We start from the raw sequence: 55499 nt of genomic DNA, 5'->3' as shown, positions 1-55499 counted from the left end.
GGCATCGCCGCCACCATCACCCTCGTCTCCGACGACCACATCCAGGGCCTGATCACCCAGGGAGTACAGGCCCTGGCAGGGGTGCTGCTCCCCTCGGCGACCGTCTTCCTGGTCCTGCTCTGCAACGACCGCCCCGTGCTGGGCCCCTGGGTGAACAGCGTCCGGCAGAACGTCGTCGCGGGTGTCATCGTCTGGTGCCTGGTACTGCTGTCGCTGGCGCTGACCGCGGCCACGTTCTTCCCCGGCCTGACCACCACGCAACTGGAGACCGGCTTCGCCGCCGGGACTGCCCTCGGCCTCGTCGGCGGAACCCTCGTCGCCCTGCGCTCACGCCAGGCCTCCCGAATCGCCGCAGCAGAAGCTGCCGCACGGCTCCGCGCGGCGGAGCGAGGCGGGATGGTCGTCACCACGCCGCTCGAACGCTTCCGGGTCTTGATGGAGACCGATCGGATGCTCTGGCGCACGCCTGACCTGTCCACCCTCCAACGCCCGAAGTTCTCACCGCTGCGCAAGGCAGGCCTGATCACCCTGCGTGGCTACCTGGTCGTGGCGGTCGTCCTGGTCATCGTCAGGATCGCCCAACTGGCTACCGGGAACTGATAGTTCCGTCGGGCGCGAGGTGCGGTCGCGAACGGCCGTCGTTGCCCCTGCTGCACCGTGTGGCGACGGGTGGAGGCTCCCGAGGCCAAGATGTCGCCTCAGGAGCCTCCGCCCGGGTTACTGCCGGGCGGCTGCTCCTTCATGGCGCCTGGGACGGAGATGCTGGGCCTGGCGGTCCCGCTGCCGTGGAAGGGGCTGGCAAGTGGTGTGCGGACGCTAGCTCTCCTGGCTGACAGCCTTGTCGTACAGGGACTTGATGGCGTCGTTGAAGTAGGGGCTGTAGGAGGTGTCATCGGTGTCGCCGCCGGTCTGGTAGCCACCGATGACACCGATGACCTGGCCGGTGTGGGTATTGCTGTCGAAGTGGGCGAGCCAGGGGCTCCCGCTGGTCCCGCTGCTGTAGCCGGTGCAGTCCACTTTCATCTGGTCCGGCTGGAACTGCACCGTCTTGTTGGCACACGAGATGGGGTCCTGCCCACTGTCCGGATAGCCCGTGATCTGCACCCGGTTGCCGTAGCCGGCGTTGTAGCCGAAGCGGTTGGCGCCCAGCACCTCGGCGATCCGCTTGCCGTTGAGCTTGTCGGTGACGACGAACCCCACGTCATAGTCCGGGTCGGACGACTGCATCCAGTGATCGTCGACGACCATCTTCCCGACCGTCCAAATCCCGTTGGGCGTCTGGCCGTCACGGTAGCCGGGGACGAATGCCAGGTCCGTCTTGTAGCCGCCGCCCTTCCCCGCGTGGAGGCAGTGTGCCGCAGTGATCACCACGGACTTGCCGGGACTGTCCACGACACTCCCGGTGCAGAAGTGGTCACCGCTGCCGTCGTGGCTGAACACCGCGCCCACCCGGGCGTTGGACGCGGTCGGCGGAGGGGTGTGCGAGACGCCCGGCTGATGACGGAAGGGCCGAGCGCTGCGCATGCGGTGGACGGTCCAGCCATTCGCGCGCCCCGACGCGCTCGCGGCCGCTGAGGACGAGGGCCGTGTGGAGCCTAGGCTGTTGTGATCCGGTGTGTCATCAGAGGCACAACCTGATACAGCGGCCAGCGCGGCGAGCATGGCGAGTGTCATTGCAGACCTGTAGCGCATGGCCGGATGCTAGGGCACATACCGCTTGGCTCAGGGGTGCTTGGCCACAACTACTTCTGTTCCCAGGGGAATTGCAGGTGTTCAACGTGGCGCCGGGGGAGGGGTGGCGGCGCGTTCCTGTGCCGGCGCGCCAGGTCGGCGAGGAGATATCAGGGGCGGAGGCAAGGTGCTGTGCCTGCAGGTGACTTGGGTCAAGGTGGCATTGATACGCAGGACGGGGGCGGTTCGGTACCGTCTTACCGTGAGGGAATCCGCCCGTGCCGCTGGTTCGGCGCGGGCGGATTCGTCATGCTGTGCGGGCGTTGCCGGCGCCGGCGTTGTAGGGGTGCGGGCGGCGGACGGTGCGGCCTGCGGTGGCGTCGTCGTACAGGTCCTGCGCGTCCTTGCCGTAGAGGGGCGAGTAGCTGATGCTGTCGTCGTTGGCGTCGTTCCCGCCGCCGTTGTAGCCGCCCACGTTCCCGATGACCTTTCCGGTCCGTGTGGCGGGGTTGTAGCCGGTGATCCACGGGCCTCCGGAGACGCCTCCGTAGAAGCCTCCGCACGTCATCTGCATCTGCCGGAAGCCCGGCAGCCGGCTGGTGGTGACGTCGCAGTGCACCGCCTTGTGGCCCCGGTTGACCGTGGAGGAGCCGGGATATCCGATCACCGTGACGCGGTTGTCGTAGCCCGGGGTCCGGGTGAACGTCAGAGCCCCGACGGCGGCTTCGGCCGTCCTGTGCTTGCCGTTCGCGGCGACCTGGACGAAGGCCAGGTCCAGGTCCGATGCTGCTTGTTTGGTGTTGGTCCGGTACCGCGGATCCACGAAGATGCGGGTCACCGGGTAGATCCCGTAGGGCTGCGCGGCGGAGGAGGAGCCGAAACGGTAGTCGGGCACGAAGATCGCGTGCTTGGCGCGCGTGAGGCCGATGGCGCAGTGCCCGGCCGTCAGGACGAGACCGTGACCGCTGCTGTGCACCACGCTGCCCGTGCAGTACGTGGCCCCGCGGCCGAGTGGACTGCCGTCGAAGAAGAAGGTTCCCACCATGGGTAACCCCTCGAAGTGCTGGGCCATGCGGGGAGCCGCATGAGTGCGGGCAGGTTGCCAGGCAGCGGGCGACGGGGCCTTGGCCAGGCGAAGAATGCCCGCCAGGCCGAGAGGGGCCGCGTTGGCCATGCGCTGGGCTGTCCAGTACGTCTCCTCCTCGCGCATCCGCGCGGGGCCCGGCGGGGGCAGGGAATCCAACAGGCCGGAGGACAGCCGGGTTTCCTCACGAACCGCTTGCACAACGCTGACGCCTGCATCCTGCCCGGCGGATGCCGGCGTCAATGGACCCCAGCCGACACCGAGCGCATCCGCGCACAGCGCGAGTGCCACACCTATCAGCCATCTTGCTCGTACGGGCACTGAACCTCCTTGGGCAGGGCCTCCGCCGCAACGGGCCTTTGTCGGCCTTCCGTTGGGCGAACTGACGATATGCTCAACGCCTTTTGGTGCGGCATGGACACGAAGGATGCCTCCCAACGGCTGCCTGCCCCGCTGAGCAGCTACCGGCCGAATCCTCGCCCGGTGTCGCGCTCACCACCGGAGCCAGAGCCCGACGGGACATCGTTCTGCCCCCGGGCCCCGGGGTGGTGCGCCCTGCCCGGGAGCACGCCCTCTCCCGAAGCTCATGCTCCGGATCTACGGTTGCCCGCATGCCCACGAGACCCCGGCGTCGCGCAGCGATCTTCGTCATCGATCATGACCGGATCGAGGACGGCTACGAGGAAGCGTTCAGTCTGCCGGTCGCCGAAATCCTGGAGAAGGCCGGGTTCACCGCCGGCTGCTACATCGAACAGGCCGACACCCGGGTGCAGGTGAAGAACCTGGACGTCCTGGGCTTCGACCTGATCATCACGCTCGGCCGCGTGGGGGCACGGCCGGGCGACATCGTGCCGGAGGGCATGACGCTCCTGGAGGACTGCCGGCCTGTGCCGGGCATCGCCGAGGCGGTGAGGGCCTACGGGCGGGCCCACAGCGTGATGGCGCTGGCCACCTCGCGCGGCACCAGCTGCCTCGCCGGTGACAGGCTGGTCATCAACCTGCCGCTCCTCGACATGGACACCGCACGCGGCCTCGTCACCGAACTCCTGCCCCTCATCGAGTACATCCTCGACGAGGCATCCCGGTCCTCCTAGCGCGGCGCCGGGGTGCGGCAGGTCTCGTCCGCCGGTACGGCCATAGCGGGCACCGGCCGATACGGCGACCGACGGGTGAGGAGCAGCACGGCGGCGCCCAGGAGGAATCCGTAGACGGTCACCAGCCCGTGCCCGTTCTCCTGGGCCAGCCACATCGCCAGCCCGGCCGCGGGCGCGCCGGCTGCCAGTAGCCGGCGCTTGGTGTCGGTGCTGGTCAGCAGAAGGCCCGCTGCGAGGGTGGCGGCCAGGAAGTACGTTGCACCGGAGCTGCCGGCGAAGTTGCGCGGGTCGGTACTGCGGGCGCTCTCGCCGAACAGCTCGTCGATCCGCTGGGGCAGCAGAATGCCCCCGGCGAACAGCGCCAGCATCAGCGGGCCGCGCCAGAACCACTGCGCCAGCGCGGCGGTCGCCGCCAGAGTGGCGATGTTCCAGACCGCCCCGAAGAACCCGCCGTTCTGCATGAACACCGACGTCACCACACGCCACCAGCCGCTCTTGCGCGGATCGCTGTCGAGCGCATCCATCGCCCCGGACCAGCACATCTGCAGCACCACCGCGCCGACCGCGACCATGGTGAGCCCGGCTGCCGCCCAGGGCACCGGCCGGAGGCGCACAGTGTCCTCACCGACCAGAGCCAGACCCGCTTTGAACATCAGCACCATCAGTGCCGCCGTCGTCAGATTGAACAATATGGCGCCCACGCGCGAAATCCCCCGTCAATCACCGTCGTTCCAAGTCGCGAGCACAATAGCCCAGGTGTCGAAGGGTCCTTGGCGGATGCCTGGTGCCTCTTGGCCGGGAGACGTTCCCGGGCCCGCTCTCGATGGAGAACCACCCCTTGCGTACCCATCAATCCACCGATCCCGCCAGTAAGACGCCAGGGCGTCAGCCGTCAGACATAGGTGACGGACACGGCGGCAGCCGTCTGGACGTCGAACGCGCATGGAACGAACTGCCTGTTCCGAGACCTTGGTGAACAAAGTGGCTGCGTCATGGCAGACAGGAGCCGACAACGGCCCTGCCCATCGTGCGGAGTGGTGTGGGCCGGGGTGATCAGAATTCCCGGCCCACCCGTCGGCGTGGCCCGTACCACTGCGTTGTCCGGGGGGATGGGCCGTGAGATACAGGCGCAACGGCAGCATTGTCCCGGGCCTTGAAGGCTCCGGGGCTGAGGATGCTGCACCACCAGCGGATGGGATCGTAGCCTCTCCTGAGCACAGGGATAACCGGGTTGCCGAGACTGCTTACCAGTAATGGGGTCGGGTCGGCTTGCGTTTGCTGCCGTGACGCAGACGCGCAGACGCCGGGCGCTCACGCCTTGCGGCAAGATGCCTCGTCAAACCCCTGTGTGCCCCCGTGGCGGCCCGTCATCACGGTGTTATGGGGTGAATCGGCCGGAAGGCAAGCCGTGCTCAGCGAACAGACCCTGGACGGGGACTGCCCTCCCGCTACGAGTTACCGCGCGTTGTCGGCTGCGAGGGCGCGCAGCGTACACCGGCAACATCTGTCCCGGCAGTTGATGCCGCACTCATAGAGCGCGTCATTTACATCACACGGCGCGAAGCGGCATCTCGCGCAACCGTGCGAAGGGTTTGTTCGATTGTGTGAGCCCGACGGTCCCGCAACCATCATGTGCCTGCCGACTGCGTAAGTGGCCCGGAGCAAGGGCCCGTAGCGCAACAACCCATAGCTCCCAGCCTTTCGGCTCGCGGCCTGGCACCGCCCATGCCCGGCCCTCGCGGACCAGCACCGTCCTCCGGCGGCATCACCCGTGCCCGGTCCTGCCGGACCGCTACGCATTTTTGAGGTTGTGGTATGCACGTGTCACAGGCACAGCAGGCTGTGCTGACAGCCAAGTTCTTAGCGATACCCCCGCATCCGGATCAGCAGCAGCGGCGCTTGCTGCTCGGGGCCGAGGCAAGATCCATCGGCTACGGCGGGAACCGGGCGGTCGCGCGGATCCCAGGTGCCCGCGCAGCGGTCATGCCCTCGGGCGTGATGAGACGGGGACTTGGGAAGCCGCAGCTGGGACGGGTGCGACAGCCGGAAGAATTCCGAAAGCAGACGCCTGGCCTCGATTCCTCGACGCGCCGTGCTCCTGGCCCTGATAGGGCCCGGCGTGTGCGCTGATCCGATCACCCCCAGCATCGCCTGGCTCTGCCACCCGGCCCTGACCGGCATGACAGCCGAGGAATGGGACACGCTGATCACTGCACTCACCGCTCTCCACCAGGACCAGCGGGAGATGCACCTGGACAAGCGGCGCGGCCACCGTCCCCGGATCAAGGGCGACGGCCGCGCCGGCCGCCGCCCCGTCCTCACCCTCGCCGACCGGCTCCTGGCCGCCCTGCTCCACTACCGGCTCGGGCTCCCGCAGACCGTCATCGCCCGGCTCTTCTCCGTCGCTCCGGAAACTGTCAACCGGCGTATCCGCGAAACCCTCCAACTCCTCGACACGGCAGGACACATCATCCACCCCGCCAGCATCCGCCTTGCCACCCTCGACGATCTCCACCACCTCGCGAGCACGGCAGGAATAGCCCACCCGACCGGGGGGACCAAGAAAGAAAAAGATTGAGCCAGACCCTTACGCAAAAAGCGCACAATTCAACTCCTCGCCGCTGGTGCCCCAGGCCGTGGAGATCACGGCAGTCCCGGCCGGCACGTGCCATGGCCGACAAGTCCGCAGCTGCAGAATGACCATCACGCATTCGACACTGCACACGGCTGCCACAACCCTGCTGGCAGCTGAGGAATTCCGGCGGGATCCACCCATCAGCCCACGCTGTGAGCCCCGCATCGGGCTGATCACCCAGGGCCGTAGAACCGGCGAACCTCACACAGGACAGCCCGGTTTTCTCGTCGGCCCAGCCAGCTAGCACATCACTCTCCGTCAACCAGAAGCCGTCGACGCCCAATTATCCGACCGGGAAAGGAGATAACCCCCATGAGCCTTCTGCCCCGTCCGCACCTCCGGCGCCCCAAGCCCCTTGCACGTCCTGCGCCGGTGCATTGCACGCTGCAGGCCGTGTGCGACTCCCATACGGTAAGTAAAGTGCGCTCCCTGCGCCTGTGTGAGTTCGCGGGAACCGGCACAAGGCTGGACTGCTTGCACGCCATCGCACCGGACGGCAACGCCAAGGTGCTCATGCAGGTCACGTTTGTCCCGGACGGCCCCGCCGCCGCCGCACTGGAACGCCTGGTCGTCCAACTGGCCCGTGAGCCTGGAGTGCACGAGGTGCACTGGCACCTGCACACCGACAACACCTCACCGGCCGCCCCCAGCCGACTGCGCAACGAAAAGACCCCGGCGAGCCGTGACCAACACGGCTCCTTGACAGGCAACACCCTGCGCCGGGGCGCAGGTCACCGCTGAGCCTCCCGGTCGCCTGGTGAAGCCGGTCCGCTGACGGATCACCCTGGGGCGGCCCGCAGCCGTGACTCGAACGCTCCGGCTGCGGGCTCTCTCCGGCAGGACATGCGACCGGGCTGCCTGGCTGCCCGGACCGCCGCGGTCACCGCAGGTCGGCGGCGAGCTGTCCGTTGTCGAGTGTGTGCTCGCCGTAGAAGTCCCGTACCCAGGCGGCCCGGTAGACGGTGTCGAGGTACCTCTCGCCGAAGTCGGGGGCGATGGCGACCGCGGTGAGGTCTTCGGTGCCGTGTCTGCTGAGCCATTCCAGGGCGCCGCTGACGACGGTGCCTGTGGAGCCGCCGAAGAGGAAACCGTGCCGGGCCAGGCGGTGGCAGGTGCGGATGGTGTCCTCCTCCTCGACGTGGATCACTTCGTCCACGCAGGACTCGTCGAGGATGGGTGGCCGGACACTGGTGCCCAGGCCGGGGATCATGCGGCGTCCGGGTGGTCCGCCGAAGGTGACGGAGCCGACGCTGTCCACTGCGACGACTCGGACGGGCCGGTGCAGATCGCGGAAGTAGCGTGCGCATCCCATGAGGGTGCCGGTGGTGCCCGTGCCCACGAAGAGCACGTCCATGCGCGGGAAGTCGCGGTCGATGGCGGGGGCCGTGGTGCGGTAGTGGGCCTTCCAGCCGGCGGGGTTGCTGTACTGGTTGAGCCAGACGTAGCGGTCGTCGGAGGCGCACAGCGCGCGGAGGTAGTCCAGGCGGGCGCCGAGGAATCCGCCGCTGGCCGATGGTTCCGTGACGGTGTGCACCTGGCTGCCCAGTGCTTCCATCAGCCGCCTGGCCGACGGATTGCAGCGGGAGTCGGTCACGCACAGGAAGCGGTAGCCCTTGCTCGCGGCGATCAGGCTCAGTGCCACGCCCAGGTTTCCGGACGAGGATTCGACCAGGATCGACGTCGGGCCCAGTGTGCCGTTGCGCTCGGCGGCCTCCACCATCGCAGCCGCGGCCTTGAGTTTGATGGAGCCGGCGAAATTGAAGCCCTCGCACTTGAGGAAGACCGAGTGCCCCACTATGGGACACAGGTCCACGTAGAGCTGTTCCTCGTTGAACTCCGTGGGGACGGTGATGATCCGCGCGGTTTCCCCTCCTTCCGCGGCGGTGTCCCGCCCGTTCACCCGTACCTGCGCAGTTCGTGGAAGAACTCGTCGATGATGTGGAGCTCCCCGGCGTCGGCAACCGTGTCGTAGACGTACTTGCCGACGGCCAGGTCCAGCACCCCGAGACCGAAGGGCGAGAAGATCACCGGCCGTCCCGTGGGTACCTCGGATCTGTTGCACATCACCTCGTCCAGGGTGGCGTGCACGAAGTCCCGGTTGCCCGAGAGCTGTTCGGTCAGGTGCGGGGAGGTGTCGGCCTTGAGGCAGTGCTCGATGTCGTCGAGGATGTTGGTCGAGGCGAGCAGGATCTGCGGTGCGAGGTCGCGCAGGGAGACGTGCAGCACCAGGGGGTTGTGGGCGAACCACGACAGGTTGGTGACGTGCGGTCGGCCGGCGACGGTGGCGAAGACGATCAGGTCGCTGTGCCGGACGAGTTGTTCGGGATCGTCGTGGACGGTGATGCCCGAGGTGGTTCCCGACTGCTCCAGGCAGGTGCGGAAGGCAGCCGCGCTGTCGGGGGAGGTGTCGTGCACGCCGATCCGGTCGAACGACCAGCCCGTGCCGGCGAGAAAGGCGTGGATGTATCGGGCGATCAGGCCCGTGCCGAAGAAGCCGACGCGCACCGGGCGGGGCCGGCCGCGGCTGAGCCAGTCGGCTGCCAGTGCTGCCGAGGCGGCTGTCCTGGTGGCGCTGATGATGGAGCTCTCCAGGCAGGCGAACGGGTAGCCGGTGGCGTGGTCGTTGAGGATCAGCACGGCCGAGGCCCTCGGCACGCCGGACGTCACGTTCTGCGGGAAGCTGGAGATCCACTTCAGCCCGTCCACGCGCGCCGGGCCCCCGATCGAGGCGGGCAGCGCGATGATCCGGGACGAGGGGCGGTCGGGGAAGCGCAGGAAGTAGGACGGCGGGTTGACCGTGTCACCCGCACCGTGCAGGTGGTAGGTGGCCTCGATCAGCTCCGTGATCTGCTTCTCGCGCCCGTGCAGGGCGCGTTGGACCTGTGACCCGGGGATCACCGCGAAAGGGGGCACGGTGAGCGGGTGGGACGTGGACGTCATACGGTGGTCACCTCGATGGTCGGAGAGCAGTCGGCCAGGCGTACGGGCTCGGCCAGAGCGACGAGCACCTCGCGCGCCCCTGCGTAGGGCTCCCTGCTGTGTGCGGTACGGATGTTGTCGACGAGCAGCAGGTCGCCGTCCTGCCACGGTTCACGTACGGTGTGCGCCTCGTAGACGGAGTTCAGCAACTGCACCACGTCTGCGTCGATCGGGTCGCCATTGCCGAAGGTGGTGTTGAACGGCAGGGCGTCGGCCCCGTAGAGGTCCACGAGGTACTCGTGCACCTCCGGGTCCATCGTCCACTCGTTGAGGAACGCGACCTGGTTGAACCAGCAGCGCCGTCCGGTGACCGGATGGTGCACCACGGCGCTGCGGCGCTGCCGGGTGCGCAGGCCACCGTCGTGCTGCCACTCGAACGCGATCGCGTGGGCACGGCAGTACTCCTCGACGGCGCACCGGTCCTCGGTGCCGAACGTCTCTGCGTACGACGCGCCGATCTCGTCGTTGTAGGTACGGGTGAGGATCCAGCCCTCCTGCTCGAACCGCTTCACCAGGTCGGCGGGGAGTGCGTCCAGCACGGCAGGGGCGTCGGCCACGGCGGTCGCCCCGCCCGCGGCAGGCGCGGTGAGGCAGGCGAAGAACAGGAGGCCGGGAAACTCCAGCCGGTAGCTCATCTCATGGTGCATGCACATCGGTTGGTTCTGCGGCCACTTCGTCGAGGAGTGGATGCCCTCGGCGTAGAGCCGCCGGGGTGCGAAGGCCTCTTTCTCCCTCATCAGGCCTGTGGCCAGCTGCCGGACGACGGCACCGGTCCCGGCCGCATCGCGCAGGCCCAGTCCGCGAACGAGCAGGCTGCCGTGTTCGGCAACGGCGGCCCGTACCGCGTCCCGGTGCTCGGCCGCCCATGCCCGCGGGGTACCGGGGACTTCGGCCCGCATCACGGGAGGCCGGGCGAGAGGTGACTCCACGCCGGGGGAGGCCCCTGGAGACGACGATGACATAGGAAGGTCCTTTCCGCCGTGGTGATGAGGTGGTCCTTGGCGGTTGTGCGGTGCCTCGCGCCGGTTCAGGGAGAGGCCGGCCGTTCCGTCGCACGCTGCACGACCTGGGCAGTGGCCAAGGGACGGGACTGCGGGAAGTGATGGCCCCCCTGGGTGAGCCGGCACAGGCCGACGTCGTCGGCCAACAGTCGCCAGTCGGCGTACCTGTGCTGGAAGTCCCGTGTGTGCGGGTCGTCCTCGGCGACGACCACGGTGAGCGGAGCGGACAGCCTCACCGCAGGAGGCGTGACCAGGGCGTCGGCGAAGTAGCGGTGTGCGCTCACGCAGTCGTGCCGGTAGGCGGCGCCGGTGCGCTCGGCCGGTTGTGCATCCAGCTGCTCCAGTTCGGCGTAGCCGTCGTCGTCGGTCACCAGTTCCCTTGCGATCTCGGCATCACTCAGCCGGGAGAGCCGTGTGACGGCAGTCCGGCGGTTGGTGACGTCACCGAGCAACTGCGCGGCGAGGAAAACCCGTTCGACGTGTACACCTTGCACTTCGAGACGCCGGGCCGTCTCCACTGCGAAGGCGGTGCCGGAGGAGTGCCCCCACAGCAGAAGGCGGTGGCTGCCGAGGCGCAGGATCTCGGCAACGGCCCGGTCGACCACCTGGCGCAGCAGCTCGAACGGTTCACCGTCGGCCGACGAGTCATGGCCGGGGAGTTCGACGGCATGGACCGCGTAACCGCTCTGCCGCAAGGACGCGGCCAGGGGCTGGAAGCTCACCGCGTGCCCGCCGGCGCAGGGGAAGCACACGAGGTCACCGGAGTGTTCACCGTCGGGGACCGACAGCCGGTGCAGCAGTCCGCCGCGCTGCTCGGGCCCGCTGTCGACCACCTTGGCCAGGTCGGCGAGGACCGGGTGGCGCGTGATGTCCGCGAGAGTCACCGCACGGTCCAGCGCGATCGCCAGCTTGACCGCCGACAGAGAGGTGCCGCCGCGTTCGAAGAAGTGGTCCTGCCGGCTGATCCGGTCCTCGGGGATGCCCAGTACGTTCGCCCAGGATCCTGCCAGCCACTGCTCGATCGGTGTGCAGGGTGCGTCGTAGGGTTCGCCGTCGACGTCCAGTTGGGCAGCGAGTGCTGTGAGCGCCTTGCGGTCGGTCTTGCTGTTGGCGGTCAGCGGCAGTCGTGCCCGCCAGTAAAAGGCCGAGGGAACCATGTACGGGGGAAGCACGGCACCCAGGCGCTCGCGCAGGACGCCGGCATCCAGCGACCGCGCGCCGGAGTGGAACGCCACCAGGTACGTGCCCCGGTCGGCTCGTTCGGCGACGACTACGGCACCGTCGCGGACACCGGGCACGCGCAGCAGGGCGTTCTCGATGTCACCGATCTCGATCCTGAAGCCGCGGACCTTGACTTGGGAGTCGCGGCGGCCGAGGAACTCCAGTGCGCCCTCGGGCAGCCAGCGGCCGAAGTCACCGCTGCGGTAGAGCCGGTTGCCCGGCCGGTGGGGATCGGCGAGGAAGGCCTGCCGGGTGCGTTCGGCGTCGTTGATGTAGCCGCGGCCCACGCAGACTCCGGAGAAGGCGATCTCGCCGGGGGCGCCCAGCGGTACCGGTTGCAGGTGCTCGTCGAGCACATAGACGTGCACGTTGTTGATGCACGGGCCGAGGGGAACCCGGTCTCCGGCCGGGGGCCGGTCCATGATCTCGTGGTTGGTGTCGTCCGAGGTCTCGGTCAGCCCGTAGGCGTTGACCAGCCTGATGCCGGGCACGGCGGTGAACCAGCGTTGGACGAGTTCCTTCTTCAGCGCCTCGCCGGTGACCGACACCACCTGCAGCGCGGGCAGCTGTCTGGGGCGGAGCTCCAGGTGGGACAGGACGGCTTCGAGATAGGACGGTACGAGCTGGAGCACCGACACCCGGCTCCCGGCGATCTTGTCGACGAATCGCGGTACGTCCAGGATCACTTCCTGCTCGACCAGCAGGGTCCGGCCACCGGTCAGGAGCGCGGAGAGGAGCTGCCACAGCGAGATGTCGAAGCACTGGGGCGCGGTCTGGGCGACCACCTGCCCCTCGCCGATGCCCAGGTCCTCGATCTTGGCTTGGAGATGGTTGAGCATGCCGGCGTGCTCGCACATGGCGCCCTTGGGCTCGCCCGTGGAGCCAGAGGTGAAGTAGATGTACGCCAGCTGGTCCGGCGTGACCACAAGACCCAGATCGTTTCCCTCGTGCCCCTCCGCGTCGACTGCCGCCATGCAGAGGGTGTGGACTCCGGGAACGGTCTCCAGGGCTTGGTCAAGGGTTTCGGTGCTGTCCGGTCCGGTCACCGCGAGACGGCAGCCGGCGCGGGAGAGCATGGTTGCGATGCGGTCGGCCGGGAAGCGGGGTTCGACGGGCAGGTACACACCGCCTGCCTTGAGGATCGCAAGGACGGCCGCCGCCCAGTCCAGATCGCGCTCGGTGACCACGGCGACGACGCCCTCGTGTTCGAGTCCCCGTGCCAGCAGTGCCCGCGCCAGCCGGTTGGCGCGCAGGTTCAGCTCCCGGTAGCTCCACTGCCGTTCACCGTGCACGAGGGCCACGGCGTCGGGATGGGCGCGTACCCGCTCCTCGAACAGTTCATGCGGCCGGAGGTCCGGGAGCTCCCGGCACGGACCGGCAAGTCCTTCGAGCTGGGTCCGCAGCTCGTCGGGGGACAGCAGGCTCTGCCGGCGGTGTCCGGAGTCCGCATCCGCGGCGATCAGGCGGAGTGCGGTGAGGTGGTAGCCGGCGATTCTGGCTGCGCCGGCCGCGTCGAGCACATCGGTCCGGTACCACAACCGCAGCACCATGCGGCCGTCGTGGCGGGGGAATCCCACCCACAGCACGGTGTCCTCACGGAGCCTGTCGCCGGCGCCGTCCAGGCTGAAGACTGTCTCGAACAATGGCTCCGACAAGCCCAGTTCACGCATGAGGCCGTCGAGAGGGCACTGCTGGTAGGCCAGCAGCCGCGACTCGGCCAGGCGGGCCTCCTGCACCAGCGACCGCCACGAGGCGGGCTCTGCCGTCAGCCGGCAGGGCAGCACCCGGGTGCCCTGTGCGGTGACATAGCCGGTGGTGACCTCCGGTTCGCCGGTCAGCGTGGCCAGCACCTTGGCGTGCGCAGCCAGCAGCACCGAGCCGAGCTGCGACGCGCCCTCCAACTGGAGCAGTACCGATACAAGGTCCTCGGGCACGGCCTCGTGGTGCTCGGCCGTGCCCCGCACCGGGGCGGTGGTCCACCGCGGGATCATGGTGAACCCGCCGGTGCGGAGCACGCTGCGCCAGAACTCCCGGTCGCTGTCGGATGGCTTGTGCATCGTCCCTCCAGTTCTTGCTGTTGCCACCGTGCCGGTCAGGCCGAGTGCGGCTTTGGCCGGTCAGGTGGTACGAGGCTGCACCGCTGCGGCTCTTCGCCGACGAGGAGCTGCGCGGGGGCACGCGCCGTGCCGCCGCCGACCTGGTCGTGACGGTCGCCTCGCAGCTCTGTGGCGGGGTTTCCCTCCCACCGTGTGTGCGGGGGGACTTCCTCGCCCTTCATGAGGAAGGAGTCGGCAGCGAGTACCGAGCCGTCTCCCACCGTCACGCCGTAGTGAACGAGGGCACCAACCCCCACGGTGCAGCCGGCACCGATCGCAATGCGGTCGGACTTGAACGTGCCGTCCTCCTGCGAATGGCATTGGATCTTGCTTCCGGCGTTGAGCATGCAGTCGTCGCCGATCCTGGTCAGGGTCCGTTCCGTGATGATGCAGCCGTCGTCGAAGACCCTCTTGCCGAGCCGGACCCCCAGCAGCCGCCAGAGCACGCTTTTGAACGGGGTGCCGTTGAACGCGTTGAAGTGCGTCTCGGGCACCTTCCACAGCCGCTCGTGCCGCCAGAAGTACGGGTCGTAGATGGAGCACGTCCGCGGCTCCAGCGGGCGGAAGCGAGTGATGCACCGCTCCACCAGTGCGAAGTGCACGGTGGTGACACCGAGGGAGGCCAACAGCAGTACGGCGTCCAGCAGTTGACCGACGGCGTCGTACCTGTTGATGGTGGCGAGGGCGAACGTGGTGAGCACGAAGAAGTCCATCCAGCGCAGGGACAACATGGTGGCGATCGTGCGCAGGTTGTAGCGGTTCTTCGCGGCCAGCCGGACGCGCAGTTCGTCCGGGCTGCGGAAGTGGTCGAAGCGGGTGTCCCGTTCCACGGTCCGGGGAATCTCGAAGCAGGGCGAACCGAGCAGGCCCACCCCCTCGCGCACTGGCCCGTCCAGCGGGACCATCACCTTCGTCGCGAGGAGGACGTTGTCACCGGTCCGGCCTCCTGCCGGGTAAGCGATGTGGTTCCCCAGGAAGTTGCGCTCCCCGATCGACACCCGGGACATGCTGAACGACGTGCTGGAGAAGTCGGTGTTCAGGATCGACAGCCCGTCGGCGACCATCGTCCCGCTGCCCACGGTGCTCAGGTACGGAGAGTCCTGTTGCACCGAGCTTCCGAAGTTCGAACCGGTCTGTACAACCCGGGAGAGGTCGTACCCGAGACATTTCAGGTAGTGGACGATGTAGGAGCTGTCACCGAAGAGCCAGACGAAGAACTTGAGGCTGGTCATGCGCGCGACGCTCCGGTGCAGCGAGTAGCGGACCCCGTACAGCGGATAGGCCTTGCCCGGCTTGATCACCAGGTGTAGCAGGCGTGGCACGGTGAACAGGACGGCGAGGCCCACGATGATGAAGCCCGCGAACAGAGCGACGGACAGCAGGAACGCGTCCACGAAGAATGCCGACGAGGTGACCGACTCCGCGCTCGCGGCCGACTGGCCCAGAAGCCTCGGGAGGCCGTTCAGGAGCCCGTCGGCCATCACGATCATCAGGGGTATGACCACCAGGATCGTCCTCGCCAGAGAGAAGAGCGCGAACCCGGCCCGTCGCAGGGTGCCGCACCTTTGCGGAGCAACCCGCAGGTAGTTCAGCCCCGTGCGCCGAGCGGGCGCTCCGTGCCACTGCTGACCGCTCGGCACCGCCTCGCCGCGTTGGAGGCTGGACGTGTGGCCCAGCTGCGCCCCGTCGCCCATCGATGTGTGGACGTCGAGAACAGTCCGCTCACCGATGAACACGTCCCGGCCGAGGGTGACCGGCCCGGTCTGGATCCGGCCCCCCTGGGCGCGATAGCAGAGGAAGAACGAGTCCTTGCGGATCACTGTGCCGGCACCGACCGTGAGGAGATCGGTGCAGACCGGGACAGTGCGGGAGAGGATCGTGACGTGCTTGCCGATGTGCGCACCGAGGGCGCGCAGGTAGAGCACGTACAGCGGGCTGCCCACGAAGAAGACCGCCGGGTTGGCGCGCACCAGCGACTTGACGATCCAGAAGCGCAGGTAGGCGAGGCCCCAGACGGGAAACTCACCGGGCTTCCAACGGCCGATGAGAAGCCACTTGGCCGCGATCGGCAGGGCGCACAGGCCGACGAAGCAGGCGCTGCCGAAGACCACGGCCCGCTCGTAGACGTCTGTCGGCCTAGAGGCGTCCGCGACCCACCCGTAACCCCGCGTGGTGGTGACCGCGACGACGTAGGAGTACGCGAGGAAGGCCAGGAACTGCAGCGTGCCGCACAGGACGTAGCGGGGTGTGCTGCCCGGCGGGACAGGCTCGGCCGGTGCCGGAGCCAACGCCGAGATGGGTGCGGTACCGGTGCCGGAGAGAGCCGTTGCGAGGTCCCGGACGGTGCTGTATCGGTAGACGTCCTTCATCGACACCGACGGCAGGTCCCCCCGCTTTCTGACGCGGGCACAGAAGCGGGCCATGACCATGGAGTCGGCCCCCAGATCATCGAAGAAGTGGCCGTCAGCTGGCACCGATTCGGCCTTCATGACGTCCGCGAGCACCTCGGCGAATGCCTTCTCAGTGCTGGTTGTTGCCGGACCGGTAAAGGCACCCCGCGGGACGGAGGAACCTATCGGGCCGACGGACGGGACGTCAGCAGGTTCTTGTGCCACATGAAACTCCTTGAGGACGGTGCCGCTGCGTGGCACCGGCATCTTGCTCGGATGAAGAAGACACCGCCGCGGCGCAAGGGCTCCGGGTGGAACCGGTTTGCCGGCCGCGACGCCAGTCGTCCCATGAGGCGCCGTCGCGTAGGCGCAGGGCGGGTACAGGGTGCAATAGCGGCTGAGCAACGGTTGTGGACCGTGGTCCGCCGTCCACGATCGCAGCCAGATGGCACACCAGTACCAATGGCACCTCATGGCATATGAAGTCGCATGGTTTCGAAGTGGGTTGGGCAGTCCCTGGCAGGCACCTTCATGCCGACGGAGAGCCGGGTCCTCTCCTGCATGTGCACGCCGAACCTCCCTGAACGGAACATGGTTTCACCGGATCCCTCGCGCGCCCTGCACCATCGCTTTCACGAACCCCTCCAGTCGCCGATGGGCGCATCCGGATCCCTGATCGACACCTCTTTTCGGTAATTGGCGTAACGCGGCACACCCCGGGTGCCGAACCCGGGCATCCGGTATGTCACTGCTTTGCGGGCGAAGCCACTGCTCTTCGAACGAAGGCGACGTTGTATCAACGAAGTTAAGAATTATCGCGTGCCACTGTCAACGGCACTTTGGGCAGGTTTGACGTAACCGTCGACTGCGCTTTGATGCGCCTGGTTTTCCACTTCTTTTCGAAAAGCGTTCGGATGGGTTCGTCGCGGGCGCGGAGGCGTATCGACCAACTGGCACCCCATCTCCGTCCCGGGCCGAGGTGTGCCCGTGGCGGGGGAGGCGGCGTCCTGGCGGTTGGCCGGCCTGTCATGCCGCCGTGCCCCGGCTGGCCCCGGATCCCTGCAGTGGCCGATTCGCCAACCTCCTTCCCCGGGGTCGGAATCTCAATCCGTACATGACGGGAAGCGGATCGTTGGCCTGGACGGGGGGCAGAGTCCGGCAGGGGCGGTGAACGATCCGGAAGGTCGAACCGGAAAGAGGTTTGGTATCAATGTTCCGTGGTACACCCGTTCGCAATGAAGTCCGTTCGTTGGTACGGCAATTCAGACAACAAGGAAGAGGGGAGGTCGCGCTGTCTGTCGAATTCAGAACAGATGACCCTGAGCTTCGGTGCGCGCAACGGCGGTAGACCGGTCGCCCTCAAGCCGTGTGACGGCAGCTGGAACCAGGTCTGGTTCATCGATCACGACGGTCTCATCCACAGCACCGACGGCCGGCGCCTGTGGGGCCATGTGGCCAACGGGCCCTCCGACGGCCCGGACACCGTAGCCGCCTCGTGCAACGCCGGGGGCCCGAAGCAGCGTTGGAAGTTCGACATCATCCGCAGCGTGTGCAACGACGCCAACGCGTGCCTGAACGCCACCGGCATGCCGGGGCAGCGCGGCTCGTACCACCTCATGACCGCCGGACGGTCGGGGGTACCAGCATCTACCAGCAGTTCGACTGGCATCATTCCGACAGCAGCACTCCGATCAACCCCGGCCGGTAGCCGTCGGACAGTGACTTGTCAGGCCCGATCGCGTACGGGCCGACAAGGCGTACGCCTCCCGCAAGAACCGTGCCTACCTGCGCAGACGCGGGATCCGCTGTAGCATCCCGGACAAGGCCGATCACGTCCGCAACCGCAAGAAGCTCGGCGCTCGCGGCGGCCGTCCGCCGAAGTTCGACAAGACCGACTACCGGGAACGCCACGCGGTGAAGTGTGGCATTAACCGCCTCAAGAGGCACCGGGCAGTGGCCACACGCTACGAGAAACTCGCCGTCCGCTACGAAGCAACCGTCTTGGTCGCGGCCATCAATGAGTGGCTGTGACCAGCACTTTCACCAGCGGCGCGGGAAGGGCCGTCAGCGGTGGCTCAGCACGTTGACCACCCGTCCGCCGGGGTCGCGAACGAAGAACCGCCGCACGCCCCACTCCTCGTCCTGCAACGGGTGAATGATCTCCGCACCGCTCTCCCGCATGACCGCATAAGCCGAATCCACGTCGTCCACCTCGACGCTCATGTCGGGGGCGACAGGCGCGGTCTTGTCACTGGCCATGACGCTGATCTGCGCTGCTGGGCTGGACGGGGATGCAAGCGTCATGATCCAGCCGTGGTTCATGACCTCCTCGAAGCCCAGCAGGCCATAAAACTTCCGGCTCTCCTGCGCAGCCTCCGACCGGATGTTGGGCACGACACGGCGAACGGCCATCGATGACTCCAAACGAGAGAGAACGAACCTGCCTCTGTGTCACCCCAGGAGTACTACGGCACGTCCATCGTCGCACGCATTTTCGATACATGCCCCAGGGTGTCGCCGGCCAGAAGCCGGCCGACGGGCCCGGCGTCCAGTCTGGCGATAACGAACATGTTTGTCACGACCTTGTTCGCAACGAACATGTTCGTTAGGCTGGCGGGCATGACAGGTCATCCCGCCACACCGAGAAGCCGCCGGGAGCGTCCCGCCAAGCCTGCGCTGACCCGGGAGGGCATCGTCACGGCCGCCGTGGAGATCATGCGGGCCGAGGGCCTGCAGAAGGTCACCATGCGGCGCCTGGCGCTGGAGCTGGACACTGGCCCGGCCTCGCTGTACGTCTACGTCGCCAGCACTGACGAACTGCACGCGGCCGTCCTGGACCGGCTGCTCGGCACGGTCGGACCGGCACCCGCCGGGGGCACCTGGCGCGAGCGGCTGGAGGCGCTGCTCACCGCATACACCGTGATGCTCGTCGAGCACCCCGCCCTGGCCCGCGCCGCCCTGGTGGCCCGCCCGAGCGGCGAGCACTACCTGCACCTGGTCGAGACGCTGCTGGCGCTGCTGACCGAGGGGGGCGTCCCGGCCGCGCAGGCGGCCTGGGGCGTGGACGTCCTGCTGCAGCACGCCACCGCGACCGCCGCCGAACAGGCCACCCGGGCCCAGTCGGCCGACGCGGAGGCCGGCTGGGACGCCCTCACCCGCGCGCTGCGCGACGCCTCCCCCGACACCCATCCTCAGATCGCCGCGCTCGGCCCCCGGCTGCTCACCGGAACTCCGCAGCAACGGCTCTCCTGGACCTTCCAGATGCTGCTCACCGGCATCACGCACACGCCCACACCCACGGACGAGCCGCTGGCCTGACCGAGGGGCGTCCCCACCACACCACAAGGAGCTCCCCTATGACCGCCCATCACCCGATTGCGATCGTGGGGGCCGGCCTCGGCGGCCTCACCCTGGCCCGCGTCCTGCACGTGAACGGCATCGAGGCCACCGTGTTCGACCTCGACGCCTCACCGGCCGCCCGCACCCAGGGCGGCATGCTCGACATCCACCAGGACTCCGGCCAGGCCGCCCTGCACGCCGCCGGCCTGCACAAGGAGTTCCGCGCTCTGGTCCACCCCGGCGGCGAGGCGATGCGGATCCTCGACCGGCACGCCACCGTCCACCTCGCCGAGGAGGACGACAGCAGCGGCGGCCGTCCCGAGGCCGACCGCGGCCACCTGCGCGACCTGCTGCTCGGCTCACTGCCGCCGGGCACCGTCCACTGGGACGCGAAGGTGACCGGCGCGCGCCCGCTCGGCGGCGCACGCCACGACGTGATGCTCGCCGACGGCAGCACTTTCACCACCGAACTGCTGGTCGGCGCGGACGGCGCCTGGTCCCGGATCCGCCCGCTGCTCACCGACGCCACCCCCGCCTACACCGGCGTGTCCTTCGTCGAGTCGGACCTGCTGGACGCCGACGCCCGCCACCCCGCCAGCGCGGTTGTGGTCGGCGGCGGGATGCTCTTCGCGCTCGGCGACGGCAAAGGCTTCCTCGCCCACCGCGAGACCGACGGCAGCCTGCACCTCTACACCGCACTGACCGTCCCCCAAGAGTGGACCGACGCCATCGACTTCACCGACACCGCCGCGGCCAAGGCGGCCGTACTGGCGCACTTCGCAGACTGGGACCCGAGCCTGCGGGCGCTGGTCACCGACGCCGACGGCCCCCTGGTACCGCGAGCGATCCACGCCTTGCCGGCCGGCCACCGCTGGGACCGCGTCCCCGGCGTCACCCTGCTCGGCGACGCCGCCCATGTGATGTCCCCGTTCGCCGGGGAAGGCGCCAACCTCGCCATGCTCGACGGCGCCGAACTCGGCCGGGCCCTCGCCGCCCACCCCGGCGACACCGAAGCCGCCCTCACCACTTACGAACAGGCGCTCTTCCCCCGCAGCCAGGCCGCCGCCGCGATGTCCGCCGCCAACCTCCAGACCTGCTTCCGCGCCGACGCCCCGCAGGGACTGCTGGACCAGTTCACCGCCCACCGCCAGGCAGCCTGACCCCGCCCGGCACCCTTCGCAGGAAACCGCCACGACACCGCCCATCACCCGACGCACGGTCACACCCCTCGACCAACACCCCGCAAATTACTACCGGGTCACTCTGCCCCTGGTGACAGCTTCCTTAAAGGCAGCCACAGCAGCACCTGACAGAGGATGACGCCAACTCGACGCGCGGACACGTGTACTGGAGCAGTCAGGTTGCGCGGACGGTGCGCAGCGTTGCCGGCCGTCGAGTAGGTGGCCCGCCGTCGCTGTCTGGGCATGGGGCGCGAGGTACGGCCGCCGCGCCGTGTTGCGGAGCACAGCAACGTCGGTCGCGGTGGCCGTTTTCCCCTTGTATCCCCCAAGGTCCGCAGCCCGCAGTGAGCAGGACACGGTGCGAGAACCCTACGGACAGCATCAGCTGCCAGTGCTGGATCCAGACGATGCGAGGCACCACTGGCAAAGGCGCCGTGGAGATGCCGGGCTGCGGCACTGACACGGCATCCGCTGGTGGGTGCCGCAGGCCACGGCGGCGAGCAGCGGACAGACGGTCCAAGCTGTCGGCCGCAGGACCATGCCCCCATGACCTGTGCGGAGCCCGCGCCCTGCCCACACCGAAAGCAACAGGTGTGTCGAACCGGAAACGAAAAGTCGAAACCCACGACATTCCGTTCAGCCGTGAGCAGAGAAGCCAGCCGGGAGGGAATCGGCAATGGCTTGAAACGAGCCAATACTCAGGTCGCCCTGCTACAGGGGGAGAGGACTGGAGCCTGCATATTTGCATGAACAGCGCCTCCTCGTCCGTCCGTGCGGAGACCGGTATTTCAGCCGGACGCAGCCAGGGAATACTAAAATTCTCCCAATGTTACGGAAAGTCGGGTGCTGCAGAAGGGTGCGAAGGGGGCAGTCGCGCCCCAGCCGAGAGCCCGACTGCGGGCTCTCCAGGCTTCACGGGGTGCAGGCGCGCTTCTGGGCGGAGCGGCACCGGCGCATTCTGGGGCTCATTGCGCGCGGTATTGGGCGGGCAATACGCATCACATGCCTTGATGTGCGATTTTAAAATATCCCTTACACCCTCACGCGTGAACGCCGCCCCGGTGGCATAGGTTCACCCGATGCGGTGGGTGTGAACTTGGGCCGACGAGAACACCGGGTCGGCCTGGGCCGTCATTCGCACTGGTCCGGCCGTCACTGAAGGGACCCGTATGGCAAGCATTCGCAAGGCCCGCGTCCTGAGGCTCATGGCTGCGCTCCCGTTCGCGGCAGCCCTCTTCCTGGCAGGAGCGGGATCGGCATCCGCCGCGGAGCCTGCCCCTATGAGCAGCAGTTCCAGCAACGCCGTCACCAGCCACCAGTGCGGTGACCACGACTGCGACCACGGCCGGGGAGACGATCACGGGCGGTGGGACGATCACGGCCAAGGACAGGACTGCGACCACGGCTGCGGCCGGGGAGACGACGATCACGGGCGGGGGGACGACCACGGCCAGGGGCACGACTGCGACCACGGCTGCGGCCGGGGAGAGGACGACCACCACGGCCGCGGGGACGACTGCGGCCACGAGCACCACGAGCCAGGGTGCCATGGGCCGCTGGGCCTGTGTCTCTGACACCACGTCGTAGCACCATGATCTCCCACGCCCCGTGATCGGCCGCGTGGCGGCGAACAACGGTTCCCCCCGAGCGTCGCCACGCGGCCCTGCCCATGCCCCGTATGCCGACCCACCCGCGAGAGAACGCCGCGTGAGTGAAAGGCAGTAAGCGCAGGACACGGAGCGAGGGTCCGGCGTCACCTGTGACGGTGAGGCCGGACCCTGTCCTGGCAGCCGGTGCTGCCGGCCGGTTCCAGCGGCCGGACCGGGGACCGGGCTTCGGGGAGGGGCATTCCTCGCACCGGCAGGAGCCAGACTGTGCGAGCATGGCCAGCTTATGACGGGCCGCCACTGCCGGTCGAGGACTCCTGCGCAGATCCCGGGCACTACGACATTGTGCCGCCGCCACCGCTGGTGATCCCCTGGGGAGGACGACACGAAGCTCCCCCCAATCGTGCCTCGTTGCTGAACCGGGCACGCCGTGCGCTCGTCAAGCACGATGCACCGAAAGGCCTGATGGTGTGTCAACCACTCCCGTCTTCCGCGGAAGTGGCCATCAGGTCGCCGTGCAGGAACATGGAGGTGCACCCACGCCACCACACCTGTTGTCCCACAGACAGATGCGTACCGAAGACGTAACGGCGGGGACCCCTGCGTCTCCTGCGGCCTGCGCGCACGCCGCCAGCCGGGATGCCGGCCTCACCGGGGCGCAGCCGTCGCTTCCCGACACCAGCGATCCGGCGCTGCGTGCGATGAGCGTGGCAGCCTCGCTGAGAGCCAGGCACGCATCACCCAACGCCCGGGTGTCGGCTCCTGCCTGCCGTAGAGCGTCGAGCGCGTCCTCGGCTCCCTCCGCCGTGGAGGCAACCGCCCGGTATGCCTCCCGCACACGAGAGACCGCAACGACCCTGTGGCCGACAGGAATGACCGCCAGCGCATACGCGACCAGTGCATGGTCCCGGGCACACCCGGCTATCTCCTGCAATTCGCCGAGAGCAGCGATCACGTTCCCGCATGCTGCGCTGCCGCGCCTGCCGTCCCAGCAGGCCGTCAACTGCTCACGGACGGTTTCCAGCACCTGACAGGCATGCTGCAGACGAGAACCCGCACGAGCCAGCTCACCGGTATCCATACCCCGCATAACGACTTGCTCCGGTGCGTCGTCACCCAACGCGCAGCTGTGCCCTTTGGTGGCACCAAGGGTCGCTGAACTTGCCGCCCCGCACCGCATCTCCGTCGAGAGACGTGACCGGCACGGGGCGCCGGCCGGTACGCAGCACCGCCGGGGGAGACATGACGCGTAACGACCAGCGCAAGTGATCTCGGCCCCCACGCTTCGGGGCAGGCGCGTCAGCCGGAGAACTGAGGGGTGGAGAAGGAGGCGTTGACCGAGGCCATGTCCGGCACTGCCGGACACGGCCTCGACGGGGACTTGCGCAGTGCTCAGCGACGCCCGCAGCCGTCGTGTTCTCGGGACGGCGGGACGGGTGAGACGGCCGACAGGCGGCGCCTTACCCGGGCAACGCCCGGGCAGACAGCCGATGATGAGCCGCTGCAGCGATCCGGCGCCGGCCCCTTCCGCCTGAAGCGCCGACGGCCATGACGCCAAAGGCGCCTGATGCTTCACCGCGGGCGTTCACGCGAAACGGCGGGAGAAGCCAGGGCGTTACTCCTCGACGGGATACCAGCGTTGGTCGAGCGCGTCGTTGCACGGGCGGAGGACAACGGCGTTGTGCTCGCCTTCGTCGGTAATGCAGGCCCTGGGGTACTTCAGGCTGATGAAGGGGGAGCCGTCGTCGCGGCGGTGGAAGTCCCAGTACTGCGCGTCGTTCTCCGCCCGGCAGTTCTCCAGCTTCACCTCATGGCCGAAGTCGTAGGCGGTGACGCACCGGCCCAGGTAGAACTTGCTCTCGATCTGGTAGCCGTCCCTGCCGGGCCGCAGGTAGAAGTCCTGCCCTCCGGAGTGGTTGCCCTCCTCGGCCTTGAGAGTGCCGTTGCCCAGGGCGTCGAGCAGGCGGTATGTGCTGGCGTTTTCGAACTGGTCCCAGTTGCGGGAGGGCGTGTTGGGTGCCGCCGATGCGGCGGGGGCCGAGGCCAGCAGGCCGGCGCTGAGCAGTGCGGCCGCAGACAGGGCGATAGCGGTGGATCTTCTGCTGTGTGCCACGATGCCTCCTTGCCCGTGACGGATACCGTCACTTGGTGGGAAGTGAAGGGTGCGGCGGTTCGAGGTCCGTGCCTCGGCGGCACCGTATAGCCGGCGCTCGCCGGGCGAGAAGCAACGTTCTGGACAACACGCCCGTCCGCCACCACCGAGGCTGGCATGCATGCCCGGTTCCGGGGGCCGATCAGCTGTCGGTGCGCTGACCTGGGGCGGTGCCGGGCCCGAGGGGTGCTGATGGAGACCCTGATGCTCGATGGCGCCGAGGGCGACCGGAACCGCGGAAGCGCCCGGAGAGCCTTTCCCGTGACACGGAAAGTGAGGCTACTGATACGAACGCTGGGGTGTGCGTTGGCGGGGGCTGCTGAAGCCCACGTCTTCCCGGGGTGGCATCACCCCGGCCCGTCAGGGCTGTCGGCGACCGCCGGGGGTGGCCAGGCCTGGTAATCGCAGCGTGCTCGGTCAGGTCCAGCCGAGGGTCGAGGGGATCATGTACAGGCCGAAGCCGATGACGACCAGGCACAGTGCCCAGGTCAGATATTTACGGAAGCCGTGCATTCGCCACGCCTCCGGGAGCGCCTTGGCCTCCAGGGCGAGCAGGAAGCCGAGCACGATGGGCAGCAGCAGCGCGTTCATCACCTCGACGTCCACGCTGAGGCTGATCAGGTCGACGCTGGCCAGGACCAGGACGGCGCCGACGATGTGGGCGAGGGCGTAGGTGATGTAGAACTTGGCGGTTTCGCGACTGGGGCGCTCGTTGAGAGTGGCTCTGGTCGGCATCTCGGGGCGGTCACGATCGTTGCCGGTAGCGATCATGGGGCAGGGCGGGAACGCCCTGGGCATGCGGGACTTGTCCGTGGTGAAGGAGGCCCGGCCGGTATATGTGGGCCATGGCATTGCACCGGAAGCTGGTCTTCGGCACCCAGGACGCGTCGGCACTCGCGGACTTCCGGGCCGCCGCCTTGGCATACGAGGTGGAAGATCCCAGCGCGCTCATCGAGCGCCTGCTGGCCGCCGGGCACATCGGCGAGGACGCAGTGGCCGAGCACCGCGGCCGCCGGATCTTCCGCGGCTACGCGGCCATCCGGCATCCTGAGGACCCGTTCGACGCGCCCAGCGGCACTGGCCACGGCCGACGGCTGCTGTTCCAGGACGTGCCCGAGGGCAAAACCGCCGAGAACCGCCTGCACCTTGACGTCCACAGTGGGCCCGGCGGGCTGGACGACCTGTTGGCACGGCTGGAGTCCCTGGGCGCCATCCGCGTCCGTGAGGCTGACAAGGGACCGGCCGGACACTGTCCAGAGGGCAACGATTTCTGTGCCGCTGGTTGAGTGCCGGGGCTCGGCCGGCCTGACGGGTCAGTTGCCGTCCGGGTCTTCCTCAGCGTAGAGCCGGGTTCTCGGTGGCCACGTCCAGGTCCTGGGAGAACCGGTCGACCAGACCGTGGGCCTGCACCCCCTACCCGCCGGTGATCACCAGCGGGCAGGGGGTGCCGATCGCGAGGACGTCGGCCAGAAGCCGGCGGCGCAGATCTGTCAGGTTCACGCGGCTGTCGCCGCGGGAGGGGTGCTGAGCTCGGCGAAGGCGGACTCCCACGCGTGCCTGAGCGCGCGGCTGATCAGCGTGCGCAGCACCGGCCACTGGGCGATGAGCCGATCCCTGTTCAGGCAGGTGATCAGGTCCTGGCGCTGTCCTTCGGCCAGGACGGTGCGGTACAGGCTCATCCGAGAGCGAGGCTGCTCCAGGCCGTAGGAGCGGCGGCCCGACCAGACCACGTGCAGCGGCAGGTCAACCGTGCCGTGAGCGGGGCCGGCCAGGTCCTCCAGTGAAGCGGGCAGCCGTTCCACGTACTGCGCGCACAGCAGCTCGAAGGCATTGGGCGCCGGAAACGAGGGGGACTGCGCGGTCATGCCCTGTTCACGCGACGGGTGGGTGCTGGGAGCCGGCGTGTCAGCGCACCCAGTCCTTCAACGCTTCGGTGTCCAGGGAGAACCCGACGGGTGCGGGCAGTGCGATGGGTTTGCCGAAGGGGCGTCGGGTGAGCTGGGCGTACGCAGGGCCGTCCGGTTCACTGTAGACAAGGGTTTCGCAGGCCTCCCGGTCGATGAGGAGGTACACCGGGATGCCCGTCTGCGCGTACGCGCTGGGCTTCTCCTCCCGGTCGCGTTTGTCAGTGTCGGTGTCGTACGACGTGATCTCGACGACCATCAGCACCTGGTCGGGGTCAGCCCACTCCCCTTGGCCGGCGAAGGAGCCCTTCGCCGTGAGGGTCCCGTCGGGCTTGGCGTGGCCCTTGCGGTAGGTCTCGATCTTCAGGCCGCGTTCGGGGTAGAGCCACAGCTCGGGGCGGTGCTGCATGCAGCGTTCCATGAGCCACCGGATGATCTCGTCGTGGTCGCCGTCCGGCACCGCTTTGACCCCCAGCTTTCCGTGGACGAATTCCATCCGGACGCCTTCACGCTCAGCGGCGGCAGCGATGCGCTCGAACTCCTCGGCCAGCATCTGCGGTCGGTTCTCCATGACAGTCACCACACACCTCCCGGCTTCAGTCTAGGGTGGCCGGCGGCAGCACGACGGGCTACTGCACGGGCCCGCAGGAACTGCCTCTGCTCCCATTCAGAAGTTTGTGTCAGCATGTTCGCAAACTGGGCGCGTATCAGGCTTCAACCGTGTGCTGAAGCGGTTTCCCTAGCCTCGGGCGTTGCTGGTGCAAGCACCATGATGTGCGTGCTGACGTGTCAGCACGGGTGCTCGTTCGAGGAGGGGCGAGGCGGGAACGTCCTCGGGGATGTGGCACTGCTCGACGAGGAGCTTGTAGCTGAGGGCAGTGGGACGTAGTACGCCGACATCGGGGGAGAGGCGGGCGACGTCGGTGATCTCCTGGGACGGGCGCGCTGACCGGCCCGGAGCCCCGCTCGCTCACCAGGGTGCAGATGCCGTCCAGAACCCCGCGGTGGCCGACCGGACCGGACGGGGGTGGCCACAGACGGTCATCGAAGGTCGCGTCCGAGCTGTCGAGGGACATCCCGCCGACGTCAAGCTGAACGAGCCGCCGGGCGATGCCGGGCCGGGTGAGCGGCACGCCGTTGGTCTCGGCGACGACCCCGCACCAGCATCCCAAGGCTTGAGGCGCCCCCGATACCGCAGCCGCCATCTGCTCAGTGATGTGAGGGCTTGGCGGAGATCCGCCCAGTCGGGGCCGTTGGAGCGGGGCGTTCCGCCGCACCGGAGACCCGCCAAGGTGCAGTGCGACCACAAGGCTCCGCGTCTCGCCTCGTCTCACATATCTCTCACACACGAGAGCGCACGGGAGCACGCGAGAACCTCTGACCTGGGCATTTGATGTCGGCACAGACCACGGCGGACCAGGTGGACGCGGCATAGGCTAGGGCCATGGCCTACGAGATTCCTGTGACGCAAGCCCGAGCCGAGCTGGCGGAGCTGATCAACCGCGTCGTCTACGGCGGGGAGCGGGTGGTCGTCACGCGCCACGGGAAGCCGCTCGTCGCCCTGGTGTCCGCCGCCGACCTGGAACGACTCGAGGAGAGCGAGCGCCTCGCGGAGGACGCCGGGCGGGCCGCCGCCGAGGAGCAGGTGATCAGCACGGTCTCCGCCGTGCGCTCGCTGCCGTCCGCTGCGGGCGAACGCGGCCGCTTCGGCATCGCCGCCGAGCACCGCGACCCGGGCCGCGGCGGCCCCCGGGGCTGACCTCCGGGACTCCCCGCCGGGAGCAATGGCCACGACCTGGCAAAGCGTCAGTTAACGCGGTGGAAAAGCTTGCGCCCTAATCTGCAATTCCGGGTTCCCCGGGGAAGGGCCCCAGGTCACCGTTGTGTTGAGGTGGGACACATGCAACTGACCCCGCACGAGCAGGAACGACTGCTCCTCCACGTGGCCGCGGACGTCGCCGAGAGGCGCAGGGCACGCGGGGTGCTCCTCAACCACCCCGAAGCAGTGGCGCTCATCACGGCCCACATCCTCGAAGGCGCCCGCGACGGGCGCACGGTCGCCGAACTCATGTCCTCCGGGCGCAAGGTCGTCACCCGTGACGAGGTGATGGAGGGCATACCCGAGATGATCCCCGACGTCCAGGTCGAGGCCACCTTCCCGGACGGGACGAAGCTCGTCACCGTCCACGAGCCCATCGCGTGACGGGGGGACCCATCGTGATACCCGGAGAAGTCCTGTACGCCGAGGCCCCGGTACGGCTCAACGAGGGCCTGCACCGCACCCGGCTGACCGTGCTCAACGCCGCCGACAGGCCCGTCCAGATCGGCTCCCACTACCACTTCGCCGAGGCCAACCCGGGCCTGGAGTTCGACCGGGCCGCCGCCCGCGGCAAGCGGCTGGACATCGCCGCCGGCACGGCCGTGCGCTTCGAGCCCGGCATCCCTGTCGAGGTCGCCCTCGTCCCCGTCGGCGGCAAGCGGATCGTCCCCGGCCTGCGCGGCGAGTGCGGGGGCCCGCTCGATGTCTGAACCCGCCCTGCCGGAACTCCCGCGCGCCGCCTACGCCGCGCTCTACGGGCCCACCGCCGGCGACCGCATCCGGCTCGCCGACACCGACCTGTTCGTCGAGATCGAGGAGGACCGCTCCGGCGGCCCCGGCCACGCCGGGGACGAGACGGTCTTCGGCGGCGGCAAGGTCGTCCGCGAGTCCATGGGCCAGTCCCGCACCACCCGCGCCGAGGGCGCCCCCGACACCGTCGTCACGGGCGCCGTCGTCCTCGACCACTGGGGCATCGTCAAGGCCGACGTCGGCATCCGCGACGGGCGCATCACCGGCATCGGCAAGGCCGGCAACCCCGACACCATGGACGGCGTCCACCCCGACCTCGTCATCGGCCCCGAGACCGAGGTCATCGCCGGTAACGGCAGGATCCTGACGGCCGGAGCCATCGACGCCCACGTCCACTTCATCTGCCCGCAGGCCGCCGAGGAGGCGCTCGCCTCCGGCATCACCACCCTCGTCGGCGGCGGCACCGGCCCGGCCGAGGGCAGCAAGGCCACCACCGTCACCCCCGGCTCCTGGCATCTGGCCCGGATGTTCGACGCGCTGGAGGCCTACCCCGTCAACATCGGCCTGCTCGGCAAGGGCAACACCGTCTCCTACGACGCGATGCGCGCCCAACTGCGCGGCGGGGCCGTCGGATTCAAGATCCACGAGGACTGGGGGGCGACCCCGGCCGCCATCGACGCCTGCCTGCACGTGTGCGAGGAGAGCGGCGCCCAGCTCGCCATCCACACCGACACGCTCAACGAGGCGGGCTTCGTCGGCGACACCCTCGCCGCCATCGCGGGCCGCTCCATCCACGCGTACCACACCGAGGGTGCGGGCGGCGGGCACGCGCCCGACATCATCACGGTCGTCTCCGAGGCGAACGTCCTCCCCAGCTCCACCAACCCCACCCGGCCGCACACCGTCAACACCGTCGAGGAACACCTCGACATGCTGATGGTCTGCCACCACCTCAACCCCGCCGTCCCGGAGGACCTCGCCTTCGCCGAGTCCCGCATCCGGCCCGGCACGATCGCGGCCGAGGACGTGCTGCACGACCTCGGCGCCATCTCGATCATCTCCTCCGACTCCCAGGCCATGGGCCGCATCGGCGAGGTCGTGCTGCGCACCTGGCAGACCGCCCACGTGATGAAGCGGAGGCGCGGGGCGCTGCCGGGGGACGGGCGGGCGGACAATCTGCGTGCACGGCGCTATGTCGCCAAATACACCATCAACCCGGCGGTGGCCCAGGGCCTTGACCACGAAATCGGCTCCGTGGAGGCGGGCAAGCTCGCCGACCTGGTGCTGTGGGAACCGGCGTTCTTCGGCGTCCGGCCGCAGCTGGTCATCAAGGGCGGCCAGATCGCGTACGCGCAGATGGGCGACGCGAACGCCTCCATCCCGACGCCCCAGCCGATCCTGCCCCGCCCGATGTTCGGGGCCATGGGCCGGGCCCCGTCCGCCAACTCCCTGAACTTCGTCACCCAGTGGGCCCTGGACGACGGCCTGCCCGAACGGCTGGGACTGGGGAAACGGTTCGTGCCGATCCGCAGCACGCGGGGCGTGACCAAGGCGGACATGCGCAACAACGATGCGCGACCGCGGGTGGAGGTGGATCCGGACACGTTCACGGTCACGATCGACGGTGATCCGGTGGATCCGCAGCCGGCGGCGGAACTGCCGATGGCACAACGGTACTTCCTGTTCTGATGGAGACCTCAGGTATCGCGCCCCGTAAGGGGCGCGGGGAACTGCGCGATCAGCCACAACGGGCCCGCGCTGCACTACTCGTCCTCGCCGACGGCCGCTTCCCCGCCGGCGGCCACGCCCACTCCGGCGGAGCCGAAGCCGCCATCAAGGCGGGCCGGTTGACGGACGCGCCGTCACTGGAATCGTTCTGCCGCGGCCGCCTGTGGACCGCCGGACTGGTTGCCGCAGGCCTCAGCGCTGCAGCCGCCGCCGGAGGCGACCCGCTGGCCCTCGACGAAGCAGCCGACGCCCGCACCCCCTCGGCCGCCCTGCGCGCAGCAGCCCGCCGGCTGGGGCGTCAGATGATGCGGGCCGCCCGTGCCGCCTGGCCCTGCGACGAGCTGGACGTCCTCGCAGCGGCCCGGCCGCGCGGCGTCCACCAGCCCGTCGTGCTCGGCGCAGCCGCCCGCGCAGCCGGGCTCGGGCCGTCCGACGCGGCGTACGCCGCCGGGTACGAATCCGTGACCGGGCCCGCCACGGCAGCCGTGCGGCTGCTCGGCCTCGACCCCTTCGAGGCGACCGCCGTCCTGGCCCGCCTCGCGCCCGAGCTCGACGAGGTCGCAACCCGTGCCGCCGAGGCCGCCGTTCGCGCCGGGTACGAGGGCATCGACGTCCTCCCCGCGGGCTCGGCCCCGTTGCTCGACATCACGGCGGAGCAGCACGCGGGCTGGCCCGTACGGCTCTTCGCCTCGTAGACACCCCTCGCTTCACAGCCCCTCGGAGGAAACGTGCATCTCGACCACTCGGACGGCACCTACCCGCACCGTCACACCTACAGCGCAGCGACCCCGCTGCGCCCCGACGGCACGCGCCGCGCTCTGCGGATCGGGCTCGGCGGGCCCGTCGGCTCCGGCAAGACCGCGACCGTCGCCGCGCTGTGCCGGGCCCTGCGTGAGGAGTTGTCCATAGCCGTCGTCACCAACGACATCTACACGCGCGAGGACGCCGAGTTCCTGCTGCGCGAGGCCGTGCTGCCGCCCGAGCGGATCACCGCGGTCGAGACCGGCGCCTGCCCGCACACCGCCATCCGCGACGACATCTCCGCCAACCTGGAGGCGGTCGAGGAGTTGGAGGACGCGGTCGGCCCGCTGGACCTGGTCCTGGTCGAGTCCGGCGGAGACAACCTGACCGCCACCTTCTCCAAGGGGCTCGTCGACGCGCAGATCTTCGTCATCGACGTCGCCGGGGGCGACGACATCCCCCGCAAGGGCGGTCCCGGCGTCACCACCGCCGACCTGCTCGTGATCAACAAGACCGACCTCGCCCCGTACGTCGGCTCGGACCTGGAGGTCATGGCCCGCGATGCCAAGGCCCAACGGGGTGCTCTGCCCGTCGCGTTCACCGCGCTCACCGCGGAGGACGGCGTCGGGCCGGTACGGGACTGGGTCCGCGAGAAGCTCGCCGCATGGACGGCCGCGTGACCGCGACTCTCACCGCGGGCGTGGTGGCCGCGGCCCGGATCGTCGCCGCGCCGGACGGGCGCGGCGGCACCGCCCTGCCCGTGCTCGCCGGGCAGGGCCCGTTCGCCCTGCGGCGCACGGGCGTCCGCGGGCCCGAGGCGCGGGTGGCGCTCGTCGGTGCCATGAGCGCCCCGCTCGGCGGGGACCGGCTGACGCTGACCGCGGAGGTCGAGGACGGGGCCGCGCTGCGCTTCGCCACGACGGCCGCGACGATCGCCCTGCCGGGCCGCACCGGCGCCCCGGCCACGTACGACACCTCCCTCCGGGTCGGCGACGGCGCCGTCCTGCACTGGCTCCCCGAGCCGCTGATCTCCGCGTGCGGCAGCGACCTGCGGACGGCCACCCGGGTCGAACTCGCCTCCGGCGCCCGCCTGGTGCTGCGCGAGGAGCAGGTCCTCGGCCGCACGGGCGAGCCGCCGGGCCGGCTCGTCTCGCGGCTGACGGTGCGCCGCACCGGGCGGCCGCTCTTCGACCAGGAGCTGGCCTACGGGCCCGGCGTGCCGGGTTGGGACGGTGGCGCGGTATTGGGCGGGCACCGGGCCGTGGGACAACTCCTCGTCGTCGACCCGGCCTTCGAGCGCCGCCCGGTCGAGCCCCGGGCGCTGGGGGCGACGGCGGTGCTCACCCCGCTCGCCGGACCGGCGGCGGTCGTCAGCGCGGTGGCACCCGACGCACTGGCCCTGCGAAAACTCCTGGATTCACTGCTCTCGGACATCAATCGAGTGCTACAGGCGATTTGAGGAGTTGGAGGCGAGAGATGCCTTATGAGGCATCTCTTGTGACGTCATCTTTACGGATTAGTAAAGAACGCTCGTACGCCCTGTCGTTTGTGGCAGGGGAAGCGAAAGGATCCCCCTGACCTTCGTGATCAACGCCGCAGCCGACCGGGCGGTGTTTCCAGCAGGGGGAGTACCACATGAGACGTCAAGCGATATTCGGTGCGGCCGGCACCGTGATGACCGGCGCCCTCGTCGCCGGTTTCCTGGCTGCGCCCGCGGCCAGCGCCGACAGCCGGGTGCCGGGCGGGGCCGCAGAGGCCCGCGGCGCGCGGATCGCCGCCGAGCGCGCGGCCAAGGCCGGCATCAAGTGGCAGGACTGCCCTGCCTCCTGGGGCCTGGCGAAGCCCGTCGAGTGCGGTTTCGTCACCGTGCCCGTCGACTACGCCAGGCCCGACGGCCGCACCATCAAGATCGCGGTGGACCGGGCGCGCGCCACCGGCACCGCGAGCGAGCACCAGGGCTCCCTCGTCTACAACCCGGGCGGCCCCGGCGGCTCCGGCATGAAGTTCCCGCTCCGCATCACCGGCAAGAGCGCCGTGTGGGCCAAGACCGCCAAGGCCTACGACTTCGTCGGCTTCGACCCGCGCGGTGTGGGCCACTCCGCCCCCATCTCCTGCGTCGACCCGCAGGAGTGGGTCAAGGCCCCCAAGGCCGACCCGGTGCCGGGCAGCGAGGCCGACAAGCGCGCGCAGCGCAAGCTCGCCAAGGAGTATGCCGACGGCTGCCAGGAGCGCAGCGGCGACCTCCTGCCGTACCTCACCACGCCGAACACCGTCCGCGACATCGACGTCATCCGGGCCGCCCTCGGCGAGAAGAAGCTCAACTACCTGGGCGTCTCCTACGGCACGTACATCGGCGCCGTCTACGGCACCCTCTTCCCGTCGCACGTCCGCCGCCTCATAGTCGACAGCGTCGTCAACCCGGCGCAGGACAACATCTGGTACCAGGCCAACCTGGAGCAGGACGTCGCCTTCGAGGGCCGCTTCAAGGACTGGGAGACCTGGGTCGCCAAGCACGACTCCGTCTTCCACATCGGCGACACGGCGGAGAAGGTCCAGCAGCAGTGGCTGAAGCTGCGGGCCACCGCCAAGAAGAACCCCATCGGCGGGGTCGTCGGCCCGGCCGAGCTGATCAACTACTTCCAGAGCGCGGCGTACTACGACTCCTCGTGGGTCCCGGTCGCCCAGAACTGGCAGAAGTACCGCGCGGGCGACGAGAAGGCCCTCGTCGAGGCGGCCGGCCCGGACCTGGCCAACACCGCGGGCAACATCGCCTCCGAGAACAGCAACGCCGTCTACACGGCCGTCGAGTGCGCCGACGCCAAGTGGCCCACCAGCTGGGCCAGGTGGGACCGGGACAACACCCGCGTCAACCGCAAGGCCCCGTTCATGACCTGGTCCAACGCCTGGATGAACCTGCCCTGCGCCACGTGGAAGGCGCCGCAGCAGAACCCGGTCGAGGTCGCGACCCACAAGGGCCTGCCCAAGACCCTCATCGTCCAGTCCACCCGTGACGCCGCCACGCCGTACGCCGGCGCGGTCGAGCTCCACAAGCGCTTCCGCGGCTCGGAGCTGATCACGGAGCAGGGCGCGGGTTCGCACGGCGTGACGGGCCTGGTCAACCCCTGCATCAACGACCGCGTCGACGCCTACCTGCTCACCGGCAAGACGGACGGCAAGGACGTGACGTGCACCCCGCACGCCACGCCGGAGCCGCCGAAGGCTGCTGCTGCGCAGTAGTCTGCGGTTTCTGCCGAAGGGCAGTGCCCCGGTCCGGAGGGACCGGGGCACTGCCCTTTCGTCAGCCCGCTTTGGAGGCGGCGGCCTCTTCGCCGGCGGTGACGGCCGGGGCGTCGCCCACCGGTTGCGCGTCACGGGTGGTGCACAGGATCGGCGCGGCCAGCAGCAGTGCTCCCACCCCGAGGACGGCGACGCCGTACCACCCTCCCGCGTTCCAGATCTGGGAACCGGCGAGGGAGCCCGTCGCGATCCCCAGGAAACGGGTCGTGAAGTAGAGGGTGTTGAGCCTGCTGTGCTGCCCTGCGTCGAGCTTGAAGAGCATGGCCTGGTTGACGACCTGGTTGCCCCATACCCCGACGTCCAGCAGGACGACGCCCAGCACCATCAGGACCAGCCACTCCTTGCCGCCCGCGAGCGCCGCCCAGCCGGCCAGCGAGACGACCAGCAGCACCGTCTGGGTGTAGCGGCCCCCCTTGCGGTCGGCCAGCCGGCCGGCCCGCGGCGACCCGAGCGCGCTCGCCGCGGCGACCAGGCCGAACAGCCCGGCGATGCCCGGCCCGTAGCCGTAGGAGTCCTGCAGGACGAAGGCGAGCGTCGTCCAGAAGGCGCCGAAGGAGACGCCGACCAGTGCTCCGGACGTACACACGCGGCGCACGAGCGGGCTGCCGCGGAACAGCTTCGGCAGGCTCCTGAGCAGATCGCCGTACGGCATCGCGGCAGTGCCGGTGATGCCCTTGGGCAGTGTGAAGAACAGCAGGACCAGGAGCATCACCATCAGCGCGACCGAGCAGCCGTACACCCAGCGCCAGCCCACGAGGTCGGCCAGCGCCCCGGCGTAGGCGCGGGAGGCGAGCAGGCCGACCAGCAGGCCGCCCTGGAGGACGCCGACGACCCGGCCCTTGGCCTGAGCGCCGGTGAGTGCCACGGCGAGCGGGACGACGATCTGCGGAATCGGGGTGATGGCGCCCAGCAGGAAGCTGACGACGGTGAGGACGGCGAGGTCGGGGGCGAGCGCAGCGGCGGCCAGCGCCACCGTCGTCGCGGCTCCCAGGGACAGGATCAGCTTGCGGCGGTCGCGGGTGTCGCCGAGCGGGACGAGCAGCAGGATGCCGAGCGCGTAGCCGAACTGCGTGGCCGTCGGGACCGAGCCCATCGCGCCCTCGGAGACCCCGAAGGAGCTCGCCATGTCGGTCAGGACAGGCTGGTTGATGTAGATGTTGGACGAGGTGATCGCGCAGGCCAGGGTGAGCACGATCGTGAGCGTCCGGCCGAGTGCGCCGCCCGCCGGGGGCGTCATGGCAGGATCCCGGCGTCGAGCCGGATACGTAACTTATGATCGCGGCTCAAGTTGGCTGCGAGTGTGATGAGTTGGGTCGTTGCGAGAATACCGACGGCCCCTGCGCCCACGACATCGACGACTCTTTCCGGGTGCAGACCTCTGTCCTTGATCGCGTTCACGCGACGAGCGTAACAACCTGGATACTGCGCGAGATCCGCTGAGAGCTCGGCAGTTCGGACTTCAGTGCTGTTCTCCGGGAAATGCGTCGGGCCGTTCACTCACCGATCCCGGCTGCCCGCAGCCGGGCCCGTACAGCGGCCCACTCAGGTGTCATCGGCTTGCTGCGGTGCCGGCCGACGCCCCGGTCCTTGAACCCGCTGGACGTGGACACGCAGACCACGGGGCCGTCGAAGTCCTCGTCGGCGCAGGCCCGCAGCCCCGCCAGACCGGCCGCCGCCGAGAGCTCCGCCCACAGACCGGCGCGGGCCAGCTCGGCTCGGGCGGCGCGCAGTTGCCCGTCCGTGAGCAGCACCGCACGGCCTCCGCTGTCACGGACCGCGAGTACGCCGCGGTAGCTGTTCACCGGGCAGTCGATGCCGTACGCGTCCGTGGCGCCGACATCCACGTGCGCTGCCGGCCGGCCCTCGCGCAGGGCGGCGGCCAGCGGGCCGCCTGCGGCGGGTTCGCAGGCGATCAGCCGGGGGACCCGGTCGGTCACCCCCAGGCGGTGCAGCTCGGCGAACCCCTTGCCGATCCCGAAGAGCAGCTCGCCGTAGCCGGTCGGGACGAAGACGGCGGCGGGGACGCCGAGATCGGCGTGGATCTCGTACGCGATCGTCTTGTACCCCTCGGGCCCAAAGGCATGACCGGTATGGGTACAGGTCAGATTGCTGACGGGCTGCAGCCCGAAGTGCTCGGCGATCCGCCGGGTGAGCGGCCAGCGTGCCTCCACCGGCACGGGCAGCACGACGGCGCCGTACGCGCGCAGGAAGGCGTCCATCGCCGGCGGCAGGTCGGGGGCGGTGAGGACGACGCAGCGCAGCCCGGCACGCGCCGCGAACGCCGCGGCGGAGGCGCCGTGGTTGCCGGACGACGCGACGACGACACCGGGTGCGCCGGAAGCGACGGCGGCGCTGACCGTGCACCGGTTGAGGCGGTCCTTGTGGCTCCAAGTGGGATTGCGGGCCTCGTCCTTGACGAAGACCCCGGGTTCGAGCGCCACCAGGGGTGTGCCGCCCTCGCCGAGGCCGGGGGCGGCGAGAGGCGGGAGGAGCGGGGCCCAGTGGTCGAGGCCGGTACGAGGGGGCCGTCTGTCGAAGAGACCGGCAGGCACGCGGTCGTATGCATAGTCCACCTCGACCGGGTACGCGACCTCGTCCGTGCCGGTCTTCGGACAGCCGCTGGTCAGCGGAGGCCATAAGGGGTAGCGGAGGCCGGGGTCGCCCAGCGAGCGCTGGGCGACGGCCAACGAGGCGGCTGGATCGGTCGTCATGGGCCCGATGGTAGGCGCCGGTGACGGTCGGCTCCGTGTCAACGCCCCGGCTCCGCAGGGGAACCGGGGCGCCGCCGTGTGCAAGGGCGAACCTCACCGCTTGGTGGTGCTGTTGAACAGCGAGCGCGACCAGACGTAGCCGGCCAGCGCGATGCCGGCGCACCAGGCGAGTGAGATCCAGCCGTTGTTGCCGATCCCCGAGCCGGTGAGGAGGCCGCGCAGCGTCTCCGTCATCGGGGTGAAGGGCTGGTACTCGGCGAACCAGCGCAGGCCCGGGGACATCGAGCCGGCCGGTACGACCGCGGAGCCGAGGAACGGCAGGAACTGGATCAGCATCGGCTTGTTGCTCGCGGATTCGACGGTCTTGGAGATCAGGCCGAGCGCCGCCGACAGCCAGGTCACCGCGAAGGAGATCGCCGCGAGGAGGCCTGCCGCGGCGAGCCACTCCAGCGGGGTCGCCCCGGAGCGGAAGCCGACGGCGAGTGCGACGCCCACGACCGGGACCATGCACACCATCGTCTGGATGACGCTGCCGACGACGTGCCCCGTCATGAACGACGAACGTGTGATGTTCATGGTGCGGAAGCGGTTGATGATGCCCTCGGTCATGTCGGAGCAGACCGCGATCGAGGTCGACATCGAGCCGGCGGCCACGCCCATGATGAGGATGCCGGGCGTCAGGTAGTTCACGTACGCGTCCCGGCCGCCGCCTCCCGGGAGCCCGGCGCCGATCGAGCCGCCGAAGGCGTACGCGAACAGGAGCAGCATCAGGATCGGCATCATGGCGCTGCCGAGCCCCACCGAGGGGTAGCGGATCGCGTGCTTGAGGTTGCGCCGCAGCATCGTCATCGAGTCGTGCACGGCGTAGGTGAGGGTGCTCATCGCTGGGTCTCCTTGACGTGGAGCGGGGTGCCGTGCCCGGTCAGGGCGAGGAACACGTCGTCGAGGTCGGGAGTGTGCACGGAGAAGTCGGCGGCCCGGATGCCGGCGGCGTCGAGCCGGTCGAGCAGGGCGCGCAGCGCGTCGAGGCCGCCGTCGCCCGCCACGCGCAGGGCGAGGTTCTCGTCGTCCCGGGTCGCGCCGGGGAAGGCGGCCGCCGCGAGCGCGTACTCGGCGGAGTCGGTGAACCGCAGCCGCACGTGGCTGCCGGGGATCTGTGCCTTGAGCTCGTCGGCCGTGCCCTCGGCGACGATCCGGCCGCCGTCGAGCACGGCGATCCGGTCGGCCAACTGATCGGCCTCCTCCAGGTATTGGGTCGTGAGGAAGACGGTGGTGCCGCCCGCGACCAGCGAGCGCACCGTGTCCCACATGGTGCGGCGGCTGCGCGGGTCGAGCCCGGTCGTCGGCTCGTCCAGGAAGATCACCTGGGGGTCGCCGACCAGCGTCATGGCGATGTCGAGCCGGCGCCGCATGCCGCCGGAAAAGGTCGCGGCCCGCTTCTGCGCGACGTCCGCGATGTCGAACCGCCGGAGCAACTCCCTTGCACGGGACCGCCCTTCGCGCTTGCCCAGGCGCAGCAGGTCGGCCATGAGGAGCAGGTTCTCCTCGGCGGTGAGCAGGTCGTCGGGTGCGGCGAACTGCCCGGTGACGCCGATCGCGGCGCGCACCCCGTCCGGGGACGTGGCGATGTCGTGGCCCGCCACCTGGGCCTGCCCGCCGTCGGCGGCGATGAGGGTGGACAGGATCTGCACGGTGGTGGTCTTGCCGGCGCCGTTGGGTCCGAGCAGTGCGAAGACCGAGCCGGCCGGGATGCGGAGATCGATGCCGTCGAGGACGGTCTTGTCGCCGTACGACTTGCGCATACCGAGGGCGGAGACGGCGGCGGGCGGCTGCGGACCGCCACCCTGATTTGGTGTGGGCATGACAGAAGTGCGCATGGGGTCCTCCCGTTCGAGGGGTGGAGTGGCTGGGGGGCGGTGCTCAGTGCTTGGCGCGGCGGATGTCGATGTTGCCGTAGCGGGTGCGGGCGCGGACCTGGACGGTTTCCTCCGTCTGCTCCGGGGTGTCGGAGGCGGTGAGGGCGTTGCGTACCTGCCCGTTGTCGGCTTTGGCGTCGAGCCAGGCGGCGGTGCCTTCGCGGATGCCGATGTCGATGGCGCCGTAGGAGGTCTCCAGCTGGACGGTGCCGCGGGCGACTTCGGCGACGCGGAGCGTGCCGTGGGCGGTGGTGGCGGTGACCGGGCCCTCGGCGCACGCGATGTCGATGTCACCGTTGGCGCCGCTGACCCGCAGCTCGCCGGTCGCGGTGCCGACGGTGGTGGTGCCGTGCGAGTTCTTCAGGACGGCGGATCCGTCGACGGTGCCGACGCGCATGCTGCCGGAGCTGGTGGTGATCTCGGCCGTTCCCTCGACGCGGTCGACGTTGATCGAGCCGTGCGAGGCGGTCAGCTGCAGCGGCCCGGTCTCGTCGAGGCGGACGTCGCCGGAGGAGGTCTTGATCCGGACCTCGCCGAGACGGCCCTCGCCCAGGACCTGGGCCCAGGCACCGGTGGTGTCGATGCGCGAGCCGGTGGGCAGTTCGACCGTCACGTCGACGGTGCCGGTGCGGCCGACGAGATAGCGCTGCTTGGGCGTGGTGATGGTCAGGGTGCCGCCGGTGCAGGTGACGGTGGTCTGGTCGGCCGTGCGCACGTCGCGGTCCTGCTTCGGGTCGCGGGGCCGCACCTCGACGACGGTGTCGGTGCGCTCGCCGGCGGTGAACTGGATGGAGCCTGCGGTGATGTGGGCGGTGACGGAGATCGGTTCGGGGGTGGCGTAAGAAGGCATGGCGGTCCCGTCCTCTTGGGTCTCATGCTCGTCCCCGCTGGTGGGGGCGTGGTGTGGGTGGCGTGGTGCGGGCGGGGGAGCGGCTAGCGCACCCAGCCCGTGAAGCTCTGTCCGAAGGTGCGGGCCGGCTGCGTCGCACGCGGCTGCGTGCCGCCTTCGGTGGCGGCCGACACGGTGCGTACCAGCCAGGCGTTGACCGACAGGCCCTCGCGGTTCGCCGCTTCTTCGACACGGGACTTGAGGTGGGCCGGCAGGCGCAGATTGACGCGGGCGGTGCCGCCCTCCTCGCTGTCCACGGCCGGTGCGGGTGCGGGGGCGGCGGCCGCCTCCACGGGGCCGGTGTCGGCGGGCGGCGGTGTGACGACGAAGTCGGGGTCCAGTCCGCGCAGCCGTACGTCGACCGAGCCGGGGGCGAGTTCGCGGGTGATCTCGTCCATCGCGGCGGAGAGCACGTTGAGCATGGTCAGGCGGGTCGCCGACTCCAGCGGAGCGGTCAGCCGCTCGGCCAGCTCGCGGGCATCGTCCCCGCCGGCTTCGGCGGCCACCGCCAGCTCGCGGCGCAGGGTGTCGACATAGGGCGTGAGGTCCATGACGAACATGATGGCACCACGGTGGCGCCATGCGCAAGCTCGGTGGCGCCATGGGTGGGGACGGCCTGAGTCGCTGCGGCGCCATGCGCTCTGTTGAGGACGTGGAATGGTGCCTGATGGTGCATGGTGGCGCCATGTGGTGCCACCGGTGCCCCAGGCTGGCGCCGCTCAGTGCACGGAGAATCCGCCGTCCACGAAGACCGACTGGCCGGTGACGTAGGCGGACGCGCGGCTGGCCAGGAACACGGCCGCTCCCGCGAAGTCCTCGGCCAGACCGTTGCGCCCGACCAGCGTGCGTGCGGCCAGCGCCGCCACCTTCTCCGGGTCGGACGACAGCCGCTCGTTGAGCGGGGTCATGACGAAGCCGGGCACCAGCGTGTTGCAGGTGACGCCATGCGGCGACCACGCCTCGGCCTGGGAGCGGGCCAGCGACTCCAGCGCGCCCTTGGACACCCCGTAGGCGCCGCTCTGGACGAACGCCCGGTGCGCCTGCTGGGAGGTGATGTGGATGATCCGTCCGAAGCCCCGCTCGGCCATGCCGGGCCCGAAGCGCCGGCCCAGCAGGAACGGTGCCTCCAGGTTCACCGCCATCGTGGTGTCCCACACCTCCTCGCCCAGCTCGCCCATCGGCGGCCGCAGGTTGATGCCGGCGCTGTTGACGAGGATGTCGGGCTCGCCGAACACCCCGGCCGCCTGCTCCGCCGCCGCGCGCACCCCGTCGCGGGTGCCCAGGTCGGCGCTCACCCAGGCCGCCCGGCAGCCGTCCGCCGTCAACTCCCCGACCGTGGCGACGAGCTCCGGCTCCTTGCGCGCCACGATCACCACGCTCGCCCCCGCGCGCGCGAGCGCCCCGGCGATGGCACGGCCGATGCCGGAGCTGCCGCCCGTCACCACGGCGACCCGGCCGTCGAGCGAGAACAGTTCGGAGAGGTAGCTCTGTGCGTTCATGCCCGAACCCTAGAGGGCATGTTCGCGGCGACGGCGCCGGGGGCGGAACGCGCGTGCTCTCCGGTGGGTCAGGCGACCTGACGCCCGGTGATGTAGCCGAGCAGCGGGGCCGTGGAGCGGATCCGGACCTTGTCCACGCCCGCGCCGGCCGGGAGTTCCAGGACGAGCTTGCTTCCGGTGAGCGTCAGGGTGACGGGCGCGGCGGGGGCGTCCCAGTCGCCTCTCTCGTGGTGGAGGGTGGTGACCACCTGGCCGTCGGCGCCCTGCGGGGCCAGGCAGAGCCACAACGGGCCGTTGTTGGTGCCGCCTTGGGGGGAGGCCAGGGTTCCGGCGGGTTCGACCGGTATGTCGACGGTCGTGTTCGCGGGAATCGGAGGCAGATAGGCGAGCATGTCGTCCTTCGCGTAGTGAGGTGTGGGGGGTGCGGGCTGCCGGAAGGACAGCGACCAGTCCCGGAGGGCTGCGGTGCTGCCGAGATGGCAGTAGTCGCGGTCGACGCCGTCGTCGCTGTACTGGTGGAAGAGCCAGGGTGCGCGTATGCCCGGGCTGCCCGCGGGGCGCCCGGCGGTGGCGATCCAGAGGAAGTCGCCGCAGTTCCAGGTGGTGTCGACGTTCAGCCAATAGTCGAGATTGCAGTACATGCCGACCGCGTGATCGGACATCCGTCCTTTGACGTGGCTCAGCCAGGCGTCCCGGTAGGCGACCTGGCGGGCCTTGGAGACGCCGCTGTTGGCGTCGTCGTAGCCCTCCCAGTCGAGGATGACGACGTCCCCCGGCTGCCAGGCGACCTGGGCGAGGAAGAAGTCGGCCTCTTCGGTGGGGCTGTTGGCCATGTGGGGGTAGTGGTAGGCGCCCCAGACCAGGCCGTGTGCCTTGGCGTGGTCGCGCTGGGACACCCACTTGGGGTTGATGTACGACAGGCCCTCGCTCACTTTGACGAACGCGAACGACAGGCCTCTCGTGTCCGGGTTCGACGACTGGTAACTGGCCCAGTCCTGGCCGTAGATCCCCATGCGGATCAGTCCTTCCGGCCTCGGCGGTGCGCTTAGCATCGGTCCGCTCGGCGGAGTTGCCAAGCGGGGGAGTGCGCATAATTGCACCTGAGTTGTTTTCCATGTCGTCATCGGCTGCGGATTTCAGGGGCGACCGCCGGCCGTGCTTTCATGGCTCCCATGGTGCCCGGCGCCCGCATTCTCACCTTCGTGGCCGTGTCGTTCCTGGTCATCGTGATCCCCGGACCGAGCGTGCTCTTCGTCATCGGACGGGCGCTGGCGCAGGGGCGCCGTGCCGCCCTGGCGTCCGCCGCAGGAAGCACGCTCGGTGCTCAAGTGCTCATCGTGGCCGTGGCGTTCGGGGTCGGTGCCGTCGTGGAGCGCTCCGTCCTCGTGTTCACCGCGGTAAAGCTCGCCGGCGCCGCATATCTGGTGTGCCTCGGCGTACAGGCGTGGCGGCAACGCCGCTTGCTGCAGGCCGTGTTCACGGGCAGCGGGTCCCCGCGAGGGGATCAGCGCTCGGTCTGGGAGGGGTTCGTGGTCGGCGTGGCCAACCCGAAGACGATCGTGTACTTCACGGCGATGCTGCCGCAGTTCGTCGATCGCGACCGAGGGCATGCTGCAGCCCAAATGCTGCTGCTGGGCCTGGTGTTCACCGGTATCGGTGTGGTGTCGGACAGTGTGTGGGGACTGGCGGCGTCGAGCGCACGGGACTGGTTCGCCCGTTCGCCCCGGCGCCTCGCCCTGGTCGGCGGCATGGGCGGGCTCACGATGATCGGGCTTGGCGTCGGTGTCGCCGCGGCGGGACGGAAAGGCTGACGGAGGGGCTCAAGGGCTCCGTTGCTTTCGGTTATCTTCTGTTGCCCCTTGACTGGTTGTGTTGGTTTTGGTTCGATCCCCCCGCGCTCGACGCAAGGCATCAGATCCGTTCCCGGACCACCGGACCACAGGAGAACCGATGCGAAGAACGTGGGCTGCCCTGATCGCCGCCGCGCTGGCGGCGGCACCCCTGACGGCGCTGCCCCTCGCCGCCGCCCCGGCCACCGCCCTCGACAACGGCCTGGCCCGGACCCCGCCCATGGGCTGGAACGACTGGAACGCCTTCGGCTGCAACGTCAGCGAGAAGCTCGTCGAGCAGACCGCCGACAAGATCGTCAGCAGCGGGCTGCGGGACGCCGGGTACACGTACGTCAATATCGACGACTGCTGGATGGCGGGCGCCCGCGGCGCCGACGGCCGACTCGTCCCGGACCCGGTCAAGTTCCCGCACGGCATCGCGGGCGTGGCCCGCTACGTGCACGGCAAGGGCCTCAAGCTCGGCATCTACGAGAGCGCCGGCACGCTGACCTGCGCCCGTTACCCCGGCAGCCTCGGTCATGAGCAGCGGGACGCCGATTCCTTCGCCGCCTGGGGAGTCGACTACCTCAAGTACGACAACTGCCACAACCTCGGCATCCCGTCCCGGAAGCGCTACCAGGCCATGGGTGATGCCCTCGCCAGGACCCGTCGTCCCATCGTCTACAGCCTCTGCAACTGGGGCGAGGAGTCCGTGGCGAGCTGGGCCCGTCCCGTCGGCAACCTCTGGCGCACCACCGGTGACATCGACGCTTCGTACGGGCGGATGCTGTCCATCTTCCACGAGAACGTGAAGCTCGCCGACGCGGCCGGGCCGGGAGCCTGGAACGACCCCGACATGCTGGAGGTCGGCAACGGCATGACGCCGGCCGAGGACCGCACCGAGTTCTCGCTCTGGGCCGAGATGGCCGCCCCGCTGATCTCCGGCGCCGACCTGCGCTCGGCACGGGCCGACACCCTGGCCGTCTACGGCAACAAGGAGGTCATCGCCGTCGACCAGGACCGCCTCGGCAGGCAGGGCCGGCCGGTGAGCATGAAGAACGGCCTGGACGTGCTGGCCAAGCCGCTCGCCGACGGAAGCGTGGCGGTGACGCTGTTCAACGAGAACACCGCACCCGCCGTGATCTCCACCACCGCCCGCGACATCGGGCTGGGCCCCGCGCGCGGGTACGCCCTGCGGGACCTGTGGGAGCACCGCACCACCGAGAGTGCCGGGGCCGTCAGCGCCGCTGTTCCCGGCCACGGCACCGTCATGTACCGCGTGTCGCCCACCGGGACGCCGGGCCGGTATGCGCCGCACCCCGGCTGAACGGCCGGCGGCTCCGCTGCGGTGGCGGCCACCCTGCCGCCGGAACTGACCGCCCTCACGGCCTCCCCGTTCCGGCCCGGAACGGGGAGGCCGTGCGTCGGCTGCGGGCTCGTCGTGGCTTGGTCGCGCAGTTCCCCGCGCCCCTTCCGGACGCCTCCTCAGTGCTGAGGCCGTACGTGCCAGCGGTGGCCGCGCGTGGTGCCCGACGTGGCCGGCCGTGAGGTGCGGCCCAGGCGGGTGCGGAGCTGGATGCCGTGGATCACTTCGATCAGCCCGAGGGCGACCAGCAGGATGCCGGTGACCAGGGTGAGCACGGCGATCGAGTGGAACGGGGCGCTCACCATCACGATCCCGGCCAGGACGCTGAGGACGCCCAGGAACAGCTGCCAGCCCCGGGCGGGCAGGGCCGCGGTGGACAGGGCCACTCCCGTCAGCATGACGCCCCGGAGCAGCCAGCCGAACCCGATCCAGAGGGCGAGCAGCAGGATCGACTGCGCCGGACCGCGCAGGGCCACCAGGCCGAGCAGGACGCACAGACCGCCGCTGATGAAGCCCAGGGCGCGCAGATGCCCGGGGACGTGCTGCCCGAAGGCTCCCGCCAGCTGGAAGGCTCCGACGGCCAGCAGATAGATGCCGAAGAGGACACCGACCACGGTGAGACTGGCCTTCGGCCAGGCCAGGACGATGACGCCGAGGGCGACGGACACCACACCGGCGCTCAGCAGAATCTGCCAGCCGGCACGGGCCAACGCTTCCAGCGGACCGCCGGGCCCGAAGCCCTCCGGCTCCGTGCCGTGGTGTTCGCCGGGTGTGTGCGGGGAGGATGTCATGGCATTCGCCTCTCCTGAAGCCGGAAAGAGAACTTCAGCAGGCGGTCGACCGCTCCTTGTGTTCAGGCTTGCACAGGTTCCGAAGCGGCGGCAACAGCACGGGCCGGGCCGGGCAGCTCTTTTACGTCAGGTTGACCACCGGATGTTCGGCGGAATCCGGTCTACCGAAGCCCGTCGGTCCGTATGCGGAATCGACTGGCCAGCAGAGATCGCACGCGCGCGATGAAATGCGCGTGAAATTCCCGGAAATGAAGTCGATCATTCCTCTGGCCGCTTCTCCGTGGTCCATGCATGCGGTGCCGGAAGAGTCGGGCCGACGGGCGCCTGTGATGGCTATGTTGAGGAGTCGCACGAGCTGCCGGTGAAGGCGAACGGGCATGGATTTCCGGAAATGGGTGTGCTCATGACCTACGACGATCGCGAATTCCCGGGCGAGGCCTCGCTGCTTTCCGGGTGCGTCCGGGCGGCCCTCACCCGGCACGGTGCAGTGGAATGGCACGTCACCCGGGGGGACTTCTGGTGCCGCGTCGCGCCGTGCGACAGGCCGCCCAGGATCCAGGGCTGGAAACTGCACCTTTCCGCGACCCCGTTGTCCGCGCCGATCGTGCTCGCGCGGGCCGCGGACGTCCTCGTCGAGTACCGCTGCCCGTTCAAGTTCGCCGGAACCCTGGCGCGGGTGGCCGAACTGGTCTCGCGGGGATACGGCCGGGGCAGCGGCGGAAAGTTCATCACCGCCTATCCGGAGGGGGACGAGGCTCACCTCCGGGAACTGGCGGAAGAATTGCACCGGGTGACCCTGGGGCTGCCCGGGCCCGGTGTTCTCTCCGACCGTCCGTACCGGCCCGGCAGCCTGGTGCACTACCGTTTCGGGGTCCACGACGGGGTTCCCGTACTGGGCAACGACGGCTCCTACGAGGCCATGCTGATGGCCCCGGACGGAACACCGGCCCGGGACGAGCGCAATGCCTGGTTCTCCCCGCCGCGCTGGGCGCCCCGCGATCCGTTCGCCTCACCGTCCGCCGCGCCCGGCGGCACGGTTGCCGGAGCCGTCCGGCTCGACGGCCGGTACACCGTACGGGAGGTGATCCGGCACGCGTTCACGGGCGGGGTGTACCGAGCGACGGACGACGACACCGGCCTCCCCGTCGTCGTCAAGCAGGCCCGCCCGCACACCGGCGCCACCCTGAACGGCCAGGACGTGCGGGATGCGCGGCGGCGTGAAGCGGCGATGCTCGACCTGCTGGAACCGACGGGCATCGCCCCACGGGCGGTCGCCCTCTTCGAGCAGCAGAACGAGCTCTTCCTCGTCCAGGAGGAACTGCCGGGCGTCACGCTGCGCAGATGGGTGACCGAGAACATCGCGCACGACGACGACACTTGGGGCCCGCCGGACGACGTCGTGGAACGGATCGCCTGGCAATTGCTGGAACTCGTGGAGTGCATTCACGGCCACGGCCTCGTGTTACGGGACTTCAACCCCGGTAACGTCATGGTGCTGCCGGACGAGGAACTCCGCCTCATCGACCTGGAACACCTCGCCCGCCCGGGCGACCCGGTCACCCGCGTGTACACGCCGGGCTACGCCGCCCCGGAGCAGACCGGCTCCCCGCGCTTCGGTACGGCCCCCGAGCCCGCGGCCGACTACTTCAGCCTGGGCGCCACTCTCTTCTACGCCGCCACCGGCGTCGATCCCCAACTGCCGCCCGACCAGCCCGTCGTACGCCCCCTGCACCGGCGGATCCAGGAGTGGCTCGGCACCTTGTGCGCCGGCAATCCCGCTGCACACCGCCTCGCCCCCGCCATCGTCGCCCTGATGCACGACGACCCCGCCCAACGCCCCGGACCCGGCGCCGTGCGAGGCCTCCTCCGCGGCGGCACACCTTCGCGCACGGCGGCGCCCCGGAGCCCCGGCCGGCCGGGCGACGCGGAGCTGAAGCAGATGATCGGCGACGCGCTGGACCACCTCCTCGCCACGATGGACCCGGCCGCGCCCCAACGCCTCTGGCCGCCCTCGCCGTTCGGCGCCACGACCGACCCGTGCAACGTCAAGCACGGGGCCGCGGGCGTCCTGGGCGTACTGACCCGCGCGTACGAGTCCGCTCCGGACCCCGCGCTGCGGGAGGCCGTCCTCTCCGCAGCCCACTGGATCGGGCGCACGGTGGACCGCGAACCCCGCGCACTGCCCGGACTCCACTTCGGACGTTCCGGCACGGCATGGGCGCTGCTCGCAGCCGGCCGGGCCCTCGGTGACGAGGAACTGGTCGCCCGGGCACAGGAGCTCGCCGAGCGCGTACCGCTGCGCTGGCCCAACCCCGACATCTGCCACGGCGCGGCCGGGGCGGGCATGACCCAGCTCCGCTTCTGGGAGGACACGGGCAGCGACCGCTTCCTGAACCGGGCCCGGGAGGCCGCCGACGCGGTCGCGGCGGCGCGCGAGCGCCAGGAGAACCTCTCGTACTGGCCGGTTTCCCGCGGCTGGGCGTCCCGCCTGGCCGGCCTCGTCCACTACGGTTTCGCCCACGGGGTCGCCGGGGCCGGGGCGTTCCTGCTCGCCGCCGGCAGGGCCGCCCACGACAGCGGCCACCTCGCCATGGCCGCCGAAGCGGGGGAAACCCTGCTCGCGACGGCCCGGTTGGAGGACGGCGCCGCCTACTGGCCGGAGGGTCCCGCCGGCCGGTCCCCCAAGACGCACTGGTGCAGCGGGTCGTCGGGGATCGGCACCTTCCTGATCCGTCTCTGGCAGGAGACCCCGGACGACGGACTGCTCGAAGCCTGCCACCAGGCGGCCGTCGCCGTTCACCACTCCCGCCGGCACGCCGGCACCTCGCAGTGCCACGGACTGGCGGGAGACGGCGAGTTCCTGCTCGACCTCGCCGAGGCGACGGGACAGGACACGTACCGCAGCTGGGCCGAGGAACTCGCCGTGAGCATGCACGCCCGCCACGCCGTGCACGACGGCCGCATCCTCGTCCCGGACGAGACCGGCGTGGCCGTCTCCGCCGACTACAACACGGGGCTCGCCGGAGTGCTGGCCTTCCTGCTCCGCCTGCGGGACGGCGGCCCCCGCCTCTGGCTGCCCGATGTCTTCACCGTGACGCCCGGCGCCCGGTGACACCCGGCCGCTCCACGCCCGGCCCGCCCCGCCGGACGTGGAGGGACCCGACGCATCCCGAGAGGAGGTGACCAGACATGGCGAACGACGTGAACGTGCTGCAGATGCTTCCGTCCGAGGAGGAGTTCGAGGACACCGTCGACTGTCCGTCGAGCTGCTCGTGGAGCTGTTCGTGGAGCTGTTCCTGGACCAACATCTAGGCCGGTGAACGGCGCCGGTCCGCCCCGTGGCCGCACGGGGCGGACCGGCTCGCCCATACTGGCAGTATGCAACTGCGCATCGAAGCCCACACCTTGCCCGGCCGGCACTGCGGGCCCGGGCCCGGTTTCCCCGGGGCGGGCGGGATCGAGGTCGCGGTCCAGCGCAGGGACCGGCCCGCCGAACTGCTCGACCCGCAGCCCGGCGACGCACCGGCGGCGACGTGGACGCTTCCCTGCACCTTCACCGCCGACGGTGAACTGCGCGGCCCGTACGTGCAGAACCGGCTCGGCGGACGCTTCGTCTACCTCTCGTGGACCGGGAGGCAGCCGCAGGAGGAGACGCCCAGGATGTTCCGGCGCGCCAAGCTGATGCTCGCCGACGTGCCGCCCGAGGTGCTCGCCGAGGCGCGGCGGCGCGGTGCGCTGGTGGGCCGGCTCGCCCTCACCGACGCCGAGGGGCATCCGCTGTGCGGCCGGGTGCTGCCCCCGGCCGTCGAGTGGACCGCGAGCGAGCCGTCAGCCTTCTGACAACGGGAACTGCCGGGCGAACGCCCCTCGCACCGGCGAGTCCGTCCGCCGGTCCAGGACGGCGAAGACGACCCGTCCGAAGCAGTCCGCGAAGCGGCCCCCGCCCGTCAGGTGCGTGGCGAATGCCCTTGCCACGTCGGCCGGTTCGTTGCGGAAGACCCCGCATCCCCAGGCGCCGAGCACCAGTTGGCGGTAGTGATGTGCAGCCGCCACCTCCAGGACGCGTTCCGCGCGGGAGACCAGGACGCCCGGGACGCGGGCGCTCTCGTCCGGCGTGCGCTGGGCGATCACGCCCGCGTTGGGGGCCGGGGAGATGAGGAAGCCCGCCTCGAAGGGGGCGTCGAGGAGCGTGCCGCGGTCGTCCCGGAACACCGGGACGGCAGGGGAGTGGATCACGCGGTCGCTGTAGAAGGGGCTCGCGTCCGCCCGGTGGGCCGCGTAGAAGTCGGGGGCCTCGCGCAGGCAGGTGTAGAGGGCCGAGCCCCGGCACAACGCCTCCTCCTGTGCCTGCGCGCCGTTGAGATAGCCGCCGCCCGGATTGCGGGCCGAGGCGAAATCGAGGACCGCCACCGGGCCGGCCGCGGCCAGCCGCCGGGCCGCGTCCAGGCTGCCCTCCGCCGTCACCTCGAACCTCGTCGCGCCGGCCACCGGTTCCCACGCCGGTACGGCGACCGGCTCCGGCCCGTACAGCCGTGTCCCGCGCCGGGCCCGGGCCACCGCCTGCGCGATGTCCGTCCTTCGGCCGTCCGGTGCGGTCCAGCCGCCCGCGGCGACGATCCGCTCCGTCGCCTCCGCCATCTCGCGCAGCCGTGCACTCATCCGTCGGTTCCCCCTCCAGGCCGTGCCGAAGACACCGAGCGTACGGCCCGCCGCCCCTCCGCCGCGACGGCTTTTCCGCAGGTCACGCGGCCGCCGCCAACCGAGTGGCCGGGTCCCGCCGGACGGGCGACGCGGGCGGTGCGGCCGCTTGCCGCGGCGCGCCCGCGCGCGGTGGCCTGGCCCGCGACCCCACACCGCCCCGTACCCGTAACCCGTGCCCGGGAGGCCCGTCCATGTCCGTATGCTCCGCCGCGGCCGCTGCGGCGACCGCCACCGCCCTGCTCGCCCTGCCGCTCGTCCCGGCGTCGGCCGACGAGCAGGAGGAGGGGCGGCTCCTGCTGACCGTCTCCGGTGCCGAGCACAGCTGGATCCGCGGCGTCCGGCTCGGCTGCCCCGGGGCGCACGGACAGCACCCGCACGGGGCCGAGGCCTGCCGGGACCTGATCGCGGCCGGCGGACGGCCGGACGCGCTGCGCGGCGACCCGCACGCGTGCACCCTCGAGGACGACCCGGTGATCGCCACCGCGCAGGGGGAGTGGCACGGGCAGGACGTCCACTGGCGGAAGGCGTTCGGCAACGCGTGTGCGCTGGACGCCGCCACGGGGCCCGTCTTCCGCTTCTGACCCCCGGCGGGGTCACGTTCTGCGCGCCACCGCGGCCCCCGCCGTCGCCAGCCCCAGCACCACCCACGTGAACCACAGCCAGCCGTTGCTGCCGAGCGCGACGGAGTAGGCGGTCACCGCGATCAGCGCGCCCACCGTCAGCCCCGCCATCGCCTTGGTCGATCCGGGCATCCCGCACCTCCTCGACTGCGGCCCCTCACAGCCGTACAGCAGGCGTACACATGCGCGGACCGCGGCAAGGAGTCCATGGTCTCCCCGCCGCGGTCCGTCCGCCATAGGCCGGTGGCCGTCTACTGCTGCTCGCGCGCCCGGAGCGAGGCCAGGTAGGCGTTGTAGGCCGCCAGTTCCTTGTCGCCGTCCCGGGCCGCGTTGCGGTCGATCCGCTTCGCCTGCCGCTGCTCGGAGCGGTACCACTGGTAGACCAGCGCGATCAGCACCACGACCGAGGGGATCTCGCTGAACGCCCAGGCGATGCCGCCCGCCGCCGTCTGGTCGGACAGGGGGTCGATGCCCAGCGAGGCCGGCGGGTGCATGTACGTGCCGATCATGGGCTCGCTCGCCATCATCAGCGCGATGCCGAAGAACGCATGGAACGGCATGCCCGCGAACAGCTCCAGCATCCGCATCACGTAGCCCGGCCGGTGCGGGCCCGGGTCGACGCCCATGATCGGCCAGAAGAACACCAGGCCCACGGCGAGGAAGTGGACCATCATCGCGATGTGGCCGGTCCTCGTCTCCATGAGGAAGTCGAAGAGCGGGGTGAAGTACAGCGCGTAGAGGCTCGCGATGAACATCGGGATCGTGAACGCCGCGTGCGTGATGACGCGCATGTAGCGGCTGTGCAGCAGGGCGACCAGCCACTCGCGCGGGCCCTTGCGGCCGCGGCCCCCCGCGGGCAGCGCGCGCAGCGTCAGCGTCACCGGCGCGCCCAGCAGCAGCAGGATGGGGGAGAGCATGCTGATGACCATGTGCTGCACCATGTGCACGCTAAACATGACCATGCCGTAGTCGTTGAGCTTGGTGCACATCACCAGGGCCACCGACAGCACGCCCAGGACCCACGCGACCGTCCGGCCCACGGGCCACTTGTCGCCGCGCCGCCGCAGCCGCACCACGGCCCAGCCGTAGAGCCCCAGCCCCAGCAGGCTGCCGATCATGAAGAACGGGTCGCCGCTGAACTCCAGGCCCCGTCCCAGCGTGAACGGCGGCATGTCCATCATCATCATGCCGTGATGCCCGCTGTGATCCATCCACTCTCTCCCAATTCGGACCAATGCGCCTGGACCAGAGTAGAGGCGCACTCGCGGGTGATCAGCCGCGGGGTCGGCTCACAGCACGCACTCGACCTCGGAGTATCGGTCCTCCGGAACGGTCTTCAACTGCTCGACCGCATCGGCCAACGGCACCAGCGTGATGTCGTTGCCGCGCAGCGCCGTCATCATGCCGAACTCCTTGCGGTGCACGGCCTCCACCGCGTGCCAGCCGAAGCGGGTGGCCAGCACCCTGTCGTAGGCGCTGGGCGTGCCGCCGCGCTGCACGTGCCCGAGGATGACCGGGCGGGCCTCCTTGCCGAGCCGCTGCTCCAGCTCGACGGCCAACTGCCGTGCCACACCGGCGAACCGCTCGTGCCCGTAGACGTCCGTGCCGCCGGTCTCGAACGCCATCGTGCCCTCGCGCGGCTTCGCGCCCTCGGCCACCACGACGATCGCGAAGCGCTTGCCGTCGGCGAAGCGCTTGCCCACCACCTCGGTCAACTCCTCGATGTCGAAGGGCCGCTCGGGCACGACGATGGCGTGAGCGCCCGCGGCCATCCCGGAGTTGAGGGCGATCCAGCCCGTATGACGGCCCATCACCTCGACGATGAGGACGCGCTGGTGCGACTCGGCCGTGGTCTTGAGCCGGTCCAGGGCGTCGGTGGCCACCCCGACCGCGGTGTCGAAGCCGAAGGTCACATCGGTCGAGGTGATGTCGTTGTCTATCGTCTTGGGCACGCCGACGACGGGCAGCCCCGCGTCCGACAGCAGCCGGGCCGCCTTCAGGGTGCCCTCGCCGCCGATCGGGATCACGGCGTCGATGCCGAGGGCGGCGACGTGCTCCTTGGCGCGCTCGACGCCGTCCCGCAGCTGCGCGGGCTGCACCCGCGACGAGCCCAGGACCGTGCCGCCCGTGGCCAGGATGCCGGCCACGTCCTCCAGGCCGAGCGGCCGGTGGTCGCCTTCGAGCAGGCCCCGCCAGCCGTCGCGGAAGCCGACGACCTCGTCACCGTGGTCGACGACCGCACGGTGCACGACGGACCTGATGACGGCGTTGAGTCCGGGGCAGTCGCCGCCGGAGGTGAGTACACCGATGCGCATGACAGGGAACCTTCACAACAGGGCCGGAGACCGGACCCCGTCGTCCGGTTGGATCCCCGCCACCCTAATTCAGAAGGGGTGGCGGGGACCGCGACCGTCCGTCATGCGGGCTGTGTCGCCGCCGCGATCCGCTCGTTGCGCAGCGCCTCGTACCAGCGGTCGTCCACCGGCGGCAGGGCGTTGACGTCCAGCGCCAGCTTGATCAGCAGGTCCGCGATGTGCGGGTTGCGGGCCATGACCGGGCCGTGCATGTACGTACCGAAGACCGTGTCGTTGAACGCGCCCTCGGTGCCGTCGCCCGTGCCGTTGCCCTTGCCGAAGCGCACCCGGGCGAACGGGCGGGCCGCCGGGCCCAGGTGGGTGACGCCCTGGTGGTTCTCGAACCCGGTCAGCGGGGGCAGGCCCAGCTGCGGGTCGATGTCGGCGAGCACGTCGCCGACGCAGCGCTCGCCCTCGCCGCGGGTGCTGATCACGTCCAGCAGCCCCAGGCCCTGCTCGCGCCGGCCCAGGTCGTTGACGAACTCGTGGCCCAGGATCTGGTAGCCGGCGCAGACCGAGAAGACGATCGCGCCGTTGGCCACGGCCCGGTTGAGGCCGCCGTCGCGGCGCAGCCGCTCGGCGGCCAGCCGCTGCGGGCGGTCCTCGCCGCCGCCGATCAGGTAGATGTCGCCCGAGGTGGGGATCTGCTGGTCGGAACGGACGTCCAGGCGCTGGACGTCCAGCCGGCGCTGCTGCGCCCGCCGCTCCAGGACCAGGGTGTTGCCCTGGTCGCCGTAGGTGCTGAGCAGGTCGGGGTAGACCCAGACCACGCGCAGACTGTTCTGGCTCATGCTCACAATCCTTCCGTGCTGGGTCTTCAGTTGCCGACGCGGCGGCGGACGTCCTGGAACGCCGTGTAGTTGGCGATCAGCTCGATCCGGCCGGGCGGCGCCGACTGCACGGCCTCGTCCACGGTCTCGCAGACCCGGAAGTCCACGCCGGCGACCTCCAGGCGCACCGCCAGGTCGAGCTTGCGGTCGCCGATGACGAAGATCGGGTGCCCGGCGAGCCGGGTGTAGTCGACGTCCCACAGCCAGGAGGTGTCGGTGCCGTCCGCGCCGCGGGCGTTCACCGAGAGGATCACCGGGGCGGGGGGCCCGTCGATCAGGGAGAAGGTCTCCAGCCAGCCGGCCGGGTTCTTCGCCAGCAGCAGCCGGACGTCGCGGCCCAGGAAGCTCACGGTGTCGTACCGGCCGGCCACCGCCTGCACCTGGTACATCCGCTCCAGCGCCACCTGCGGCGGCACGCCGAAGGTCGCGGCCACGGCGGCCGAGGTGGTGGCGTTGGCCTTGTTGGCCCGGCCCGGCAGCTGCAGGTGGATCGGCCACGCCGAGCCGTGCGGGTCGAGCACGTAGTCGCCGGACAGCGCCCAGCTCGGGGTGGGCCGGCGGAAGCCGCACTCGCCGCAGAACCAGTCGTCGCCGGGGCGCTGCATCACGCCGCCGCACGACGGGCAGGACCAGGCGTCGTCCTTCCACTCCTGGCCGACCGCCACCCACACCACGTTCGGCGAGGAGGAGGCGGCCCACACGATCAGCGGGTCGTCCGCGTTGGCGATGATCACGGCCTTGCAGCCGGTCAGGCCCTCGCGCCACTTCTCGGCCAGCATGCGGGTCTCCGCGGCGCGGTCGAGCTGGTCGCGCGAGAGATTCAGCAGCGCTATGGCCTTGGGATTCACGTCCCGCGCGACGCCCGCCAGGTACTTCTCGTCCACCTCGATCACGCCGTAGCGCGCGTCCGAGCCGCCGGCCAGGGCGGAGGTGATGCCCGCCGGCATGTTGGCGCCCAGGGCGTTGGACACCACCGGTCCGCTGGCCCGCAGCGCCTCGGCGATCAGCCGGGTCGTGGTGGTCTTGCCGTTGGTGGCGGACACCAGGACCACGTCCAGGTGGGTCGCCAGCCGGGCCAGCAGGTCGGGGTCGAGCTTGAGCGCGACCTTGCCGCCGATCACCGATCCGCTGCCGCGCCCCGCGGCCCGAGACACCGCCGCAGCAGCCTTGCCCGCCGTCACGGCCAGCTTGGCCCGCGGCGACAGCGGCCCCGTGTTGCCTGCCATCGTCCTAGATCCTCCTTGCATCGGCGCCGGGCCCGATCCTGGTCCGCCGGTGGAACGCTCCCCCCGTGCCGAATCGCC

At 70.0% G+C, this 55499-nt stretch carries 52 protein-coding genes and 3 pseudogenes (1 of these 55 cut by a window edge); 24 read left to right on the top strand and 31 right to left on the bottom strand.

Annotated features, from left to right (window positions below):
• On the top strand, nt 1–600 hold the final stretch of the coding sequence (locus ACLHRZ_RS19050) for an NRAMP family divalent metal transporter (RefSeq protein WP_490419666.1). 1146 nt of this gene lie to the left of the window's left edge; only the last 600 of its 1746 coding nucleotides appear in the window; its start codon lies beyond the left edge, outside the window; the stop codon is at nt 598–600.
• Between the two features lie 216 nt (nt 601–816).
• On the opposite strand, the gene ACLHRZ_RS19045 is transcribed toward ACLHRZ_RS19050, so the two are convergent.
• Both ACLHRZ_RS19045 and ACLHRZ_RS19040 read right to left on the bottom strand, forming a co-directional pair.
• Nucleotides 817–1524, bottom strand: coding sequence for a trypsin-like serine peptidase (locus ACLHRZ_RS19045; RefSeq protein WP_490419665.1), 708 nt, complete (start codon nt 1522–1524; stop codon nt 817–819).
• Between the two features lie 454 nt (nt 1525–1978).
• Nucleotides 1979–3076 (bottom strand): trypsin-like serine peptidase, encoded by a 1098-nt coding sequence (locus tag ACLHRZ_RS19040; RefSeq protein ID WP_490419664.1) that lies wholly within the window; start codon nt 3074–3076, stop codon nt 1979–1981.
• A 290-nt stretch (nt 3077–3366) separates the two neighbouring features.
• On the opposite strand from ACLHRZ_RS19040, the gene ACLHRZ_RS19035 reads away from it, so the two are divergent.
• Nucleotides 3367–3849, top strand: coding sequence for a hypothetical protein (locus tag ACLHRZ_RS19035; RefSeq protein WP_490419663.1), 483 nt, complete (start codon nt 3367–3369; stop codon nt 3847–3849).
• Here ACLHRZ_RS19035 and ACLHRZ_RS19030 read toward each other — a convergent pair.
• A complete protein-coding gene (locus ACLHRZ_RS19030; protein WP_490419662.1) occupies nt 3846–4550 on the bottom strand; it encodes a hypothetical protein in 705 nt (234 codons plus the stop codon). The genes ACLHRZ_RS19035 and ACLHRZ_RS19030 overlap by 4 nt on opposite strands.
• 1114 nt (nt 4551–5664) lie before the next feature.
• Here ACLHRZ_RS19030 and ACLHRZ_RS19025 point away from each other — a divergent pair.
• Nucleotides 5665–6427: pseudogene (locus tag ACLHRZ_RS19025) on the top strand (transposase family protein).
• 369 nt (nt 6428–6796) lie between these two features.
• Entirely contained in the window at nt 6797–7225 is a 429-nt protein-coding gene (locus ACLHRZ_RS19020) for a hypothetical protein (RefSeq protein ID WP_490419661.1), read from the top strand.
• 139 nt (nt 7226–7364) lie between these two features.
• On the opposite strand, the gene sbnA is transcribed toward ACLHRZ_RS19020, so the two are convergent.
• The 5 genes from sbnA to ACLHRZ_RS18995 all read right to left on the bottom strand — a co-directional run bounded on the left by sbnA (nt 7365) and on the right by ACLHRZ_RS18995 (nt 16396).
• Nucleotides 7365–8384: a 2,3-diaminopropionate biosynthesis protein SbnA gene (gene sbnA / locus ACLHRZ_RS19015; RefSeq protein WP_490419660.1), complete on the bottom strand. Its 1020-nt coding sequence runs from the start codon at nt 8382–8384 to the stop codon at nt 7365–7367.
• Nucleotides 8381–9424, bottom strand: coding sequence for a 2,3-diaminopropionate biosynthesis protein SbnB (gene sbnB, locus ACLHRZ_RS19010; protein WP_490419659.1), 1044 nt, complete (start codon nt 9422–9424; stop codon nt 8381–8383). Before sbnB ends, sbnA begins: the two co-directional genes overlap by 4 nt.
• Nucleotides 9421–10425, bottom strand: coding sequence for a TauD/TfdA family dioxygenase (locus ACLHRZ_RS19005; protein WP_490419658.1), 1005 nt, complete (start codon nt 10423–10425; stop codon nt 9421–9423). The genes sbnB and ACLHRZ_RS19005 overlap by 4 nt, the downstream gene beginning before the upstream one ends.
• A gap of 65 nt (nt 10426–10490) precedes the next feature.
• The gene (locus ACLHRZ_RS19000) at nt 10491–13742 is read right to left on the bottom strand and encodes a non-ribosomal peptide synthetase (RefSeq protein WP_490419657.1); all 3252 of its coding nucleotides are present in this window, start codon (nt 13740–13742) and stop codon (nt 10491–10493) included.
• Between the two features lie 35 nt (nt 13743–13777).
• Nucleotides 13778–16396, bottom strand: a complete 2619-nt coding sequence (locus tag ACLHRZ_RS18995) for a Pls/PosA family non-ribosomal peptide synthetase (protein ID WP_490419656.1) — start codon at nt 16394–16396, stop codon at nt 13778–13780.
• A gap of 1010 nt (nt 16397–17406) precedes the next feature.
• Here ACLHRZ_RS18995 and ACLHRZ_RS18990 point away from each other — a divergent pair.
• Together ACLHRZ_RS18990 and ACLHRZ_RS18985 are read left to right on the top strand one after the other, a co-directional pair.
• The gene (locus ACLHRZ_RS18990) at nt 17407–17982 is read left to right on the top strand and encodes a ricin-type beta-trefoil lectin domain protein (RefSeq protein WP_490419655.1); all 576 of its coding nucleotides are present in this window, start codon (nt 17407–17409) and stop codon (nt 17980–17982) included.
• A pseudogene (locus ACLHRZ_RS18985) lies at nt 17897–18202 on the top strand (transposase); the annotation flags it as partial. The gene ACLHRZ_RS18990 and the pseudogene ACLHRZ_RS18985, both read left to right, overlap by 86 nt.
• A 33-nt stretch (nt 18203–18235) precedes the next feature.
• Here the strand turns inward: ACLHRZ_RS18985 and ACLHRZ_RS18980 are convergent.
• Both ACLHRZ_RS18980 and ACLHRZ_RS18975 read right to left on the bottom strand, forming a co-directional pair.
• Nucleotides 18236–18583 carry a VOC family protein gene (locus ACLHRZ_RS18980; RefSeq protein WP_490419654.1) on the bottom strand — a complete coding sequence of 116 codons (348 nt, stop codon included), beginning with the start codon at nt 18581–18583 and terminating at the stop codon, nt 18236–18238.
• 53 nt (nt 18584–18636) lie between these two features.
• Nucleotides 18637–18771, bottom strand: coding sequence for a hypothetical protein (locus ACLHRZ_RS18975; RefSeq protein WP_490419653.1), 135 nt, complete (start codon nt 18769–18771; stop codon nt 18637–18639).
• A gap of 19 nt (nt 18772–18790) precedes the next feature.
• Between ACLHRZ_RS18975 and ACLHRZ_RS18970 the strand changes: the two genes are divergently transcribed.
• From ACLHRZ_RS18970 to ACLHRZ_RS18960, 3 genes are all read left to right on the top strand, one after another.
• On the top strand, nt 18791–19489 hold the full coding sequence (locus ACLHRZ_RS18970) for a TetR/AcrR family transcriptional regulator (RefSeq protein WP_490419652.1): 699 nt from the start codon (nt 18791–18793) through the stop codon (nt 19487–19489).
• Between the two features lie 38 nt (nt 19490–19527).
• Entirely contained in the window at nt 19528–20670 is a 1143-nt protein-coding gene (locus tag ACLHRZ_RS18965) for an FAD-dependent oxidoreductase (protein WP_490419651.1), read from the top strand.
• Between the two features lie 1301 nt (nt 20671–21971).
• Complete coding sequence (locus ACLHRZ_RS18960; RefSeq protein WP_490419650.1) at nt 21972–22265, top strand: hypothetical protein; 294 nt, start codon at nt 21972–21974, stop codon at nt 22263–22265.
• A gap of 1648 nt (nt 22266–23913) precedes the next feature.
• Here ACLHRZ_RS18960 and ACLHRZ_RS18955 read toward each other — a convergent pair.
• Complete coding sequence (locus ACLHRZ_RS18955) at nt 23914–24411, bottom strand: ricin-type beta-trefoil lectin domain protein (RefSeq protein ID WP_490419649.1); 498 nt, start codon at nt 24409–24411, stop codon at nt 23914–23916.
• Between the two features lie 456 nt (nt 24412–24867).
• Nucleotides 24868–25185, bottom strand: coding sequence for a divalent metal cation transporter (locus ACLHRZ_RS18950; protein WP_490419648.1), 318 nt, complete (start codon nt 25183–25185; stop codon nt 24868–24870).
• Between the two features lie 110 nt (nt 25186–25295).
• On the opposite strand from ACLHRZ_RS18950, the gene ACLHRZ_RS18945 reads away from it, so the two are divergent.
• The gene (locus ACLHRZ_RS18945) at nt 25296–25736 is read left to right on the top strand and encodes a VOC family protein (protein WP_490419647.1); all 441 of its coding nucleotides are present in this window, start codon (nt 25296–25298) and stop codon (nt 25734–25736) included.
• 58 nt (nt 25737–25794) lie between these two features.
• Here the strand turns inward: ACLHRZ_RS18945 and ACLHRZ_RS18940 are convergent.
• From ACLHRZ_RS18940 to ACLHRZ_RS18930, 3 genes and pseudogenes are all read right to left on the bottom strand, one after another.
• A pseudogene (locus tag ACLHRZ_RS18940) lies at nt 25795–25950 on the bottom strand (nucleotidyl transferase AbiEii/AbiGii toxin family protein); the annotation flags it as partial.
• Nucleotides 25947–26315, bottom strand: a complete 369-nt coding sequence (locus ACLHRZ_RS18935) for a hypothetical protein (RefSeq protein WP_490419646.1) — start codon at nt 26313–26315, stop codon at nt 25947–25949. The gene ACLHRZ_RS18935 and the pseudogene ACLHRZ_RS18940, both read right to left, overlap by 4 nt.
• Nucleotides 26316–26355: 40 nt before the next feature.
• The gene (locus tag ACLHRZ_RS18930) at nt 26356–26925 is read right to left on the bottom strand and encodes a Uma2 family endonuclease (protein ID WP_490419645.1); all 570 of its coding nucleotides are present in this window, start codon (nt 26923–26925) and stop codon (nt 26356–26358) included.
• An 873-nt stretch (nt 26926–27798) separates the two neighbouring features.
• Here ACLHRZ_RS18930 and ACLHRZ_RS18925 point away from each other — a divergent pair.
• The 8 genes from ACLHRZ_RS18925 to ACLHRZ_RS18890 all read left to right on the top strand — a co-directional run bounded on the left by ACLHRZ_RS18925 (nt 27799) and on the right by ACLHRZ_RS18890 (nt 34629).
• Nucleotides 27799–28113, top strand: coding sequence for a type II toxin-antitoxin system Phd/YefM family antitoxin (locus ACLHRZ_RS18925; RefSeq protein ID WP_490419644.1), 315 nt, complete (start codon nt 27799–27801; stop codon nt 28111–28113).
• 141 nt (nt 28114–28254) lie between these two features.
• Nucleotides 28255–28557: an urease subunit gamma gene (locus ACLHRZ_RS18920; RefSeq protein ID WP_171079226.1), complete on the top strand. Its 303-nt coding sequence runs from the start codon at nt 28255–28257 to the stop codon at nt 28555–28557.
• Nucleotides 28558–28571: 14 nt separating this feature from the next.
• The gene (locus ACLHRZ_RS18915) at nt 28572–28883 is read left to right on the top strand and encodes an urease subunit beta (RefSeq protein ID WP_490419643.1); all 312 of its coding nucleotides are present in this window, start codon (nt 28572–28574) and stop codon (nt 28881–28883) included.
• Nucleotides 28884–28890: 7 nt separating this feature from the next.
• Nucleotides 28891–30612: an urease subunit alpha gene (locus ACLHRZ_RS18910; protein ID WP_490419674.1), complete on the top strand. Its 1722-nt coding sequence runs from the start codon at nt 28891–28893 to the stop codon at nt 30610–30612.
• Nucleotides 30612–31346 (top strand): urease accessory protein UreF, encoded by a 735-nt coding sequence (locus ACLHRZ_RS18905; protein ID WP_490419642.1) that lies wholly within the window; start codon nt 30612–30614, stop codon nt 31344–31346. Before ACLHRZ_RS18910 ends, ACLHRZ_RS18905 begins: the two co-directional genes overlap by 1 nt.
• Nucleotides 31347–31379: 33 nt before the next feature.
• On the top strand, nt 31380–32072 hold the full coding sequence (gene ureG, locus ACLHRZ_RS18900) for an urease accessory protein UreG (protein ID WP_490419641.1): 693 nt from the start codon (nt 31380–31382) through the stop codon (nt 32070–32072).
• Nucleotides 32057–32851, top strand: coding sequence for an urease accessory protein UreD (locus ACLHRZ_RS18895; RefSeq protein WP_490419640.1), 795 nt, complete (start codon nt 32057–32059; stop codon nt 32849–32851). The genes ureG and ACLHRZ_RS18895 overlap by 16 nt, the downstream gene beginning before the upstream one ends.
• A 176-nt stretch (nt 32852–33027) precedes the next feature.
• On the top strand, nt 33028–34629 hold the full coding sequence (locus tag ACLHRZ_RS18890; protein WP_490419639.1) for an alpha/beta hydrolase: 1602 nt from the start codon (nt 33028–33030) through the stop codon (nt 34627–34629).
• Nucleotides 34630–34690: 61 nt separating this feature from the next.
• Here ACLHRZ_RS18890 and ACLHRZ_RS18885 read toward each other — a convergent pair whose 3' ends face one another.
• From ACLHRZ_RS18885 to ACLHRZ_RS18845, 9 genes are all read right to left on the bottom strand, one after another.
• Nucleotides 34691–35926: an MFS transporter gene (locus ACLHRZ_RS18885; protein ID WP_490419638.1), complete on the bottom strand. Its 1236-nt coding sequence runs from the start codon at nt 35924–35926 to the stop codon at nt 34691–34693.
• Entirely contained in the window at nt 35923–36087 is a 165-nt protein-coding gene (locus ACLHRZ_RS18880) for a hypothetical protein (protein ID WP_490419637.1), read from the bottom strand. Before ACLHRZ_RS18880 ends, ACLHRZ_RS18885 begins: the two co-directional genes overlap by 4 nt.
• A 95-nt stretch (nt 36088–36182) precedes the next feature.
• Nucleotides 36183–37400 (bottom strand): threonine synthase, encoded by a 1218-nt coding sequence (locus ACLHRZ_RS18875; RefSeq protein ID WP_490419636.1) that lies wholly within the window; start codon nt 37398–37400, stop codon nt 36183–36185.
• Nucleotides 37401–37493: 93 nt separating this feature from the next.
• Nucleotides 37494–38282 (bottom strand): ABC transporter permease, encoded by a 789-nt coding sequence (locus tag ACLHRZ_RS18870; protein ID WP_490419635.1) that lies wholly within the window; start codon nt 38280–38282, stop codon nt 37494–37496.
• On the bottom strand, nt 38279–39262 hold the full coding sequence (locus ACLHRZ_RS18865) for an ATP-binding cassette domain-containing protein (protein ID WP_490419673.1): 984 nt from the start codon (nt 39260–39262) through the stop codon (nt 38279–38281). The genes ACLHRZ_RS18870 and ACLHRZ_RS18865 overlap by 4 nt, the downstream gene beginning before the upstream one ends.
• A gap of 58 nt (nt 39263–39320) precedes the next feature.
• On the bottom strand, nt 39321–40166 hold the full coding sequence (locus ACLHRZ_RS18860; protein WP_490419634.1) for a DUF4097 family beta strand repeat-containing protein: 846 nt from the start codon (nt 40164–40166) through the stop codon (nt 39321–39323).
• Between the two features lie 83 nt (nt 40167–40249).
• Entirely contained in the window at nt 40250–40756 is a 507-nt protein-coding gene (locus ACLHRZ_RS18855; protein ID WP_490419633.1) for a hypothetical protein, read from the bottom strand.
• A 168-nt stretch (nt 40757–40924) separates the two neighbouring features.
• Entirely contained in the window at nt 40925–41704 is a 780-nt protein-coding gene (locus ACLHRZ_RS18850; protein ID WP_490419632.1) for an SDR family NAD(P)-dependent oxidoreductase, read from the bottom strand.
• A 68-nt stretch (nt 41705–41772) separates the two neighbouring features.
• A complete protein-coding gene (locus tag ACLHRZ_RS18845) occupies nt 41773–42717 on the bottom strand; it encodes a glycoside hydrolase family 25 protein (RefSeq protein WP_490419631.1) in 945 nt (314 codons plus the stop codon).
• Between the two features lie 159 nt (nt 42718–42876).
• On the opposite strand from ACLHRZ_RS18845, the gene ACLHRZ_RS18840 reads away from it, so the two are divergent.
• Together ACLHRZ_RS18840 and ACLHRZ_RS18835 are read left to right on the top strand one after the other, a co-directional pair.
• Nucleotides 42877–43515 (top strand): LysE family translocator, encoded by a 639-nt coding sequence (locus ACLHRZ_RS18840; RefSeq protein ID WP_490419630.1) that lies wholly within the window; start codon nt 42877–42879, stop codon nt 43513–43515.
• A gap of 139 nt (nt 43516–43654) precedes the next feature.
• A complete protein-coding gene (locus tag ACLHRZ_RS18835; protein WP_490419629.1) occupies nt 43655–44860 on the top strand; it encodes a glycoside hydrolase family 27 protein in 1206 nt (401 codons plus the stop codon).
• 158 nt (nt 44861–45018) lie between these two features.
• Here ACLHRZ_RS18835 and ACLHRZ_RS18830 read toward each other — a convergent pair whose 3' ends face one another.
• Complete coding sequence (locus tag ACLHRZ_RS18830) at nt 45019–45690, bottom strand: HdeD family acid-resistance protein (protein ID WP_490419628.1); 672 nt, start codon at nt 45688–45690, stop codon at nt 45019–45021.
• A 403-nt stretch (nt 45691–46093) separates the two neighbouring features.
• On the opposite strand from ACLHRZ_RS18830, the gene lanL reads away from it, so the two are divergent.
• The 3 genes from lanL (at nt 46094) to ACLHRZ_RS18815 (ending at nt 49530) form a co-directional block, all read left to right on the top strand.
• Nucleotides 46094–48802, top strand: coding sequence for a class IV lanthionine synthetase LanL (gene lanL, locus ACLHRZ_RS18825; protein WP_490419627.1), 2709 nt, complete (start codon nt 46094–46096; stop codon nt 48800–48802).
• A 77-nt stretch (nt 48803–48879) separates the two neighbouring features.
• Nucleotides 48880–49002 (top strand): ALQxL family class IV lanthipeptide, encoded by a 123-nt coding sequence (locus ACLHRZ_RS18820; protein WP_490419626.1) that lies wholly within the window; start codon nt 48880–48882, stop codon nt 49000–49002.
• 66 nt (nt 49003–49068) lie between these two features.
• Entirely contained in the window at nt 49069–49530 is a 462-nt protein-coding gene (locus tag ACLHRZ_RS18815; protein WP_490419625.1) for a DUF5990 family protein, read from the top strand.
• On the opposite strand, the gene ACLHRZ_RS18810 is transcribed toward ACLHRZ_RS18815, so the two are convergent.
• Nucleotides 49519–50349, bottom strand: a complete 831-nt coding sequence (locus tag ACLHRZ_RS18810) for a TIGR02452 family protein (protein ID WP_490419624.1) — start codon at nt 50347–50349, stop codon at nt 49519–49521. The genes ACLHRZ_RS18815 and ACLHRZ_RS18810 overlap by 12 nt on opposite strands.
• Nucleotides 50350–50582: 233 nt before the next feature.
• Between ACLHRZ_RS18810 and ACLHRZ_RS18805 the strand changes: the two genes are divergently transcribed.
• Nucleotides 50583–50972: an SSI family serine proteinase inhibitor gene (locus ACLHRZ_RS18805; protein WP_490419623.1), complete on the top strand. Its 390-nt coding sequence runs from the start codon at nt 50583–50585 to the stop codon at nt 50970–50972.
• A 12-nt stretch (nt 50973–50984) separates the two neighbouring features.
• Here the strand turns inward: ACLHRZ_RS18805 and ACLHRZ_RS18800 are convergent, their stop codons facing one another.
• The 5 genes from ACLHRZ_RS18800 to ACLHRZ_RS18780 form a co-directional block, all read right to left on the bottom strand.
• The gene (locus tag ACLHRZ_RS18800) at nt 50985–51143 is read right to left on the bottom strand and encodes a hypothetical protein (RefSeq protein ID WP_490419622.1); all 159 of its coding nucleotides are present in this window, start codon (nt 51141–51143) and stop codon (nt 50985–50987) included.
• Nucleotides 51144–51262: 119 nt separating this feature from the next.
• Nucleotides 51263–52222, bottom strand: a complete 960-nt coding sequence (locus tag ACLHRZ_RS18795) for a cytochrome c oxidase assembly protein (RefSeq protein WP_490419621.1) — start codon at nt 52220–52222, stop codon at nt 51263–51265.
• Nucleotides 52223–52300: 78 nt separating this feature from the next.
• Nucleotides 52301–53326, bottom strand: a complete 1026-nt coding sequence (locus ACLHRZ_RS18790; protein WP_490419620.1) for a 6-phosphofructokinase — start codon at nt 53324–53326, stop codon at nt 52301–52303.
• 101 nt (nt 53327–53427) lie between these two features.
• Nucleotides 53428–54156, bottom strand: a complete 729-nt coding sequence (locus ACLHRZ_RS18785; RefSeq protein ID WP_490419619.1) for a type 1 glutamine amidotransferase — start codon at nt 54154–54156, stop codon at nt 53428–53430.
• A 26-nt stretch (nt 54157–54182) separates the two neighbouring features.
• Nucleotides 54183–55421, bottom strand: coding sequence for a DUF1727 domain-containing protein (locus ACLHRZ_RS18780; protein ID WP_490419618.1), 1239 nt, complete (start codon nt 55419–55421; stop codon nt 54183–54185).
• Between the last annotated feature and the right edge of the window lie 78 nt (nt 55422–55499).

It is taken from the genome of Streptomyces sp. AM25 (genome assembly GCF_058146165.1).
The sequence above is the reverse complement of the archived record's forward strand: the minus strand, read 5'-3'. Positions and strand labels throughout refer to the sequence as shown.

Coding starts and splice junctions, on each gene's coding strand:
- ACLHRZ_RS19045 (WP_490419665.1), bottom strand. CDS start 1,524: ATGCGCAGCGCTCGGCCCTTCCGTCATCAGCCGGGCGTCTCGCACACC.
- ACLHRZ_RS19035 (WP_490419663.1), top strand. CDS start 3,367: ATGCCCACGAGACCCCGGCGTCGCGCAGCGATCTTCGTCATCGATCAT.
- ACLHRZ_RS19020 (WP_490419661.1), top strand. CDS start 6,797: ATGAGCCTTCTGCCCCGTCCGCACCTCCGGCGCCCCAAGCCCCTTGCA.
- sbnB (WP_490419659.1), bottom strand. CDS start 9,424: ATGACGTCCACGTCCCACCCGCTCACCGTGCCCCCTTTCGCGGTGATC.
- ACLHRZ_RS19005 (WP_490419658.1), bottom strand. CDS start 10,425: ATGTCATCGTCGTCTCCAGGGGCCTCCCCCGGCGTGGAGTCACCTCTC.
- ACLHRZ_RS19000 (WP_490419657.1), bottom strand. CDS start 13,742: ATGCACAAGCCATCCGACAGCGACCGGGAGTTCTGGCGCAGCGTGCTC.
- ACLHRZ_RS18990 (WP_490419655.1), top strand. CDS start 17,407: ATGAAGTCCGTTCGTTGGTACGGCAATTCAGACAACAAGGAAGAGGGG.
- ACLHRZ_RS18980 (WP_490419654.1), bottom strand. CDS start 18,583: ATGGCCGTTCGCCGTGTCGTGCCCAACATCCGGTCGGAGGCTGCGCAG.
- ACLHRZ_RS18975 (WP_490419653.1), bottom strand. CDS start 18,771: ATGTTCGTTGCGAACAAGGTCGTGACAAACATGTTCGTTATCGCCAGA.
- ACLHRZ_RS18970 (WP_490419652.1), top strand. CDS start 18,791: ATGACAGGTCATCCCGCCACACCGAGAAGCCGCCGGGAGCGTCCCGCC.
- ACLHRZ_RS18965 (WP_490419651.1), top strand. CDS start 19,528: ATGACCGCCCATCACCCGATTGCGATCGTGGGGGCCGGCCTCGGCGGC.
- ACLHRZ_RS18960 (WP_490419650.1), top strand. CDS start 21,972: ATGAGCAGCAGTTCCAGCAACGCCGTCACCAGCCACCAGTGCGGTGAC.
- ACLHRZ_RS18950 (WP_490419648.1), bottom strand. CDS start 25,185: ATGCCGACCAGAGCCACTCTCAACGAGCGCCCCAGTCGCGAAACCGCC.
- ACLHRZ_RS18945 (WP_490419647.1), top strand. CDS start 25,296: ATGGCATTGCACCGGAAGCTGGTCTTCGGCACCCAGGACGCGTCGGCA.
- ACLHRZ_RS18935 (WP_490419646.1), bottom strand. CDS start 26,315: ATGACCGCGCAGTCCCCCTCGTTTCCGGCGCCCAATGCCTTCGAGCTG.
- ACLHRZ_RS18930 (WP_490419645.1), bottom strand. CDS start 26,925: ATGGAGAACCGACCGCAGATGCTGGCCGAGGAGTTCGAGCGCATCGCT.
- ACLHRZ_RS18925 (WP_490419644.1), top strand. CDS start 27,799: ATGGCCTACGAGATTCCTGTGACGCAAGCCCGAGCCGAGCTGGCGGAG.
- ACLHRZ_RS18920 (WP_171079226.1), top strand. CDS start 28,255: ATGCAACTGACCCCGCACGAGCAGGAACGACTGCTCCTCCACGTGGCC.
- ACLHRZ_RS18905 (WP_490419642.1), top strand. CDS start 30,612: ATGGAGACCTCAGGTATCGCGCCCCGTAAGGGGCGCGGGGAACTGCGC.
- ACLHRZ_RS18895 (WP_490419640.1), top strand. CDS start 32,057: ATGGACGGCCGCGTGACCGCGACTCTCACCGCGGGCGTGGTGGCCGCG.
- ACLHRZ_RS18890 (WP_490419639.1), top strand. CDS start 33,028: ATGAGACGTCAAGCGATATTCGGTGCGGCCGGCACCGTGATGACCGGC.
- ACLHRZ_RS18885 (WP_490419638.1), bottom strand. CDS start 35,926: ATGACGCCCCCGGCGGGCGGCGCACTCGGCCGGACGCTCACGATCGTG.
- ACLHRZ_RS18875 (WP_490419636.1), bottom strand. CDS start 37,400: ATGACGACCGATCCAGCCGCCTCGTTGGCCGTCGCCCAGCGCTCGCTG.
- ACLHRZ_RS18870 (WP_490419635.1), bottom strand. CDS start 38,282: ATGAGCACCCTCACCTACGCCGTGCACGACTCGATGACGATGCTGCGG.
- ACLHRZ_RS18865 (WP_490419673.1), bottom strand. CDS start 39,262: ATGCCCACACCAAATCAGGGTGGCGGTCCGCAGCCGCCCGCCGCCGTC.
- ACLHRZ_RS18860 (WP_490419634.1), bottom strand. CDS start 40,166: ATGCCTTCTTACGCCACCCCCGAACCGATCTCCGTCACCGCCCACATC.
- ACLHRZ_RS18855 (WP_490419633.1), bottom strand. CDS start 40,756: ATGGACCTCACGCCCTATGTCGACACCCTGCGCCGCGAGCTGGCGGTG.
- ACLHRZ_RS18850 (WP_490419632.1), bottom strand. CDS start 41,704: ATGAACGCACAGAGCTACCTCTCCGAACTGTTCTCGCTCGACGGCCGG.
- ACLHRZ_RS18845 (WP_490419631.1), bottom strand. CDS start 42,717: ATGGGGATCTACGGCCAGGACTGGGCCAGTTACCAGTCGTCGAACCCG.
- ACLHRZ_RS18840 (WP_490419630.1), top strand. CDS start 42,877: ATGGTGCCCGGCGCCCGCATTCTCACCTTCGTGGCCGTGTCGTTCCTG.
- ACLHRZ_RS18835 (WP_490419629.1), top strand. CDS start 43,655: ATGCGAAGAACGTGGGCTGCCCTGATCGCCGCCGCGCTGGCGGCGGCA.
- ACLHRZ_RS18830 (WP_490419628.1), bottom strand. CDS start 45,690: ATGACATCCTCCCCGCACACACCCGGCGAACACCACGGCACGGAGCCG.
- lanL (WP_490419627.1), top strand. CDS start 46,094: ATGACCTACGACGATCGCGAATTCCCGGGCGAGGCCTCGCTGCTTTCC.
- ACLHRZ_RS18820 (WP_490419626.1), top strand. CDS start 48,880: ATGGCGAACGACGTGAACGTGCTGCAGATGCTTCCGTCCGAGGAGGAG.
- ACLHRZ_RS18815 (WP_490419625.1), top strand. CDS start 49,069: ATGCAACTGCGCATCGAAGCCCACACCTTGCCCGGCCGGCACTGCGGG.
- ACLHRZ_RS18810 (WP_490419624.1), bottom strand. CDS start 50,349: ATGAGTGCACGGCTGCGCGAGATGGCGGAGGCGACGGAGCGGATCGTC.
- ACLHRZ_RS18805 (WP_490419623.1), top strand. CDS start 50,583: ATGTCCGTATGCTCCGCCGCGGCCGCTGCGGCGACCGCCACCGCCCTG.
- ACLHRZ_RS18800 (WP_490419622.1), bottom strand. CDS start 51,143: ATGCCCGGATCGACCAAGGCGATGGCGGGGCTGACGGTGGGCGCGCTG.
- ACLHRZ_RS18795 (WP_490419621.1), bottom strand. CDS start 52,222: ATGGATCACAGCGGGCATCACGGCATGATGATGATGGACATGCCGCCG.
- ACLHRZ_RS18790 (WP_490419620.1), bottom strand. CDS start 53,326: ATGCGCATCGGTGTACTCACCTCCGGCGGCGACTGCCCCGGACTCAAC.
- ACLHRZ_RS18785 (WP_490419619.1), bottom strand. CDS start 54,156: ATGAGCCAGAACAGTCTGCGCGTGGTCTGGGTCTACCCCGACCTGCTC.
- ACLHRZ_RS18780 (WP_490419618.1), bottom strand. CDS start 55,421: ATGGCAGGCAACACGGGGCCGCTGTCGCCGCGGGCCAAGCTGGCCGTG.